At 66.9% G+C, this 55,727-nt stretch carries 52 protein-coding genes (1 of these 52 cut by a window edge); 16 read left to right on the forward strand and 36 right to left on the reverse strand.

The genetic code is table 11. From position 1 onward, the window contains the following. The 16 genes from ACFPOB_RS08400 to xdhA form a co-directional block, all read right to left on the reverse strand. On the reverse strand, positions 1-156 hold the 5' end (the start) of the coding sequence (locus tag ACFPOB_RS08400; protein WP_377797428.1) for a PilZ domain-containing protein. The gene continues 222 nt to the left of window position 1, outside the view; 156 of the gene's 378 nt are visible here — the first part of the coding sequence; it begins with the start codon at positions 154-156; its stop codon lies off the left edge, out of view. A 96-nt stretch (positions 157-252) separates the two neighbouring features. Beyond that, complete coding sequence (locus tag ACFPOB_RS08405) at positions 253-711, reverse strand: cupin domain-containing protein (protein ID WP_092160664.1); 459 nt, start codon at positions 709-711, stop codon at positions 253-255. Continuing rightward, positions 711-1,526, reverse strand: a complete 816-nt coding sequence (gene eutC / locus ACFPOB_RS08410; RefSeq protein ID WP_377797430.1) for an ethanolamine ammonia-lyase subunit EutC — start codon at positions 1,524-1,526, stop codon at positions 711-713. Before eutC ends, ACFPOB_RS08405 begins: the two co-directional genes overlap by 1 nt. A gap of 29 nt (positions 1,527-1,555) precedes the next feature. After that, positions 1,556-2,944, reverse strand: coding sequence for an ethanolamine ammonia-lyase subunit EutB (locus tag ACFPOB_RS08415; RefSeq protein WP_377797432.1), 1,389 nt, complete (start codon positions 2,942-2,944; stop codon positions 1,556-1,558). A 26-nt stretch (positions 2,945-2,970) separates the two neighbouring features. Then, positions 2,971-3,669, reverse strand: a complete 699-nt coding sequence (locus ACFPOB_RS08420; protein WP_377797434.1) for an ABC transporter ATP-binding protein — start codon at positions 3,667-3,669, stop codon at positions 2,971-2,973. Positions 3,670-3,831: 162 nt separating this feature from the next. Beyond that, positions 3,832-4,581 carry an ABC transporter ATP-binding protein gene (locus tag ACFPOB_RS08425; RefSeq protein WP_377797435.1) on the reverse strand — a complete coding sequence of 250 codons (750 nt, stop codon included), beginning with the start codon at positions 4,579-4,581 and terminating at the stop codon, positions 3,832-3,834. After that, positions 4,574-5,566, reverse strand: a complete 993-nt coding sequence (locus ACFPOB_RS08430) for a branched-chain amino acid ABC transporter permease (protein WP_377797437.1) — start codon at positions 5,564-5,566, stop codon at positions 4,574-4,576. The genes ACFPOB_RS08425 and ACFPOB_RS08430 overlap by 8 nt, the downstream gene beginning before the upstream one ends. After that, entirely contained in the window at positions 5,563-6,489 is a 927-nt protein-coding gene (locus ACFPOB_RS08435) for a branched-chain amino acid ABC transporter permease (RefSeq protein ID WP_377797439.1), read from the reverse strand. The genes ACFPOB_RS08430 and ACFPOB_RS08435 overlap by 4 nt, the downstream gene beginning before the upstream one ends. Before the next feature lie 98 nt (positions 6,490-6,587). Further along, on the reverse strand, positions 6,588-7,757 hold the full coding sequence (locus ACFPOB_RS08440; RefSeq protein WP_377797440.1) for an ABC transporter substrate-binding protein: 1,170 nt from the start codon (positions 7,755-7,757) through the stop codon (positions 6,588-6,590). A gap of 295 nt (positions 7,758-8,052) precedes the next feature. Further along, positions 8,053-9,126 (reverse strand): BMP family ABC transporter substrate-binding protein, encoded by a 1,074-nt coding sequence (locus ACFPOB_RS08445; RefSeq protein ID WP_377797442.1) that lies wholly within the window; start codon positions 9,124-9,126, stop codon positions 8,053-8,055. Between the two features lie 32 nt (positions 9,127-9,158). Further along, positions 9,159-10,082 (reverse strand): ABC transporter permease, encoded by a 924-nt coding sequence (locus ACFPOB_RS08450; RefSeq protein ID WP_377797444.1) that lies wholly within the window; start codon positions 10,080-10,082, stop codon positions 9,159-9,161. Continuing rightward, a complete protein-coding gene (locus ACFPOB_RS08455) occupies positions 10,079-11,155 on the reverse strand; it encodes an ABC transporter permease (protein ID WP_377797446.1) in 1,077 nt (358 codons plus the stop codon). Before ACFPOB_RS08455 ends, ACFPOB_RS08450 begins: the two co-directional genes overlap by 4 nt. Then, positions 11,148-12,707 carry an ABC transporter ATP-binding protein gene (locus ACFPOB_RS08460; protein ID WP_377797447.1) on the reverse strand — a complete coding sequence of 520 codons (1,560 nt, stop codon included), beginning with the start codon at positions 12,705-12,707 and terminating at the stop codon, positions 11,148-11,150. The genes ACFPOB_RS08455 and ACFPOB_RS08460 overlap by 8 nt, the downstream gene beginning before the upstream one ends. After that, positions 12,691-13,536 carry a xanthine dehydrogenase accessory protein XdhC gene (gene xdhC / locus ACFPOB_RS08465; protein WP_377797449.1) on the reverse strand — a complete coding sequence of 282 codons (846 nt, stop codon included), beginning with the start codon at positions 13,534-13,536 and terminating at the stop codon, positions 12,691-12,693. Before xdhC ends, ACFPOB_RS08460 begins: the two co-directional genes overlap by 17 nt. Continuing rightward, positions 13,533-15,851: a xanthine dehydrogenase molybdopterin binding subunit gene (gene xdhB / locus ACFPOB_RS08470; protein WP_377797938.1), complete on the reverse strand. Its 2,319-nt coding sequence runs from the start codon at positions 15,849-15,851 to the stop codon at positions 13,533-13,535. The genes xdhC and xdhB overlap by 4 nt, the downstream gene beginning before the upstream one ends. A 22-nt stretch (positions 15,852-15,873) precedes the next feature. Then, positions 15,874-17,349, reverse strand: a complete 1,476-nt coding sequence (gene xdhA, locus ACFPOB_RS08475) for a xanthine dehydrogenase small subunit (protein ID WP_377797451.1) — start codon at positions 17,347-17,349, stop codon at positions 15,874-15,876. 132 nt (positions 17,350-17,481) lie between these two features. On the opposite strand from xdhA, the gene guaD reads away from it, so the two are divergent. After that, positions 17,482-18,798 carry a guanine deaminase gene (guaD, locus tag ACFPOB_RS08480; protein ID WP_377797453.1) on the forward strand — a complete coding sequence of 439 codons (1,317 nt, stop codon included), beginning with the start codon at positions 17,482-17,484 and terminating at the stop codon, positions 18,796-18,798. 54 nt (positions 18,799-18,852) lie between these two features. Next, the gene (locus ACFPOB_RS08485) at positions 18,853-19,875 is read left to right on the forward strand and encodes a nucleotidyltransferase family protein (protein ID WP_377797455.1); all 1,023 of its coding nucleotides are present in this window, start codon (positions 18,853-18,855) and stop codon (positions 19,873-19,875) included. A 19-nt stretch (positions 19,876-19,894) separates the two neighbouring features. Here ACFPOB_RS08485 and ACFPOB_RS08490 read toward each other — a convergent pair whose 3' ends face one another. Then, a complete protein-coding gene (locus ACFPOB_RS08490; protein WP_377797456.1) occupies positions 19,895-20,752 on the reverse strand; it encodes a D-amino-acid transaminase in 858 nt (285 codons plus the stop codon). A gap of 103 nt (positions 20,753-20,855) precedes the next feature. Then, positions 20,856-21,503 carry a CGNR zinc finger domain-containing protein gene (locus ACFPOB_RS08495; RefSeq protein ID WP_377797457.1) on the reverse strand — a complete coding sequence of 216 codons (648 nt, stop codon included), beginning with the start codon at positions 21,501-21,503 and terminating at the stop codon, positions 20,856-20,858. An 81-nt stretch (positions 21,504-21,584) separates the two neighbouring features. Here ACFPOB_RS08495 and ACFPOB_RS08500 point away from each other — a divergent pair, with 81 nt between their 5' ends. Then, positions 21,585-22,700 carry a branched-chain amino acid ABC transporter substrate-binding protein gene (locus ACFPOB_RS08500; protein ID WP_377797459.1) on the forward strand — a complete coding sequence of 372 codons (1,116 nt, stop codon included), beginning with the start codon at positions 21,585-21,587 and terminating at the stop codon, positions 22,698-22,700. A gap of 143 nt (positions 22,701-22,843) precedes the next feature. On the opposite strand, the gene ACFPOB_RS08505 is transcribed toward ACFPOB_RS08500, so the two are convergent. The 5 genes from ACFPOB_RS08505 to ACFPOB_RS08525 form a co-directional block, all read right to left on the reverse strand. Continuing rightward, on the reverse strand, positions 22,844-24,436 hold the full coding sequence (locus ACFPOB_RS08505) for an ABC transporter ATP-binding protein (RefSeq protein WP_377797461.1): 1,593 nt from the start codon (positions 24,434-24,436) through the stop codon (positions 22,844-22,846). A 1-nt stretch (position 24,437) separates the two neighbouring features. Beyond that, positions 24,438-25,559, reverse strand: coding sequence for an ABC transporter permease subunit (locus ACFPOB_RS08510; RefSeq protein ID WP_377797463.1), 1,122 nt, complete (start codon positions 25,557-25,559; stop codon positions 24,438-24,440). 3 nt (positions 25,560-25,562) lie between these two features. Further along, on the reverse strand, positions 25,563-26,483 hold the full coding sequence (locus ACFPOB_RS08515) for an ABC transporter permease subunit (protein ID WP_377797465.1): 921 nt from the start codon (positions 26,481-26,483) through the stop codon (positions 25,563-25,565). A gap of 113 nt (positions 26,484-26,596) precedes the next feature. Then, positions 26,597-28,225, reverse strand: a complete 1,629-nt coding sequence (locus tag ACFPOB_RS08520; RefSeq protein ID WP_377797467.1) for a peptide ABC transporter substrate-binding protein — start codon at positions 28,223-28,225, stop codon at positions 26,597-26,599. A 173-nt stretch (positions 28,226-28,398) separates the two neighbouring features. Next, positions 28,399-30,693: an NADP-dependent malic enzyme gene (locus tag ACFPOB_RS08525; RefSeq protein WP_377797469.1), complete on the reverse strand. Its 2,295-nt coding sequence runs from the start codon at positions 30,691-30,693 to the stop codon at positions 28,399-28,401. 294 nt (positions 30,694-30,987) lie between these two features. On the opposite strand from ACFPOB_RS08525, the gene ACFPOB_RS08530 reads away from it, so the two are divergent. The 3 genes from ACFPOB_RS08530 to ACFPOB_RS08540 are packed head-to-tail and all read left to right on the forward strand — an operon-like array spanning position 30,988 to position 33,658. Further along, a complete protein-coding gene (locus ACFPOB_RS08530) occupies positions 30,988-32,019 on the forward strand; it encodes an AAA family ATPase (RefSeq protein ID WP_377797470.1) in 1,032 nt (343 codons plus the stop codon). Beyond that, entirely contained in the window at positions 32,016-33,275 is a 1,260-nt protein-coding gene (locus ACFPOB_RS08535; protein ID WP_377797471.1) for a vWA domain-containing protein, read from the forward strand. Before ACFPOB_RS08530 ends, ACFPOB_RS08535 begins: the two co-directional genes overlap by 4 nt. After that, positions 33,272-33,658: an LCCL domain-containing protein gene (locus ACFPOB_RS08540; protein ID WP_377797472.1), complete on the forward strand. Its 387-nt coding sequence runs from the start codon at positions 33,272-33,274 to the stop codon at positions 33,656-33,658. Before ACFPOB_RS08535 ends, ACFPOB_RS08540 begins: the two co-directional genes overlap by 4 nt. A 9-nt stretch (positions 33,659-33,667) precedes the next feature. Here the strand turns inward: ACFPOB_RS08540 and ACFPOB_RS08545 are convergent, their stop codons facing one another. The 5 genes from ACFPOB_RS08545 to ACFPOB_RS08565 all read right to left on the reverse strand — a co-directional run bounded on the left by ACFPOB_RS08545 (position 33,668) and on the right by ACFPOB_RS08565 (position 39,320). After that, positions 33,668-34,684 (reverse strand): ABC transporter ATP-binding protein, encoded by a 1,017-nt coding sequence (locus ACFPOB_RS08545; protein WP_377797474.1) that lies wholly within the window; start codon positions 34,682-34,684, stop codon positions 33,668-33,670. Beyond that, positions 34,681-35,664 carry an ABC transporter ATP-binding protein gene (locus ACFPOB_RS08550; RefSeq protein WP_377797475.1) on the reverse strand — a complete coding sequence of 328 codons (984 nt, stop codon included), beginning with the start codon at positions 35,662-35,664 and terminating at the stop codon, positions 34,681-34,683. The genes ACFPOB_RS08545 and ACFPOB_RS08550 overlap by 4 nt, the downstream gene beginning before the upstream one ends. 2 nt (positions 35,665-35,666) lie before the next feature. Continuing rightward, positions 35,667-36,596 (reverse strand): ABC transporter permease, encoded by a 930-nt coding sequence (locus ACFPOB_RS08555; RefSeq protein WP_377797477.1) that lies wholly within the window; start codon positions 36,594-36,596, stop codon positions 35,667-35,669. Then, positions 36,593-37,570 carry an ABC transporter permease gene (locus ACFPOB_RS08560; RefSeq protein ID WP_377797479.1) on the reverse strand — a complete coding sequence of 326 codons (978 nt, stop codon included), beginning with the start codon at positions 37,568-37,570 and terminating at the stop codon, positions 36,593-36,595. The genes ACFPOB_RS08555 and ACFPOB_RS08560 overlap by 4 nt, the downstream gene beginning before the upstream one ends. 148 nt (positions 37,571-37,718) lie before the next feature. Beyond that, a complete protein-coding gene (locus ACFPOB_RS08565; RefSeq protein ID WP_377797481.1) occupies positions 37,719-39,320 on the reverse strand; it encodes an ABC transporter substrate-binding protein in 1,602 nt (533 codons plus the stop codon). A gap of 200 nt (positions 39,321-39,520) precedes the next feature. Between ACFPOB_RS08565 and ACFPOB_RS08570 the strand changes: the two genes are divergently transcribed. Then, entirely contained in the window at positions 39,521-40,453 is a 933-nt protein-coding gene (locus tag ACFPOB_RS08570) for a LysR substrate-binding domain-containing protein (protein WP_377797483.1), read from the forward strand. Between the two features lie 3 nt (positions 40,454-40,456). Here the strand turns inward: ACFPOB_RS08570 and ACFPOB_RS08575 are convergent, their stop codons facing one another. Both ACFPOB_RS08575 and ACFPOB_RS08580 read right to left on the reverse strand, forming a co-directional pair. After that, complete coding sequence (locus tag ACFPOB_RS08575) at positions 40,457-40,693, reverse strand: Lrp/AsnC ligand binding domain-containing protein (protein ID WP_038361355.1); 237 nt, start codon at positions 40,691-40,693, stop codon at positions 40,457-40,459. A gap of 51 nt (positions 40,694-40,744) precedes the next feature. Beyond that, positions 40,745-41,572, reverse strand: a complete 828-nt coding sequence (locus ACFPOB_RS08580) for an alpha/beta hydrolase (protein WP_377797485.1) — start codon at positions 41,570-41,572, stop codon at positions 40,745-40,747. Positions 41,573-41,716: 144 nt separating this feature from the next. Between ACFPOB_RS08580 and ACFPOB_RS08585 the strand changes: the two genes are divergently transcribed. Beyond that, entirely contained in the window at positions 41,717-42,724 is a 1,008-nt protein-coding gene (locus ACFPOB_RS08585; protein WP_377797487.1) for an asparaginase, read from the forward strand. Between the two features lie 14 nt (positions 42,725-42,738). On the opposite strand, the gene ACFPOB_RS08590 is transcribed toward ACFPOB_RS08585, so the two are convergent. Both ACFPOB_RS08590 and meaB read right to left on the reverse strand, forming a co-directional pair. Continuing rightward, positions 42,739-44,115 carry a TIGR03808 family TAT-translocated repetitive protein gene (locus tag ACFPOB_RS08590; RefSeq protein WP_377797489.1) on the reverse strand — a complete coding sequence of 459 codons (1,377 nt, stop codon included), beginning with the start codon at positions 44,113-44,115 and terminating at the stop codon, positions 42,739-42,741. 62 nt (positions 44,116-44,177) lie between these two features. Next, on the reverse strand, positions 44,178-45,152 hold the full coding sequence (meaB, locus tag ACFPOB_RS08595) for a methylmalonyl Co-A mutase-associated GTPase MeaB (RefSeq protein ID WP_377797491.1): 975 nt from the start codon (positions 45,150-45,152) through the stop codon (positions 44,178-44,180). 161 nt (positions 45,153-45,313) lie between these two features. Between meaB and ACFPOB_RS08600 the strand changes: the two genes are divergently transcribed. Both ACFPOB_RS08600 and ACFPOB_RS08605 read left to right on the forward strand, forming a co-directional pair. Beyond that, entirely contained in the window at positions 45,314-46,372 is a 1,059-nt protein-coding gene (locus tag ACFPOB_RS08600) for an alpha/beta hydrolase (protein WP_377797493.1), read from the forward strand. Positions 46,373-46,453: 81 nt separating this feature from the next. Next, positions 46,454-47,455 carry an alpha/beta hydrolase gene (locus ACFPOB_RS08605; protein ID WP_377797495.1) on the forward strand — a complete coding sequence of 334 codons (1,002 nt, stop codon included), beginning with the start codon at positions 46,454-46,456 and terminating at the stop codon, positions 47,453-47,455. On the opposite strand, the gene ACFPOB_RS08610 is transcribed toward ACFPOB_RS08605, so the two are convergent. Then, the gene (locus ACFPOB_RS08610) at positions 47,456-47,914 is read right to left on the reverse strand and encodes an Lrp/AsnC family transcriptional regulator (protein WP_377797497.1); all 459 of its coding nucleotides are present in this window, start codon (positions 47,912-47,914) and stop codon (positions 47,456-47,458) included. A gap of 138 nt (positions 47,915-48,052) precedes the next feature. Between ACFPOB_RS08610 and ACFPOB_RS08615 the strand changes: the two genes are divergently transcribed. Continuing rightward, positions 48,053-49,336 (forward strand): cystathionine gamma-synthase family protein, encoded by a 1,284-nt coding sequence (locus ACFPOB_RS08615; RefSeq protein WP_377797499.1) that lies wholly within the window; start codon positions 48,053-48,055, stop codon positions 49,334-49,336. After that, positions 49,333-50,175: a lytic transglycosylase domain-containing protein gene (locus tag ACFPOB_RS08620; protein ID WP_377797501.1), complete on the forward strand. Its 843-nt coding sequence runs from the start codon at positions 49,333-49,335 to the stop codon at positions 50,173-50,175. Before ACFPOB_RS08615 ends, ACFPOB_RS08620 begins: the two co-directional genes overlap by 4 nt. 3 nt (positions 50,176-50,178) lie before the next feature. Here ACFPOB_RS08620 and ACFPOB_RS08625 read toward each other — a convergent pair whose 3' ends face one another. Beyond that, a complete protein-coding gene (locus ACFPOB_RS08625; RefSeq protein ID WP_377797503.1) occupies positions 50,179-50,916 on the reverse strand; it encodes a DUF3750 domain-containing protein in 738 nt (245 codons plus the stop codon). A gap of 153 nt (positions 50,917-51,069) precedes the next feature. Here ACFPOB_RS08625 and ACFPOB_RS08630 point away from each other — a divergent pair, with 153 nt between their 5' ends. Genes ACFPOB_RS08630 through ACFPOB_RS08645 form a run of 4 tightly spaced genes read left to right on the forward strand, consistent with a single transcriptional unit; the run spans position 51,070 to position 55,032 of the window. Further along, positions 51,070-52,164 (forward strand): polyamine ABC transporter substrate-binding protein, encoded by a 1,095-nt coding sequence (locus ACFPOB_RS08630; protein ID WP_377797505.1) that lies wholly within the window; start codon positions 51,070-51,072, stop codon positions 52,162-52,164. Continuing rightward, a complete protein-coding gene (locus ACFPOB_RS08635) occupies positions 52,161-53,336 on the forward strand; it encodes an ABC transporter ATP-binding protein (protein ID WP_377797507.1) in 1,176 nt (391 codons plus the stop codon). Before ACFPOB_RS08630 ends, ACFPOB_RS08635 begins: the two co-directional genes overlap by 4 nt. Further along, positions 53,333-54,247 carry an ABC transporter permease gene (locus tag ACFPOB_RS08640; protein WP_377797509.1) on the forward strand — a complete coding sequence of 305 codons (915 nt, stop codon included), beginning with the start codon at positions 53,333-53,335 and terminating at the stop codon, positions 54,245-54,247. The genes ACFPOB_RS08635 and ACFPOB_RS08640 overlap by 4 nt, the downstream gene beginning before the upstream one ends. Then, the gene (locus ACFPOB_RS08645; RefSeq protein ID WP_377797511.1) at positions 54,244-55,032 is read left to right on the forward strand and encodes an ABC transporter permease; all 789 of its coding nucleotides are present in this window, start codon (positions 54,244-54,246) and stop codon (positions 55,030-55,032) included. Before ACFPOB_RS08640 ends, ACFPOB_RS08645 begins: the two co-directional genes overlap by 4 nt. A 3-nt stretch (positions 55,033-55,035) precedes the next feature. Here the strand turns inward: ACFPOB_RS08645 and ACFPOB_RS08650 are convergent, their stop codons facing one another. Both ACFPOB_RS08650 and ACFPOB_RS08655 read right to left on the reverse strand, forming a co-directional pair. Next, on the reverse strand, positions 55,036-55,389 hold the full coding sequence (locus ACFPOB_RS08650) for a HepT-like ribonuclease domain-containing protein (RefSeq protein WP_377797513.1): 354 nt from the start codon (positions 55,387-55,389) through the stop codon (positions 55,036-55,038). Next, positions 55,389-55,685 carry a nucleotidyltransferase family protein gene (locus ACFPOB_RS08655; protein ID WP_377797515.1) on the reverse strand — a complete coding sequence of 99 codons (297 nt, stop codon included), beginning with the start codon at positions 55,683-55,685 and terminating at the stop codon, positions 55,389-55,391. The genes ACFPOB_RS08650 and ACFPOB_RS08655 overlap by 1 nt, the downstream gene beginning before the upstream one ends. Positions 55,686-55,727 lie beyond the last annotated feature (42 nt).

Here is a 55,727-nt window from a genome sequence, read left to right on the forward strand (position 1 = left end):
GCTGCCCGCAAAAATCAGCAGCGCGCCGTCATCCGACTGGTTCCTGACCATGCAGTCCAGCGTCGACTGGCGCTGGTTGAAGATGGCCTTGGCTCCGATGAAGGTCCGGATTCGGGTGGAGCGGCGGCGTTCGGGGGTGGTGGTCGCGGCGGGCATGGCCTGGCTCTGATTCTAGCTCAGGTTGAGACCATGCCCGCTAATGCTCATGGTTGCAGCAGCAAGCTCTCCTTAACCTTAACTGCGCCGCCGTTCTCAGGCGCCTTCGGGTGGGGGCGGCAGGAAGTCGATCTCGTAGCGCGCCGACAGGGCGACGACCTCGGCCGGATTCTGCTCCTTCATCGAATGGATCGCCCAGAACAGGTCGTAGAGCCGCCCCGTGGGCGCGACCCAGAACAGGCACTTCACCGGGGCGTCGCTCTTGTTGAACAGGCCGTGCGGGATGTTGCGCGGCAGCTTGATCAGGTCGCCGGGCAAAGCATGCGATTCCTGGCCGTCGAGCACGAGGTCGAGACGGCCTTCGAGCATGTAGATGAACTCGTCCTGCGTCGGATGGATGTGCGGCGGCACGAAGGTGCCGGGCGGGAAGGTGGCGTGCCAGGAAAAGCTGTCCTCGCTCAGCATCTTCGGCACATAGGTCTGGCCGAGGATGTTCCAGGAGATCGCGTCGATCCCTTCATTGGCCTTGGTCACGCCGGCGGTCAGAGGCTTCATCATCGGTCTCCTTCTCGAGTCATGTCAGGGGAAATGGGGGGCGGTTCTGCGCCTGGGCCTGAGTCGGCAATCGCGGATTTGCCGGCCGTGCCCGCCTCCAGGGCGAAGTCGCTCTCGTCCTTGAGGCCGACTCCGGTCAGCGAACGGCGGAAAGCCTCCGCGATCAGCCAGGACAGCTTGAAGGCTGCCTGCTCATAGGCGAGGCCTTCTGGCCGGATATTCGAGATGCAGTTGCGGTTGGCGTCGGTCAGGCCCGCTCGTGGCCCGAAGGTGAGATAGGCGCCGAGCGAATCCGGCGAGGACAGGCCGGGCCGCTCGCCGATCAGCACGGCGACCGCACGCGCGCCCAGCGCCTCGCCGATCTTGTCGCCGAGAGCGACCCGCGCTTCGCGCGCGACGACGAGCGGAGCAAGCTCCAAGCCCTGCCGTGCCAGCATTGGCAACAGTGCTGCGACGAGAGGAACGGCATTCTGGTGAACCGCGGTCGAGGAGAGCCCGTCCGCGACGATGATCGCGAGGTCGAAGTCGCCGCGCCGTGCCGTCAACGCCTCGCGGCTCCCGGGCGCGAGCGTCCGCCCGAGATCGGGCCGGCGCAGATACTCCTCACGCAAGTCCACAGCGCTGCGGACTTGGATCACCTCCAGGCCGAGCTGCGTAAGCCGGCCGGCCACACCCTCGGCATCGAAAGGCGCATGCACCGCGTCGCGGGCCTGGGCATGGGCCATGCCGAAGCGAAGCAGTTCGCGTGTCGGCAAGGAGGCGCCGGACCGGCCGAGCGCGATGCGCGCCGGCGTGAGCCGCGTCAGCTCGGCCAACGGCCGCGCTCCCGGTTTTGGCTCCTCGCTCACGCTGCCCTGCCCGGTATCGCCACCAGAAGGGCCTGTCCGCCCTGCGTCGCGCTCAGGCGCCCGGTCGCATCCGTGATGTCCATGCGCTGCAGCCAGGCCTCGAATTCCGGCGCGCGCTTCAGGCCGAGAACCTCGCGGATGTAGAGCTGGTCGTGGAAGGAGGTCGATTGGTAGTTCAGCATCACATCGTCGGCGCCGGGAACGCCCATGATGAAATTGACGCCGGCCGTGCCCAGCAGGGTCAGCAGCGTGTCCATGTCGTCTTGATCGGCCTCGGCATGATTGGTGTAGCAGATGTCGCAACCCATCGGCACGCCGAGCAGCTTGCCGCAGAAATGGTCCTCCAGCCCGGCCCGGATGATCTGCTTGCCGTCATAGAGATATTCCGGCCCGATGAAGCCGACGACGGTGTTGACCAGCAGCGGCTCGTAAGCCCGGCAGACGGCATAGGCGCGCGCTTCCAGCGTCTGCTGGTCGACACCGTGATGGGCGTTGGCCGACAGGGCGGACCCCTGGCCCGTCTCGAAATACATGACATTGTCGCCGACCGTCCCGCGCTTCTGCGAGCGGCCCGCCTCCAGGCCTTCCCGCAGGACGGAAAGGTCGACGCCGAAGGAGGTGTTGGCGGCCTGCGTTCCCGCGACGGACTGGAAGACGAGATCGACCGGCGCGCCTTGCCCGATCAGGGCGATTGCGCTGGTGACATGCGTCAGCACGCAGCCCTGCGTCGGGATGTCGAAGCGCGCGATCAACTCGTCGAGCAGGCGCAGGAGTTCGCCGATCCGGCCGAGGCTGTCCGAGGCCGGGTTGATGCCGATCACCGCATCGCCGCAGCCATAGCTCAGCCCGTCGATGGTCGAGGCGAGGATGCCGGCGGCGTCGTCGGTCGGGTGATTGGGCTGGAGGCGGACCGCGAGCCGCCCGGGCAGGCCGAGCGTATTGCGGAAACGGCTGACGACCCGGCATTTGCGCGCGACCAGGATCAGGTCCTGGTTGCGCATCAGCTTCGACACCGCCGCCGCCATCTCCGGTGTGATGCCTGGAGCGAGCTTGGCCAGCACCTCGCTCGTCGCCGCATCGGAACAGAGCCAGTCGCGGAATTCGCCGACCTTGAGCGAGGCGATCGGCGCGAAGGCGGCCGCGTCATGCGTGTCGAGGATGAGGCGCGTGACCTCGTCCTCCTCGTAGGGGATCAGCGCTTCGTGAAGGAAGGTGCGCAGCGGCAGGTCCGCCAGCGCGATCCGCGCCGCCATCATCTCCTGCATGCTGCCGGCGGCGAGCCCGGCCAGCTGGTCGCCCGAGCGCAGCGGCGTGGCCTTCGCCATCAGCTCGCGGAGATCGGCGAAGAGATGGCTCGTTCCACCGGCGGCGACGCGATAGCCCATTTACCTGTCTCCCTCTCCAGCTCGCGCTACAGATGCAGGAAGCGGTCCTTGACTGCGCTGTCGCTGCGCAGATCGTCGCTGCTGCCGCGCCAGGCGACGCGGCCCTTCTCCAGCACGATATGCCGGTCGGCGATCTTGGCGAGCGCGTCGACATTCTTGTCGATCACCAGGATCGACTCGCCCTCGGCCTTCAGCGCGGCGAGGCAGGACCAGATCTCCTGCCGGATGATCGGCGCGAGCCCCTCGGTCGCCTCGTCGAGGATGACGAGCTTGGGATTGGTCATCAGCGCCCGGCCGATCGCCAGCATCTGCTGCTCGCCGCCGGAGAGCTGGTTGCCGCGATTGGCCTTGCGCTCCCTGAGCCGCGGCATGAAGGCGTAGACGCGCTCCAGCGTCCAGCGTGCGCGCCCGAAGCGGCTGGCGGCGGTGGCGATCAGGTTCTCCTCGACCGAAAGCGTCGGGAAGACCTGCCGCCCTTCGGGGACGAGGCCGATGCCGGCTTGCGCCAGCCGGAACGGCGCGCTGCCGGTGAGGTCGACGCCGCCGAAGCTGACGCGGCCGGCGCGGGGCCGGACCAGCCCCATGATGGCGCGCACCGTCGTGGTCTTGCCCATGCCGTTGCGGCCGAGCAGGGTCACGACCTCGCCGGCTCCAACAGCAAGATCGACGCTGAACAGGATCTGCGCCTCGCCATAGCCGGCATCGAGATTTTCGACCGTCAGCATGGTGCGGGCTCGTTCTCTGTCATTCCGGGGCGCGCAGCGAACCCGGAACCCATGACCGGGCGAGCGCGATCGTTCATGGTCGTCATGGTCTCACCCGGTCGTGGGTTCCGGGTTCTTCGCTGCGCGAAGCCCCGGAATGACAAGGGGTGACGTCGTCGGTCATCAGCCCTCCTCGCCGAGATAGGCTTCACGCACGGCCGGATCGGCCCTGACGGTGACCGGATCGCCCGAGGCGATGACGCGGCCATAGACCAGGACGGTCACCGTGTCGGCGAGCGCGAACACCGCCTCCATGTCGTGCTCGACCAGCAGCATGGCGTAGCGCCCTTTCAGGCTCTTGAGCAGGGCGATCAGGCGCTCGCCTTCTTCCTTGCCGACGCCGGCGAGCGGCTCGTCGAGCAGGATCGCCGCCGGCTCGAGTGCCAGCGCCATGGCAATCTCCAGCGCCCGTTTCTCGCCATGCGACAAGCTGCCGGCCGGGACGTGAGCACGGTCCGACAGGCCGACCGCGTCGAGGGCGGCGCGGGCAGGGCGGTTCAGGCGCTCGTCGCTGGCGGCGTTGCGGAAGAAGGAAAGCGGATGGCTCGCCTTGGCCTGCACGCCGAGCGCGACATTCTCCAGCGCCGAGAGCGAGGCGATGGTCGAGGTGATCTGGAAGGTCCGCGCCAGGCCATGGCGGGCGCGTTTCTCGGCATTGAAGGCGGTGACGTCCTCGCCGCGGAAGCGGATCGTGCCGTCGTCTGGCCTGAGCATACCGGAGATCTGGTGGACCAGCGTGGTCTTGCCGGCGCCGTTCGGGCCGATCAGCGCATGCAGCTCTCCGGGCGCGACGGCGAGGCTGACGCCGTCGGTGACCTTCAGCGCGCCGAAGGATTTCCGGACACCATCGAGGACGAGGACCGGGTCAGCCATGACGGGGACCCAGCTTGCGCAGCATCCCGACGATGCCTCCGCGGGTGAACAGCACGAAGAGAATGATCATCGGCCCGAAGATGGCGCGCCAATGCTCGGTCACATGCGACAGCGCATCCTCGGCGATCAGATAGGCGATCGCGCCGATGATCGCGCCGTGCAGCGAGCCGACGCCGCCGAGCACCGCCACGAAGATCAGTTCGCCCGAACGCTGCCAGGACATGAAGGCCGGGCTGACGAACTCGGTGTGGTTGGCGAGGAAGAAGCCGGAAAGGCCCGCCAGCATGCCGCTGATCACATAGGCGACGAGGCGCACCTTGTTGACATCGAAGCCGGTGACGCTGACGCGGGTCGGGTTTTCGCGCGCCGCCCTCAGCACCCGGCCGAAGCGGGAGGCGACGAGGCCGCGCACCAGGAGATAGGCGCCGGCGAGCGCGATCAGCACGCTATAGTAAAATGAAGTCCGGTTCGCGAACGGGCTGAAGCCGAGGACGGTGCTCTTCTCGTAGAGCGTCAGCCCGTCATCGCCGCCATAGGCCGAGAGCGCCTGCGCCAGGAAATAGACCATCTGGCCGAAGGCGAGCGTGATCATGATGAAGGCGACGCCGCGCGTGCGCAGGCAGCTCGCGCCGGTGATCGCGCCGAACAGGGCACAGACGCCTAGGATCACCGGCAGGATCACGAGCGCCTCGCTGCGGCCTTCCGTGATCATGATGCCGGTGACATAGGCGCCGATGCCGAGGAAGGCGGCATGGCCGAAGGAGACGAGGCCGCCGACGCCGAGGATGAGGTCGAGCGAGAGCGCGGCGATGGCGAAGATCAGCGCCCGCGTCAGCAAGGCGAGCCAGCCGGCCGGCATGCCGAGCGAGACGGCGAGCGGCGCCAGCGCCAGCAGCAGGAACAATATGGCCGGCAGCAGCACCTTGGCGCGCTCGCGCGGCAGCGCGACGCTGGTGACCTCGGCCGTCGTCGTCGCCGAGCTCATGTCCGGCCTCGCGCCGGCAGCAGGCCTTCCGGCCGCACGAACAGCACCACCGCCATCAGGAGGTAGATCAGCATCGAGGACAGCGCGGCGCCGGTCGCCCGCGCCGACGGCGCGCTCATGAACAGCCGCAGCAGGTCGTTCATGAAGGAGCGGCCGAGCGTGTCGACCAGGCCGACGATCAGCGCCGCGACGAAGGCGCCGCGGATCGAGCCGATCCCGCCGATGACGATGACGACGAAGGCGAGGATGAGGACAGTGTCGCCCATGCCGGGCTCGACCGAGAGGATCGGCGCCGCCATCGCCCCGGCGAAGCCCGCCAGCATGGTGCCGAAGGCGAAGACGATCATGAACAGCTTGCGGATATCGACGCCGAGGGCAGAGACCATCGGGGCGTTCGAGGCGCCGGCCCGCAGCAGCATGCCGGTGCGGGTCTTCTCGACGATGAACCAGAGCAGGGCGCCGACCGCCAGGCCCGAGCCGATCAGCGCGAAGCGGTAGGTCGGGTAGAGGATGCCGTCCATCAGCGCGACATTGCCGGTGAGGAACTCAGGCAGCGGAACGGAGAGGGGAGCAGCGCCCCAGATCATCTTGACGCTCTGGTTGAGCAGCAGGATCAGCCCGAAGGTCGCCAGCACCTGGTCGAGATGGTCGCGCTCGTAGAGATGGCGGAAGACCAGGAATTCGAGCGCGAGGCCAAAGACCAGCGCCGCCGCCAATGCCAGCACGAGGCCGAGCACGAAGGAGCCGGTCAGCGCGACGAAGGTCACGGCGAGATAGGCGCCGAGCATGTACTGCACGCTATGCGCCAGGTTGATGAAGTCCATCACGCCGAAGACCAGGGTCAGCCCTGCCGCCACCAGGAACAGCAGGATGCCGAACTGCAGCCCGTTCAGGATCTGGACAATGAGGAGGCCGGTGGTCATGGCAAAGCTATCCCGTCATGCTCGGGCTTGACCCGAGCATCTCGTGGAAGGAGATCCTCGGGTCGAAGCTGTGCTTCGCCCGAGGATGACGCTTCGCGTCACTTCAGCGCGCAATCCTTCGCATGCGGGTCGGCATAGTCCTCGAACACCTTCTGGGCGATCTCGGTCTGGAACTTGCCGTCCGCCCGCTTGGCGACCTTGACCAGGTAGAAGTCCTGGATCGGATAGCCATTGGTGTTGAACTTGAACTTGCCGCGCAGCGAGGTGAAGTCGGCCTTCTTGATCGCGGCGCGCAGCTTGTCCTTGTCGGCGGTGCCGCCGGCGGCCTTGACCGCCGAGTCGATCAGTTGCGCCGCATCGAAGGCCTGCTGGGCATAGGAACCGGGCACGATCTTGTAGGCCGCTTCATAGGCCGCGACGAACTTCTTCGTCTGCGGGTTGTCCATGTTGGGCGCCCAGGTCATGCCGCCGAACATGCCGACGGCGGCGTCCTGCTGCGCCGGGAGGGTGGATTCGTCGACTGTGAAGGCGGAAAGGAACGGCACCTTGCCGGTGAGGCCGGCCTGCGACCACTGCTTGACGAAGTTGACGCCGAGGCCGCCGGGCAGGAAGGCGAAGACCACGTCGGGCTTGGCCGAGGCGATCTTGGCGAGCTCGGCCGAGAAGTCGAGCGAGGTCAACGGAACATAGATCTCGTCGAGGATCTCGCCCTTGAAGTAGCGCTTGAAGCCGGCGAGCGAGTCCTTACCCGCCTGGTAGTTCGGCGCGATGATGTAGGCCTTCTTATAGTTTTGGTCCTGCGCGTATTTGCCGAGCACCTCGTGGACCTGGTCGTTCTGGTACGAGGTCACGAAGAAGTTCTGGTGGCAGGCCTTGCCGGCCATGGTCGAGGGGCCTGCATTCGGGCTGATCAGGATCGCGCCGGAATCCAGCACCGGCTTGGCGATCGCGCCGAGAATGTTCGAGAACACCGGGCCGACGACGAAGTCGACCTTGCCGCCCTCGACGAAGCTGCGGACCTTGCCGACCGCGACGTCGGGTTTGAGCTCGTCGTCGATCACGGTGATCTGCACCGGCACGCCGCCGAGCTTGCCGCCGTTCTGGTCGACCGCGAGCTGGAAGCCGTCGCGGACCTGCTGGCCGAGCGCGGCCGCAGGGCCGGTCAGCACGCTGACCACGCCGATCTTCAAGGGCTCCTGCGCTTGGGCAGCGGAAAGCCCGAGCGCGAGCACGCCGGCGCTAAGCGACAGAGTGAATTTGAGCGTCATGTCCGATGTCCTCCCGGGACGTGGCAGATGCGACCGCCGGCGGGGTTCCCCATCCCTGTCCGGTGGTGTCGGCAGCCATATTGTTTCAAGCTTAAAATATCTGCAAGGGGGGTCCTGCGGGTAATTTTTGTTCGCGAGCCGCTTCGTCTTTCCGGGGCGCCGCGAAGCGGCGAGCCCGGAACCCACGAACACGACGTGCATCGAGAGATGCGGCGCTTTCCGACCTTTTCAGACACCGCAGTGTTCATGGGTTCCGGGTTCAGGCCTGTCGGCCTGCCCCGCAATGACGTCGTGGTTACGCCTGCACGCCGTCGACGTACCAGTCCATCTTCGAGAGGATCTCGTCGCTGGCGGTTTCGCCGGCCTTGAGGCGCAGCGTGCCCTTCTGGTCCTTGAGCTCGCCGGTGAAGGGGTGGAGCGTGCCGGCGACGATGCCCTTCTGGACCTCGTCCGCGGCGGCACGGGCGGCCGGCGTGACCGCGTCGTTATAGGGCGCGAGCTTGACCATGCCGTCCTTGATGCCGCCCCAGACGTCGCCGCTCTTCCAGGTCCCGTCCATCGCTTCCTTGACGCGCTTGACGTAATACCCCGACCAGTCGTCGACGATCGCCGAGAGATGGGCCTTGGGAGCGAAGGCCTTCATGTCCGAGGCCTGGCCGAAGGCGAAGACGCCGCGCTGCTCGGCCGCCTGCAGGGCCGCTGCCGAGTCGGTGTGCTGGGTGATCACGTCGCAGCCTTGGTCGATCAGCGCCTTGGCGGCATCGGCTTCCTTGGCCGGGTCGTACCAGGTCGAGGCCCAGATCACCTTGGTCTTGAAGTTGGGGTTCACCTTCTTGGCCGCGAGATGGAAGGCGTTGATGCCCATCACCACCTCGGGGATCGGGAAGGAGGCGATGTAGCCGGCCTGCCCGGACTTCGACATATGCCCGGCGATGGTGCCGATCACGGCGCGGCCCTCGTAGAATCGGGCATTGTAGGTCGCGACGTTCTCGGCGCGCTGATAGCCGGTGGCATGCTCGAACTTGATTTTCGGGAACTGCTTGGCGACCTGGATGGTCGGATTCATGAAACCGAAGGAGGTCGTGAAGATCAGCTGGTCGCCGGCCTGGGCGAGCTGGCGGATGGCGCGCGCCGCATCCGGGCCTTCGGCGACGTTCTCGATGAAGCTGGTCTTGACCTTGTTGCCATAGGTGGCCTCGACCGCCTTGCGGCCCTGGTCGTGGGTCCAGGTCCAGCCATGATCGCCGACCGGGCCGACATAGACGAAGCCGACGCCGAACGGCGCCTGGGCGCGTGCGCCGACCAGCGGCAGGGCCGCGCTGGCGGCGGTGCCGGCGAGAAGGGTGCGGCGGGTGATGATGGTCGACATGATGGTGCTCCCCGTTGTCGGTTGCGGCGCGATCAGGGCGCCGGGAAAGGCTTGCCGAGGCAGGCGGGCGCGTCGCGTCCGCCGGTTCTCCGTCCTAGCGACATCATGGTCAGAACCACAATCGTCGCAAGGTAGGGGGTCATCGCCAGGACCTCCGGCGCGACGAAGCTCCAGCCGGCCGCCTTGGCCTGCAATTCGAAGGTCGCGACCGCGCCGAAAAGATAGGCGCCGATCAGCAGCCGGCCCGGTTTCCAAGCGGCGAAAACGACAAGGGCGAGCGCGATCCAGCCACGGCCGGCGGTCAGCCGGTCGGCCCACATCGGTGTCAGCGCCAGCGAGAAGTAGGCGCCGCCGAGCCCGGCCAGCGCCCCGCCGAAGCCGGTCGCGGCGGTGCGGATCGCCAGCACGCGATAGCCGATGGCATGGGCGGAATCGGCATTCTCGCCGACGGCCCGCAGGATCAGCCCGGCCTTGGTCCGGCGCAGGAACAGGCTGACGGCGAGGACGAGCGCGAGCGAGAGGTAGACGATGGCGTCATGGCCGAAGGCGAGCCGCAGCCAGGGATGGGCGGCGTAGTCGGCCGGGAAGAGCGGCCCGAGCCGCGTGATCGTGCGCCCGACGAAACCGGCGCCGATCAGCGAGGATGCGCCGATGCCGAAGATCGTCAGCGCGAGGCCGGTCGCGACCTGGTTGGAGCCGAGCCCGAGGGTCAGTAGCGCGAAGATCATCGCCGCGGCGACGCCCGCCAGCGTCGCCGCCAGCAAGCCGAGCGGAACGCTGCCGGTGGAATAGGCGACCGCGAATCCCGCAACGGCGCCGCATAGCATCATGCCCTCGACGCCGAGATTGAGGACGCCGGCCTTCTCGGTGACGAGTTCGCCCAAGGCCGCGAGCAGGATCGGCGTCGCCGCAGCAGCGAGCGTCATGAAGATCGAGACGAGGATGGCGGCGGTCATGGCGCGCTCCTCGCCGGCCGCGCCTTCCAGGCGAGCCGGTAGCGCACCAGCACGTCGGTTGCGAGCAGGAAGAACAGCAGCAACGCCTGGAACATGCCGGTTGCGGCCGAGGGCAGGCGTACCGTGCTCTGGGCGATCTCGCCGCCGACATAGGTCACCGCCAGCACCAGCGCGCCGAAGACAATGCCGGGAGGCGAGAGACGGCCGAGAAAGGCGACGATGATCGCGGTGAAGCCGTAGCCGACCGGGAACTGCGGCGTGAGCTGGCCGAACGGACCGGCGGCCTCGAACAAGCCCGCCAAACCTGCGAGGCCTCCGCCAGCCAGCAGCGCCGCCCAGGTGACGCGGTCGGCATCGAAGCCGCCATGGCGGGCGGCGGCCGGCGCGCGGCCGACGACGCGCACCGCATAGCCGGCGACGGTCTTGCTCATCACGAACCAGGCGATCAGCGCGAGCAGGATCGCCAGCGGCACGCCGAAATGCACGAGCGAGCCTTCCGCGACCGCCGGCAGCGTCTGGCTGGCGCTGAACATCCTGGTCTGCGGGAAATTGAAGCCGTCCGGGTCCTTCCACGGGCCGCGCACGAGGTAATACAGGAACTGCACCGCGACATAGGTCAGCATCAGGCTGGTCAGGATTTCGCTGACCTGGAGGCGCACCTTGAGCAGGGCGGGGAGCGCCGCATAGGCCGCGCCGCCCAGGACGCCGGCGAGCGCCATCGCCGGCAGGATCCACCAGCCAGTCATGTCATGGGTCAGGAGCGCAACGCCGGTGCCGGCGATCGCACCCATGACGTACTGCCCCTCGGCGCCGATGTTCCAGACATTGGCGCGAAAGCCGATGGCGAGGCCGAGCGCGATCATGATGAGCGGCGCCGCCTTGACGCCGAGATCGGCCCAGCGCTGCGGCTCGATCAGGGGTGTGATGAAGATCGCAGTGACCGCGCGCAGGCCGTCATAGCCGATCGCGCCGAAGACCAGCATGCCGGTCAGCATGGTGAGCCCGATCGCGATCAGCGGGCTGAGATACAGCATCGCCTTGCTGGGCTCGCGCCGGCGCCGCCATTCAAGCATGCGCCGGCTCCACCTGATGGCTTTCGCCATGAACGCCGCCCATGAGCAGGCCGATCTCTTCGAGCTTCAGGCCCGCGACCGGCCGCGCCTGCGACAGTCGCCCTTCGTTGATCACACAGAGCCGGTCGGAGAGCTCGAGCAACTCGTCGAGATCCTGCGAGATCACCACGATGGCCGAGCCCTGCGCGGCGAGGTCGACCAGTGCCTGCCGGATCGCGGCGGCGGCGCCGGCATCGACGCCCCAGGTCGGCTGCGCCACCACAAGCACGTCGGGGCGCTGCCCGATCTCGCGGCCCATGATGAATTTTTGGAGATTGCCGCCGGAAAGTGAGCCGGCCAGTGCCGCTGGACCTGTGGTACGCACGTCGAAGCGGGCGATGACATCCTTCGCATAAGCCTCGACCGGCCCTTGCCGGATCACGCCCGATGGCGCGAGGGGCAACCGATGGCGCGCAGTCAGCACGACGTTCTCGGCGAGCGAGAACTCGGGCACGGCGGCGTGGCCGTTGCGCTCCTCGGGCACGCAGGCGAGGCCGGCGGCGCGGCGGGCGCCGGCATCGGCCAGGCCGATCGGCTGGCCGTCGAGCCGGATCGCCTCATTGCGGGAGGCGAGATGCTCGCCCGAAAGCGCCATCAGCAATTCGGCTTGGCCATTGCCGGCGACGCCGGCGATGCCGAGGATCTCGCCGGCCTGGGCGGAGAAGGAGATGGCCTTCAGGCTTGTGCCGAAAGGCGGCTCGCCCGGCATGTCGAGCTTCTCGACCGAAAGCCGGGCCGCGCCGGCCTTGCCGTCACCAGCCGGCCGCTCGATGCTCTTCAGCTCCGCGCCGATCATCAGCTCGGCCATGCGTCGCGTCGTTTCCACACGCGGATCGCAGGTCGCGACGACCTTGCCGCCGCGCAGGATGGTGGCGGTCTCGCACAGCGCTTTGATCTCGTGCAGCTTGTGGCTGATGTAGAGGATCGAGCAGCCTTCGCTGGCGATCTGGCGCAGCGTCTCGAACAGGCGCTCGACCTCCTGCGGCGTCAGCACCGAGGTCGGCTCGTCCATGATCAGCAGCTTCGGCTTCTGCAGCAGGCAGCGCACGATCTCGATGCGCTGGCGCTCGCCGACCGAGAGCGTATGCACCTCGCGGTCCGGGTCGAGCGGCAAAGAATAGCTGTCGAGGATCGCCTTGATCCGCGCCTTCAGCTCCTCGGCCGGGACGGTCTCGTCGAGCCCGAGTGCGATGTTCTCCAGCACGGTCATGCCATCGAACAGCGAGAAATGCTGGAAGACCATGCCGATGCCGAGCTTGCGCGCCGCCTTGGGCGAGGCGATCTCGACCGGGCGGTCGTCGAAGCTGATCTGCCCTTCGTCGGCGCGCTGCACGCCATAGATGATCTTGACGAGGGTCGATTTGCCGGCGCCGTTCTCGCCGAGCAGGGCATGGATCTCGCCGGGACGGACGCTGAGGCTGATGTCCTGATTGGCCTTCACGCCCGGAAAGCTCTTCGAGACATGGGCGAGCGCCAGGCGCGAAGGTGCCGTCTGGTCAGGCGGCTGCGTCATGGCGGTTCCGTGTCCTCGCGCGTCTCGTGGCTGTCTCGCCAAGCAAGCAACGCACCAGCTCGGCACTCGTCAAGGCGGCGATCACCTCCGGACGCTTGTCATGCACATCCGATCCGCCGATCGGGCAGGTGAGCCCGGCCAGCGCCTTGCTGCCGGGGTAGCGGCGGCGGAAGCTCGCCTCGAAGCGGGCGCGCTTCGTCGCCGATCCGATCATGCCGACGTAAAGAGCATCGCCGCGCAGCAGCGCCGCCTCGGCCAGGCGATAATCGAGCGCATGGCTATGCGTCAGGACGACGAAGGCGGAGCCCGGCCGCGCAGCGGCCAGCGCGGTCTCGGGATCGTCGAGCTGCACGTAGGCGACGGTCTCGGGCACCTCGTCGAACTGGCCGAGTCGGTCATCGATCAGGGTTGCTGCGACCGGCAGCAAGGCAAGGCTGCGCGCCAGCGCCGTGCCCGTATGGCCGGCACCGAAGATCAGCACCTGCGGTCGCTCGGCCGCGGCTTTCGCCTCGTCCTGCCTGAGCGTTTCAAGATGTGCGGCGGTGGCGGGCTCCATTGCCACCCGCACGCGCCCGCCGCAGCATTGGCCCATTTGCGGGCCGAGCGGTATGTCGATCAACTGCTGCGGGCCGCCGCTGTCGAGCATGATGCGGGCGAGGTCGATACAGTGGAATTCGAGTTGGCCGCCGCCGATGGTGCCGGCGCTGCCATGGGCGCTGACGATCATCGTCGCGCCGGCCTCGCGCGGCGTCGAGCCCTGGGCCTCCGTGATGCGGACGATGACGGCGCCTTCGGTGAGGCTAGCGGCGAGGAAGTTGGCGGGGGTCATCGTACCACCTCCGCCTGCGCCCTTACCCTGTCGACCGCGTCGAGCACGCGCTCCGGCGTCGCCGGCGCATCGAGCTGCGGACAGAAACGATGGTCGCCGACGCTGGCCACCGCGTCGGAAAGCGCGTGCAGCACGCTGATCGCCAGCATCAGCGGCGGCTCGCCCACCGCCTTGGAGCGATGGATGGTGTGCTCGCGATTGGGCGCCTTCTCCAAGAGCGCGACGTTGAAGATGCGCGGCCGGTCGGAGGCGACCGGGATCTTGTAGGTCGAAGGCGCGTGCGTCCTGAGCCGCCCCTTCTCGTCCCAGACCAGCTCCTCGGTGGTCAGCCAGCCCATGCCCTGGACGAAGCCGCCCTCGATCTGGCCCTTGTCGATCGCCGGGTTCAGCGAATTGCCGCAGTCGTGCAGGATGTCGACGCGTTGGACCTTGTACTCGCCGGTCAGCGTGTCGATCGCGACCTCGGCGGCGGCCGCGCCATAGGCGAAGTAGTAGAACGGGTGGCCGCGCCCAGCTTTGCGGTCCCAATGGATTTTTGGCGTTGCGTAGAAGCCCGTGGCCGAGAGCTGGACGCGGGCCATGTAGGCCGCCTTGACCAGCTCGACGAAAGCGATCTCGCGCGCACCGACCTGCACCCGGCCGGGCAGGAAGGCGATCGCCTCGGGCTTTTCCTGCCAGTGCTCACAGGCGAAGGCGATGAGCCGCTGCTTGATCGTCTCGCAGGCGTCGAGCGCCGCCATGCCGTTGAGATCCGAGCCTGAGGAGGCGGCCGTTGCCGAGGTGTTCGGAACCTTGCCGGTGGTCGTCGCGGTGATCTTGATCTGCGCCAGCCCGATGCCGAAGGCCTGCGCCACCACCTGCGCCACCTTCTGGTAGAGCCCCTGGCCCATCTCGGTGCCGCCATGGTTCAGCGCCACCGTGCCGTCGGTATAGACATGCACCAACGCGCCGGCCTGATTGTACCAGGTCGCGGTGAAGGAGATCCCGAACTTGACCGGGGTCAGCGCGATGCCGCGCTTGATCACCGGGCTCGTCCGGTTGAAGGCGCGGATCGCCTCCTGGCGGGCGCGGTAGTCGCAGGAATGTTCGAGGTCGTCGATCACCTCGGCGGCGATCATGTCCTCGATCTGCTGGTGATAGGGCGTGATCTCGCGGCCTTCGCCGCCATAAAGGTTGCGCTTCCTCACCTCCAGCGGATCGAGCCCGGTGGCGAAGGCGACTTCCTCGATGAAGCGCTCGGCCCCGACCATGCCCTGCGGCCCGCCGAAGCCGCGGAAGGCGGTGTTAGAGACCGTGTTCGTGCGCAGGGGCTCGGAACGGGCCCGCACCGCCGGATAGAAATAGCAGTTGTCCATGTGGAACAGCGCCCGGTCCGTCACCGGGCCGGACAGGTCGGCGTTCCAGCCGCAGCGCGCGGCATAGACCGCATCGACCGCATGGATGCGGCCGTCATCGTCGAAGCCGACCTCGTAATCGACGACGAAGTCATGGCGCTTGCCGGTGATGACCATGTCGTCGTCGCGGTCTGGCCTGAGCTTCACCGGCCGCTTCAGCTTGCGGGCGGCGAGCGCCGCGACGCAGGCGAAGAGATTGGCCTGCGTCTCCTTGCCGCCGAAGCCGCCGCCCATGCGCCGGACCTCGATGGTGACCGCGTGCGCGCCGACGCCGAGCACCTGGGCGACCATGTGCTGGACCTCGCTCGGATGCTGCGTCGAGCACAGTACCAGCATGTCCTGGTCCTCGCCGGGGATCGCGAGCGAGATCTGGCTTTCCAGGTAGAAATGGTCCTGCCCGCCGATCGCCATCGAGCCCTTCAGCCGGCGTGGGCTGGCGGCGAGGGCAGAAGCGACATCGCCGCGTTCGAGCTTGAGCGGCTCGGTGACGAGTTCGGAGCCGGCAGCACGGGCGGCGGCGACGTCGAGCAGGGGAGGCGCTTCGTCGTAAGCAGCCTTCGCCATCAGCGCGGCATGGCGGGCCTGCTCGCGCGTCTCGGCAATGACCGCAAAGAGCGGCTGGCCGTGATGCAGGATGTCGCTCGTCGCGAAGACAGGTTCGTCATGCTTGTGCGTCGAGGAGATGTCGTTCTCGCCGGGGATGTCGTTGGCGGTCAGGACCGCGAGTACGCCGGGAGCATCCTCAACGGCCGACAGGTCGAGCGTGAGCAGCTTGCCATGGGCAATGGTCGAGAGGCCGAGGCAGGCATGGGCGAGGCCGGCGGGCTCGGCGATGTCGTCTATATAGAGGGCCTCGCCGGCGACATGCTTATCGGCGGAATCATGCTTCAGCGGCGAGCCGACGATCGGCCGTGTCGCCATGGCGTCGAGCCGCTTGCGCGCGTCAGCCATGGGCAGCCTCCGCCAGCAGGCCGGCGACGCGGGTCGATGTCTCGGGCGCCGTCGTCTCGATCAGGAAGCGTCGCAGCAGGTTGCCGGCGACCTTCAGCCGGTAGGCGGCCGAGGCTCGCATGTCGGTCAGCGGCGTGAAATCCTCAGCCAGCGCGGCGATTGCAGCGGTGACTGCGGTCTCGTCCCAGGAACGGCCGAGCAGCGCGGCCTCAGCGATTTTCGCTCGCTTCGGGATGCCGGCCATGCCGCCATAGGCGAGCCGCGCCGTGCTGGTGCGGCCGGTGTCATCGAGCTCGAGATAGAAGGCGCCGCAAACGGCTGAGATATCCTCGTCGAAGCGCTTCGAGATCTTGGAGATGTGAAAAAACGCGCCCGCCGGCAATTTCGGCACCAGCACGGCCTCGACGAACTCGCCCGGCTGCCGGTCCTGCTTGCGATAGTCGAGGAAGAAGGCTTCGAGCGGGAGTTCTCGGCGCTCGCTGTCTTTGCGCAGCACCAAGGTCGCGCCGAGGGCGATCAGGGCCGGCGGCAGGTCGCCGATCGGCGAGCCGTTGGCGATGTTGCCGCCGATCGTGCCGGCATTGCGCACCTGCTCGCCACCGAAGCGGCGCAGCATCTCGTCGAGCTGCGGCGAGATAGTCGCCAGCGTCTTGCGCACCGCGATCTGGTTCGCCATCGCACCGAAGCGCAGATGGTCGCCTTCGTTGGAGATCGCGCGCAGTTCGTCGATGCGGCCGAGATAGATCACCGGATCGAGCCGGCGCATGCCCTTGGTGACCCACAGGCCGACATCGGTCGCTCCGGCGACGAGTGTCGCCTGCGGATGGGCGCTGACGAGTTCGGCGAGTGCCGCGACATTGGCGGGGGCGTAGAAATGGCGCTCACCATCGCCGATCGAGATCGTTTCGTCATCCGCGAGCGCCTTCAGCCGGGCGATGACAGCGGGCATCCCAGCGACGAAACGATCCTGCTCGCGCTCGGCACTATCCATGCGCTGCGCGGCAGCGATGATCGGCTCGTAGCCGGTGCAGCGGCAGAGGTTTCCTGCGAGCGCATCCTCGATCCGCTGCACCGACGGTGACCGCTCGTTCAGCCAGAGCGCCAGCAGCGACATCACGAAGCCCGGCGTGCAGAAGCCGCATTGCGCGCCATGGCAGTCGACCATCGCCTGCTGCACCGGGTGGAGCGCGCCGTCCGCACCTTTGAGGTGCTCGACGGTCAGGACATGGCATCCGTCAAGGGTCGGCAGGAAGCGGATGCAGGCGTTGATCGCCTCGTAGCGCAGCCGGTCGCCATCGAGCCGGCCGACGACGATGGTGCAGGCGCCGCAATCGCCCTCGGCGCAACCTTCCTTGGTGCCGGTGCGGCGGCGGTCGAGTCTCAGCCAGTCGAGCACGGTGCGGGTCGGATCGCAGGCGGCAATCTCGACCGGCTCATCGCCGAGCAGGAAGCGCACGGTCTCACGCATGGCGGTTCGGTGCATGGCGGCGCTGCCGCTCGCAAATCGGATTCATGCCCCAAGATTAGGCACGTTCGCGGCTTGGCCGGAAGCTTTGATTTGGTGCAGATATGATCGCGATTTGAGCCGGAGCGGCGAGCCTTGAGCAAAGACGGTGCGATCTCGGCCCTGCGCGGCCGGCTTCTCTGGTTCGTCGACGATCCGCACGCGATCGGCGAGGCCGCGCATCGCTATGTCGAGGACGGCCTGCTCGTCATCGAAGGCGGCCTGATCAAGGCTGCTGGCGAGGCGAGCGAGCTGCTGCCGACGCTGCCGGCTGGCGCTCCCATCACCGATCATCGCCCGCATCTGATCATGCCGGGCTTCATCGACGCCCATATCCATATGCCGCAGACTCAAGTTGTCGCCTCCTATGGCGCGCAACTCATGGAGTGGCTGAACAAATACACCTTCGTCGAGGAGCAGAAGCTGGCCCAGCAGGGCCATGCCGAGAAGCTCTCTGCCTTCCTGCTCGACGAATTGCTGGCGAGCGGCACCACCACAGCTGCGGTCTACTGCTCGGTGCACAAGCAGTCGGCCGACGCCTTCTTCGCCGAATCGCACCGGCGCAACACCCGCATGATCGCCGGCAAGGTGATGATGGACCGCAACGCGCCGCCGGCGCTGACCGACACGGCCGAGAGCGGCTATGCCGACAGCAAGGAGCTGATAGCGCGCTGGCATGGCAAGGGCCGCCAGCTCTATGCGATCACGCCGCGCTTCGTCGTGACCTCGACGCCGGAGCAGATGGCGGCGTCGCAAAGGCTGGTCGCGGAGCACCCGGACTGCTTCGTCCAGACCCATATCAACGAGAACCGGGCCGAGATCGCCTTCGCCAGGGAGCTCTATCCCGATGCCGCCGACTATGCCGGCATCTACGAGGACTACGGCCTCTTGGGGAAGAAGAGCCTGCTCGGCCACTGCATCCACATGACCAAGCGCGAATGGCGGGCTTTCGCTGAAGCTGGCGCGGTCGCGGTGTTCTGCCCGACCTCGAATCTCTTTCTCGGCTCAGGTCTGTTCGATTGGCAGAGAGCGCGGCATGAGAGCGTCAAGGTCGCGGTCGCCACCGATATCGGCGGCGGCACCTCCTATTCGATGCTTCGGACCATGGCCGAGGCCTACAAGATCCTTCAGCTGCAGGGCCAATCGCTCTCGGCCTTCGACGCGCTGCACGCCATCACGCTCGGCAATGCCGCGGCACTCGGGCTGGATCATCTGATCGGCTCGTTCGAGCCGGGTCGCGAGGCGGATGTCGTCGTGCTCGATCCCGCCGCGACGCGCGCTATGGCGCACCGACTGGAAACGGTGCGCGATCTCGCCGAGGAGCTCTTCGTGCTGGTCACGCTCGGCGACGAGCGAAATGTAGTGTCGACCTATGTCGCGGGGGAGCGGTTGTCCCATTGTTCAACGAATTGAAATTTCGTTGAACACGAGCTATTGTTCAACGAAAATCTATTTCGTTGAACACGGATGACGACCGTAGGCTATCACTCTCCGCTGGTCCATGCGGCCTATCACGATCTGCTGCGCTCGCTGCTCGACGAGGCGGTGTCGGCAATTCGTGGGACGCCGACGCGCGTGGAGCGGAACGGAAGGGTCTACTGGTACGACAGTTATCGCATCGGCTCCGAGGTGAAAAAATCCTATATTGGTGAAGACAGTGAAGGGCTTCGGCTACGCCTCGCGCAGGTCCCAGCGCTTCGCGAGCAGATTGCTGCTGCGCAGGCCAATCGGACCCGGCTGATCAGGATTCTACGCGCCGAGGGGTTTCTTGGTGTTGATGCCGGGACAGGCAGCCTGCTTGCGGCAATGGCGAAGACCGGCGTCTTCCGCCTGGGGGGCACATTGGTCGGGACGGTTGCCTTTCGGCTCTATGAAGGCGAACTCGGAGTCCGTTTCGGCCTCGAACAGGCGGCGCAGACCAATGACATCGACATTGCCAGCTTCGAGCGCCTGTCGCTGGCACTCGATGACGCGGTCGAGGAGGCGCTTCCGCGCCTGCTGGCGGGGTTTTCGTTCGCACCTGCGCCGGTGCTCGACGAGCGTCGTGCCTGGCGCTGGAGGCAGAGCCGTAGCGAAACGCTGGTCGAGTTTCTCACGCCCGCTTTCACCGAGCGCGAGGAGCCGCGGCAACTGCCGGCTCTCGGCGTCCACGCACAGTCCCTGCACTACCTCAATTATCTGATCGCCGAGCCGATCAAGGCCGCCGTCACCTATCGTGGCGGCGTTCTGGTCCAGATTCCGCGCCCCGAGCGCTTCGCCATTCACAAGCTGATCGTCTCGGATCGCCGGCAGGGCGGCCCGGACAGCCTCAAGGCGGTGAAGGATCGCCGCCAGGCCGCCATGCTGATCGACATTCTCGCCCGCGATCGGCCTGACGAGTTGCGGGAGGCTTACACCGATGCGTTGGCGCGCGGACCACGTTGGCGCGAGCGCCTCGCTTCTGCCATTGCGCGCATCGACGGTCTGGAGCAGCAACTGGCGACGTTGTGAGCGCCGCCATTACGACCTTTCAGCCCAGCACGCCGCCCTTGCGGGCGTGGTCGAGATAGATCTCGCGCAGGCGGATCGTTGCGGGCCCCGGCGCGCCGTTGTGGATGCTGTGGCCGTCGATCGTCGTCACCGGCATGACCAGGCTGGTGGCCGAGGTAATGAAGGCTTCCTCGGCATCGAGCGCTTCGTCCAGCGTGAACTCGCGCTCTTCGAAGGTGAAGCCGCTCTCCGCCAGGAAGGCGAGCACGGCCGTGCGGGTGATGCCGGGCAGCACCTTGTGCGAGAGCGGGCGCGAGATCAGCGTCTTGCCCTTGACGATCCAGGCGGTCGACGAAGCACCCTCGGTGACGACGCCGTCCTCGACCATCCAGGCCTCCTGCGCGCCGTTTTCGGCGGCGAACTGCTTGGCCAGGACCGGCGCGAGCAAATTGACGCTCTTGATGTCGCGGCGGGCCCAGCGCAGGTCCGGCGTGCTGACGACCTTGATGCCGGTCTTCGCCAGCGGCGTATTGGCGAACTGGCGCGCCTGCGTGAACAGGACCAGGGACGACTTGACGCCCTGGGGGAAGGGAAAGTCGCGATCGGCGGCGCCGCGCGAGACCTGCAGATAGATGCTGCCTTCGTCCAGGCTGTTGCGGGCGATCAGCTCCCGATGGATGGCAATGAGCTCGGCTCGCGAGCAGGGCAGCTCGAGCCCGATCTCGCCGGCAGAGCGTTCGAGCCGCGCGAGGTGCGCCTCGCAATCGACCAGCTTGCCGCCGAGCACGGCCGAGACCTCGTAGATGCCGTCGCCGAAGATGAAGCCACGGTCGAAGATCGAGATTGTCGCCTCTTCCTCGGGAAGATAGGCGCCATTGACGTAGACGGTGCGGCTCATGGGAATGGTCTCATGCGGGAAGGACGGACCTTCCTAGCCGAGCGGGGCGCGTGAGGCGAGATGGCACGCCGGCTTGCTGATCGGCGTCGGGTGCAGGGCGGCGTTAGCTGACCGTCTTCGCCTCGAAATGGCGCTGGCGGAAGGCGCGGACCTTGGCACGGTTGCCGCAGACCGACATCTCGCACCAGCGCCGCAGCCGGTTCTTGGTGGTGTCGAAGAACAGCCAGCCGCAATGGTCGCCCTCGCATTGCTTGATGCGGGCGAGGTTCTGCTGGGTCAGCACGGTCAGAGCCGACAGTGCGATCGGCCCGCGGATCGCCTCGCTCAGCGTCTGGCTCGAATCCCAGCGCCAGACAAAGCCGTCACCGAACGGCGAGAGCTTGGCGCAGGCGAGGCAATGCGCGTGGATGGCGGCGAGCTGCGTTCGGTCTTCTTCCGTTGGAGGCTGGCGGCGGCTGAGCGCGGCGCCGATCCGGTAGATCGTGTCGCGCAGATCCAGTGCCTCGGCGAGCAGGCGGGCGGCAAGAGACTCGTCCGCAGCGATCGCGGCGAGCGCGGCGTCTCGGTCGCCGTCGCTGATCACCTTGGCATGCCGCGCCCAGAGCACGACGTCGCGCCCCTCGCGCAGATGCTCTAGCTCGTTCGGCCCGCCGCGATCCGAGGTGGTGTTGGTGAAGTCGAAGGCGAGCTCGCTTGCGACGAGCGGCAAGGAGCTGGCGCGGCTGGGGCCGCCGGTGCGATCAGTCGTCATGTAACCAGCTATCTCACATTTACAGGTTAATGCAAGCGACGTAGCGTCCGGTCACGGCTCGGACCGTGGAGGAGAACGGATATGAGGATTAATCTGATCGCGATGCTCGCCGCAGGCGCATTCGCGATGTCGCATGGCGCAGCGCTGGCGCAGATCAAGCTCGGCGTCGCCGGTCCGATGACCGGCGCAAGCGCCGCCTTCGGTGCGCAATTGAAGAACGGGGCCGAGCAGGCCGTGGCCGACATCAATGCGGCCGGCGGCATCCTCGGCCAGCAGATCGTGATTTCGAGCGGGGATGACGTCGGCGATCCCAAGCAGGGCGTCTCGGTGGCCAACAAGTTCGTCGGCGACGGCGTCAAATGGGTTGTCGGCCACTTCAACTCCGGCGTGACGATGCCGGCATCCGAGGTCTATGCCGAGAACGGCATGCTGATGATCAGCCCGTCGGCTACCAACCCGAAGATCACCGAGCGCGGCCTGTGGAACGTGTTCCGCACCTGCGGCCGCGACGACCAGCAGGGCGTCGTCGCCTCCGGCCATATCGCCAAGAACTTCAAGGGCAAGGTCATCGTGGTCGTGCACGACAAAACGACCTATGGCCAGGGGCTCGCCGACGAGACCCGCAAGGGCCTGCACGCCGCCGGCATCAAGGAAGTGCTCTACGAAGGCGTCAACACCGGCGAGAAGGACTTCTCGGCGCTGGTCTCGAAGATCAAGGCCGCCAAGGCCGACCTGCTCTACTGGGGCGGCCTGCACACGGAGCTCGGCCTGATCGTGCGCCAGATGCGCGACCAGGGCCTGACGACGACGGTGATGGGCGCCGACGGCATCACCTCCGACGAATACGCCGTGATCGGCGGGCCGGGCACCGAAGGCACGCTGATGACCTTCCCGCCCGATCCGCGCAAGCGGCCCGTAGCGGCCGAGGTGGTCAAGCGCTTCGAAGCGAAGGGCATCAACCCCGAGGCCTACACACTCTACTCCTATGCCGCTGTCCAGATCATGAAGCAGGCGGCCGAGCAGGCGAAATCGCTCGATCCGAAGAAGGTCGCCGCCGCGATGCATTCGGGCATGACGTTCAAGACCGTGCTCGGCGACATGTCCTATGACAAGAAGGGCGACCGCACCAATCTCGACTACACCGTCTACACCTGGAAGAAGGGCGCGGACGGCAAGATCAGCTATGTCGAGAACTGATAGCCAGAGCATTTTCGAGCGAAGCGGGTACCGGTTCGCGTGAAGAAGATGCTGAGAACAACACTCTAGCCGGTGTCGGTGGCCTCCCCTGGCCGGACACTGATAGGGCGCCGCTTCGCTCCAGCGAGGCGGCGTTTTTCGTGTCAGTGCTTTAGCGCTGCCGCGATCAGGCGCTGGGTATAGTCCTGCTGCGGCGCTTCGAAGATCGCCTCGGTCGGCCCGCGCTCGACCACCCTGCCGTCCTTCATCACCATAATCTCGTCGGCCATGGCGCGGACCACGGCAAGATCGTGGCTGATGAAGAGATAGGAGAGGCCGTGGGCCGCCTGCAACTCCTTGAGCAGGGCGACGATGCTCTGCTGCACGGTGCGGTCGAGCGCCGATGTCGGCTCGTCCAGCACGACCAGCGCCGGATGCAGGATCATGGCGCGGGCGATGGCAATGCGCTGGCGCTGGCCACCGGAGAATTCGTGCGGATAGCGGTTGCGCAGGGCAGGGTCGAGACAGACCTCTGCGAGGGCCGCCGCGGCCCGCCGCTCGCGCTCGGCGCGCGACAGAGCGGGCTCGTGCACCAAAAGCCCCTCGGTGATGATCTCGCCGACGGTGAGGCGCGGCGAGAGCGAGCCGAACGGATCCTGGAAGACGACCTGCAGGCCGCGGCGCAGCGGCCGCATCGCGGCGCGGTCGAGCGGGGTCAACGCCCGGTCCTCGAAGCGAACGATGCCGGAGGAGGGCAGGAGCTTGAGCAGCGCACGCCCCAGCGTCGACTTGCCAGAGCCGGATTCGCCGACGATGCCGATGGTCTGGCCGCGTCGCAATGTCAGGTCGATGCCGTCGACGGCGTGCAGCGTCACTCGCTCGCGCTTGAGGAAGCCGCGCGACAGGTCGAAGGAGACGCGCAGGTCGCGGGCTTCGAGCAGGACGGGTGCACCCGGAGGCGGCGGCTCCTTGCGGCCGTGCGGTTCGGCCGCGAGCAAAGCCCTGGTATAGGGGTGCTGCGGCGCCTCGAAGATCGCTCGCGCCCGGCCGCTCTCGACGACCTCGCCGGCCTTCATCACATAGACGCGCTCGGCATATTTCCTGACGAGGCCGAGATCGTGGCTGATCAGGATCACCGCCATGCGCAGCCGCTGCCGGAGCTCGGCGATCAGCGCGAGGATCTCTGCCTCGATGGTGACGTCGAGCGCCGTCGTCGGCTCGTCGGCGATCAGGATGTCGGGATCGTTGGCGAGCGCCATCGCGATCATCACGCGCTGGCGCTGCCCGCCGGAGAGTTCGTGCGGGTAGGAATCGAGGCGGCGCTCCGGGTGCGGGATGCGCACCAGCTTCAGGAGTTCCAGAGCCCGCACCCGCGCCGCCTTGCGCGACAGTCCCTGATGCTTGCGCAAGGGGGCCGCCATCTGCGTGCCGATCCGGAAGAGCGGATCGAGTGAGGTCATCGGCTCCTGGAAGATCATCGCGAGTTTTTTGCCGCGATAGCTGTTGAGGACCGCCGGCGGCAGCGTGAGAAGGTCGACCTCGCGGTAGCGGATCGCGCCTGAAACCTCGCCGTTGCTGGCGAGGAGGCCCATCGCCGCCATCACGCTCTGGCTCTTGCCTGAGCCGGATTCGCCGACGACGGCGACGAACTCGCCGGGGCCGACATCGAGATCGATGCCGCGGACCGCCTCGCACGGGCCGTCATTGGTGCGGAAGCGGACCATGAGGTCGCGGATGGCGAGGATCGGTTCGCCCATCTCAGTGATCCCGCGGGTCGAGCGCGTCGCGCAGGCCGTCGCCGAGGAAGTTGAGCGCAAACAGCGTCGTCACCAGGAAGGCGGCAGGGAAGATCAGCATCCACGGCGTCGCCTGGATGGCGCGCGCGCCGTCCGAGATCAGCACGCCCCAGCTCGTCATCGGCTCTTGCACGCCAAGGCCGAGGAAGGAGAGGAAGCTCTCGAGCAGGATCACCTTCGGCACCAGCAGGGTGACGTAGACGACGACCGGCCCGAGCGTGTTGGGGATGACATGGCGCCTGAGGATGCCGCCGGTCGAGACGCCGAGCGCCTCGGCCGCCAGCACATAGTCCTGACGCCTGATCGAGAGCGCTTGGCCGCGGACGATGCGGGCCATGTCGAGCCATTCGATCGCGCCGACCGCGAGGAACATCAGGATGAAGTTCCGGCCGAAGAAGACGACGAGCAGGATGACGAAGAAGATGAAGGGCAGGGAATAGAGCACGTCGACGATGCGCATCATCACCATGTCGATGTGCCCGCCGAGATAGCCGGAGGTCGCGCCGTAGGCGACGCCGATCACCAGGGCGACACCGGTGGCGAGCAGGCCGATGGCGAGCGAGACCCGGCCGGCGATCAGCGTGCGGGTGAGCAGGTCGCGGCCATTGGAGTCGGTGCCGAACAGGAAGTACTGGCGTTTGATCGGGACTTCGAGCGTGAGCCGGCGGCCCTCCTGCTCATTGGCGGTGATCACCGGCGTGCCGAACTGGTCGGAACGGTCGAAATAGACCAGCAGGCGCTGGTCGATCGGCCGCTGCGCGGTCAGGACCAGCCTGACGCGAGTTGCCTCCGCCACGACGTCGCTGGGCGTGGCCCTGATGCGAGATGCGATGCGCTGCACGGCCGCCGGCAGTCCCTCAGCCTTGGGGTAGGCGGAAAGGCTTGCCGGCACGCGAACATAGTCCTGATAGACCCGGTCATAAGGATGGCCGGTCATGAGTGGACCGAGGACGCAGGCGAGCGTCATCAGCGCCAACACGATCAGGCTCGCCACCGCGGCGCGGTTGCGCAGCAGGCGGATGCGCGCGTCCTGCCAGAGCGAACGACCGATGGGCGGGGTGGGACAGGCGCTCGTGTCGCTCATCGCTCACTCCAGCCTGACGCGCGGGTCGAGCAGCGCGTAGAGCACGTCGACCACGAGGTTGAAGACCAGCACGAAGATCGCGACCACGACGACCGTGCCCATCACCAGCGTGTAGTCGCGGTTGAGCGCGCCTTCGACGAAATAGCGGCCGATCCCCGGAATGCCGAAGATCGTCTCGACCACGACCGAGCCGGTGAGCAGGCTCGCCGCCGCCGGCCCGAGATAGGAGACGACCGGCAGCGCCGCGCCGCGCGCCGCATGCAGCGCGATGGTCGTGGTCGAGAGCCCTTGGGCTCGCAGCGTGCGGATATGGTTGGCGCGCAGCGTCTCGATCATGGCCGCGCGCGTCATCCGGGCGATCACAGCGATCTGGGGGAGGGCCAGCGTCACGATCGGCAGCACGGTGTTGCGGAAGGCGCCGCCGTTCCAGCCGCCGACCGGTAGCCATGCCAGGCTCAAGCCGAAGACGATCTGCAGGATCGGCGCCACGACGAAGTTCGGGATGGTGATGCCGGCGGTGGCGAAGCCGATCACGGCATGGTCGGCCACGCCATTCTGGCGGAAGGCGGCGAGTGCGCCGAGGGGGCCGCCGATCGCGAGCGCCAGCAGCAAGGCCGAGGCACCGAGCCGCATCGAGACCGGCAGGCCTTGCGCGAAGAGTTCGGCGATCGAGAAGTCGCGGAAATAGAAGGATGGGCCGAAATCGCCGCGCAGCAGGGCGGCGAGATAGGTCAGGTATTGCTGGAACAGCGGCTGGTCGAGCTTGTAGATGCGCCGCAGGTTCTCCATCACCTTAGCTTCCAGCGGCTGTTCGAGATCGAACGGCCCGCCCGGCGCGACGCGCATCAGGAAGAACGAGATCGTCACGATCACGAACAGGGTCGGGATCGCGGCGGCAAGGCGGCGCAGGATGTAGGTGAGCACGGGGCTGGTCCCTACGTCATGCTTGGGCTTGACCCGAGCATCTCATGATCGCCGGCGGTCGCCCGCTTCGGCCTGAGATGGCCGGGTCAAACCCGGCCATGACGCGTCTGGAATCACGGCTTCAGGCTCATGAACCGCGTCGGCAGCGCGCCGCGCAGGTTTTGCTGGAAGCCCTGCACCTTCGGCGAGACCAGGTTCTTCGAGGAATAGTACAGCACCGGGATCCAGGGCACCTCGGCGGCGAGGATCGCGTCCGCTTCGCGCAGGATCGCGGCGCGCTTGGCGATGTCGATCTCCTCGGCGCCCTGCTTCATCAGCGCGTCGAATTGCGGGTTGTTGTACTTCCCGGAGTTGAAGCCGGTGTTGTCGCTCTGGAACAGGAACAGGAAGTTCTGCGGGTCCGAATAGTCGCCGATCCAGCCATAGCGGGCGATGTCGAAATCGCCGCCGTCGCGCAACAGGGCGAAATGCGTCTTGCCGTCGGTGTTGATGAAGCTGGTCTCGACGCCGATCGCCTTCCATTGCTCGGCGATGGCGATCACCGTCCGGCGGTTGTTGTCGGTCGTGTTGTAGCGCAACTGCACGCGCAGCGGCATGCCAGGGCCGAAGCCCGCCGCGGCGAGCAGCTTTTTGGCCTCGTCCTCGCGGTCGAGCGGCGAGGTTCCCTTGAAATCGGCTTCGGCCCGCTCGCCGTAATTGCCGATGTTCGGCGGGATCACGCCATAGGCCGGCAGCATGGTACCGCCCCAGATCTCCTCGGCGATGAATTCGCGGTCGATCACCAGCGATAGCGCCCGGCGCACCCGAATGTCGTCGAACGGCTTCTTGGCGGTGTTGATGATCAGGAAATAGGTACCGAGATAGGGCGAGATCCGGACCTGCTCCTTGCCGAGCTTCTCGCGCAGCTGCTGGACCTGGTCGGCCGGCATGTCCGAGGTCATCTGCAACTCGCCGGCCTGGAAGCGGCGGGCGGCGGCGGAGAAGTCTGGCGTCGGATAGTAGATGACCGTGTCGATCTTGACGTTCGCGGCGTCGTGGAAGGCCTTGTTCTTTTCCAGCCGGATATGCGAATTCGGCACGAATTCCTTCAGCGTGTAGGCGCCGTTGGACACCCAGTTCTCCGGCTTGACGAAGTCCTTGCCGAATTTCCGCACGGAGGCGGGGTGGACAGGCAGTCCGGTCTGGTGCGTCAGCAACTCCAGGAAATACGGCGTCGGTCGCTCCAGGGAGATCTCGAGCGTGCGCTCGTCGATCGCCTTGACGCCGAGATCCTCCAGCCTGGCGCCGTCACTCGCCTTGTTGATCTTCTCGGCGTTGAGGATGGGGTAGAGGATGTTGGCATATTTCGCACCGGTCTCCGGATTGACCATGCGCCGGAACGAGAAGACGAAGTCGCCAGCCGTGACCGGATCGCCATTCGACCATTTGGCATTGGCGCGCAACTTGAAGCTGTAGACCTTGCCGTCCGGCGCCATCATCCAGCTCTCGGCTACGCCGGGGACCACCTCGCCGTTGATGTGGTGGATCACCAGGCCCTCGGAGAGGTCGCGCAGCAGATGCGCCTCGCTCACCGTCGAGGTCTTGTGCGAATCGAGCGTCTCGGGATCGCCGTCATTGCCGCGGTGGAACACCACCTGCGCCATGGCGGCGCCGGCAGAGACAAGCGCAAGAAAAAGGCCGCTCGCCAGCGCGAGCGGCCGGATGGCACGCCGGATTCCGGACTGACGGTGAATCTCATGCATGAGCGCTCTCCGAGCGATTCGGACGGGCCCCTTTCCCGCTCCTGAAGCGAAGTATGAGCCTATCGCGCGCCGCCCGCCAAGAGCGAAAAGCCGGTATCAACCGTTGAGCTTAAGTCCCTGTCCCGCTTTCGAAAGCTGGCTCAGAAACGAGTTGAGCCAGCCTTCTCGCAAGGTCAGCCTGCCACCGCCCGCCCTTGCGCTTCGGCGACCGCGACCGCCGTCATGTTGACCACGCCGCGCGCCGTCACATTGCCGGTCAGGATGTGCACCGGCTTGGCGGCGCCGATCAGGATCGGCCCGACCGGGAGCGCATCGCCCAGCACCTTGGCGAACTGGTAGGCGATGTTGGCGGCGTCGAGATTGGGGAAGATCAGAACGTTGGCGACACCCTTTAGCTTCGAGGACGGCAGCACGCGATCGCGGATCGCCGCGACGAGGGCGGTGTCGGCCTCCATCTCACCGTCGCATTCCAGCTCCGGCGCGCGCTCCTGGATCAGCTTGACCGCCTTGCGCATCTTGATCGAGGACGGCGTGTCGGCCGCGCCGAAGTCGGAATGCGAGAGCAGGGCGATCTTTGGCGTGATGCCGAAGCGCTCGACATGGCCGGCGGCGAGGATCGTCATGTCGGCGATCTCTTCGGCGGTGGGATCGTACTTCACATGGGTGTCGGCCAGGAAGAAGGCGCCCTTGCTGGTGATGACCAGCGTCATCGCAGCGATGTCACAGACGCCGGGCTCGAGCCCGATGATGTCGCGGATATGGCGCAGCCGCGAGAGGAACCGGCCTTCGAGGCCGGTGATCATCGCATCCGCCTCGCCGCGCGCGACGGCCAGCGCCGCGATCACCGTGTTGTTGGTGCGCACCAGCGAGCGGGCCGCCTCCGGCGTGATGCCGCGCCGCCCGGCGATGTCGAGATAGGTCTGGACATAGTCGCGGTAGCGCGGATCGTCTTCGGGGTTGACCAGCTCGCAATCGATGCCGGGGCGGATCGTCAGGCCGAAGCGCTTGACGCGGGTCTCGATCACGCTGGGGCGGCCGATCAGGATCGGGATCGCCATGCCTTCCTCGATCGCGATCTGGGCGGCGCGCAGCACGCGTTCGTCCTCGCCCTCGGCATAGATCACGCGCTTGGGATCGGCCTTGGCCTTGGCGAAGAGCGGCTTCATCAGGAAGCCGGAGCGGAAGACGAAGCGCGACAGGTCCTCGCGATAGGCTTCCAGGTCGATCAGCGGCTTCTTGGCGACGCCGGTCGTCATCGCCGCCTCCGCCACCGCCGGCGCGATGCGCAGGATCAGGCGCGGATCGAACGGGTTGGGGATCAGCGAGTTCGCGCCGAAGGTCGAGGCCTCACCGCCATAGGCGCGTGCCGCGACGTCCGAGGTCGCCTCGCGGGCGAGCGCAGCGATGGCACGCACCGCCGCGAGCTTCATCGGCTCGTTGATCGTCGTCGCCTGCACGTCGAGCGCGCCGCGGAAGATGTAGGGGAAGCACAGGACGTTGTTAACCTGGTTCGGATAGTCCGAGCGGCCGGTGCAGATCATCGCGTCGGGACGGACGGCCAGGGCCTCCTCCGGCATGATCTCCGGATAGGGGTTGGCGAGTGCCAGGATCAGTGGCTTTTGCGCCATCTCCTTGGCCATCTCCGGCTTCAGCACGCCGGCGGCGGAGAGACCGAGGAAGATGTCGGCGCCGGGGATGACCTCTGCTAGCGTGCGAGCGTCGGTCTCCTGAGCATAGATCTCCTTCCAGCGGTCCATCAGCGTGTTGCGGCCCTTGTAGACCACGCCGTCGAGATCGGTGACCCAGATGTTCTGCGTGCGGGCGCCGAGCGAGACCAGGAGGTTGAGGCAGGCCAGCGCGGCGGCGCCCGCGCCGGAGACCACGATCTTGACCTCGCCGATCTTCTTGCCCGCGAGGTCGAGCCCGTTCAGGACGGCGGCGCTGACGATGATCGCGGTGCCATGCTGGTCGTCATGGAAGACCGGGATGTTCATCCGGGCCTTGAGCTGCTCCTCGATCTCGAAGCATTCGGGGCCCTTGATGTCCTCGAGATTGATGCCGCCGAAGGTCGGCTCAAGCGCGGCGACAACCTCGACGAATTTCTCGATGTTCTTCTGCTCAACCTCGATGTCGAAGCAGTCGATCCCGGCGAATTTCTTGAAGAGGACGGCCTTGCCCTCCATCACCGGCTTGGAGGCGAGCGGGCCGATGTCGCCGAGGCCGAGCACGGCCGTGCCGTTGGTGATGACGGCGACGAGGTTCTGGCGCGAGGTCAGCTCGGCCGCCTGACCGGGATCCTCGACGATCGCCTCGCAGGCTGCGGCGACACCGGGCGAATAGGCGAGCGCCAGGTCGCGCTGGTTGCCGAGCGGCTTGGTCGCCTGGATCTCCAGCTTACCGGGCTTGGGCAGGCGATGGTAGACCAGCGCGCCCGACCGAAGATCCGCCGACAAGGTGCTCTTAGCCATCCCCACGCTTCCTCTGCGCCGCCATTGCTTATCGACGAGGTCGCGCGGAAAGGGGGTAGGCGTCAAGCGGGGGCGGGCGGCGAAAGACTTGTGCTGCTGGGAAAACGCGGCCCCATCCTGCCGCAGGCGCCGCGGGAGAGGCCGAAATCCGGGCAAGCGAGCTCTCGTGAAACAGTCGTGAAACAAAACTAAACATTACAAAGAAATAATGATTTCAACGGCCTCGGCTGTTGCAGACTACCTCTCGCAGTCCCCGCGGATGTGATCCTCGCGGGGCGTCCCTGGGAGCGGTTGATGGAAGCGACGCGTTCCGCCTTCGAGGAAGTCGTCTCACTGCGACAGGCCAAGCAGCTGATCCAGTGCATGGCGCATGAGCAGAGCTTCCTGCTGCTCTCGCCGCCCGGACTGGGCAAGTCGGAGCTGGTCTATGAAGCCGCGCGCGAGGCGGGACTGCCCTGTCGCTCGCTGCTCGGCACCCAGATCGCGCCCGAGGACGTCAGCGGCATTCCGCGCATCGTCGGCGAGCGCTCGGTCTTCTGCCCGCCGCGCGTGCTGCTGCCCGAGAAGCCGGAGCCGTTCTGCCTGTTCCTCGACGAACTGCCGGCCTGCTCGCCCGATGTCCAGAAGGCGTTCTATTCGCTGCTGCTGGAGCGGCGGCTGGGCGAGCATGCCCTGCCGAAAGGCACATGGGTGGTCGCTGCCGGCAACCGCCTGCAGGACCGCGCTCTGGTGCGGGCGATGAGCTCGGCACTGGTCAACCGCGTCACCATCCTGCAATTGCGCGTCGATCCCGCCGATTGGCTGGCCTGGGCTCAGCGCGCCGGCGTGCGTGCCGAAATCCGCAGCTTCATCGCGACGATCCCCGACGCGCTGATGCGGCCGGTGCCGGCCGAGCCGGTGCCGTTCTCGACGCCGCGCGCCTGGACATTGCTGTCTCGGGCGCTCGACATGGCGCAGAATGCCGGCTTCCTCAGCAATGAGTTGCGGCGCGCTCTGGCCTTCGGCCGGCTCTCGCCGGAGGACGCCGTGGTGTTCTGCGCGCTCGCCGAGGATTCGATCGGGGCGGTGCGTCCGCTCGAGGATTATCTGCGCAAGCCCGAGCTGTTGCCCAAGGGCGATTCGGCCCGCTGGTTCATCCTCGACTGCATTCGCCAGTTCGTCAGGGACGGGCGCGCGGAAGGCATGAAGCCGGCGGTGATCAACCGCTTCCTGCGCAGCCTGTCGCAGGAGCATCAGCTGCTCGTGCTCAACGACATGGTCGAGGTCTGGGGCGCGCTGGGCGCGGACCGGGCGATGTACGACCTCCTGCGGAAGGTTGCGGCATGAGCACGGCGCCCGATCTTTCGGTTGCCGACCACGCCACCCATGCGCGGATCATGCGGGGCCTGCGGCTGGTGACGGTGCCGTTCCCCCATCTGGCCGGGCTTGCCGCCGCCGTGCGCGTCGAGATCGACGCGCGCGTGCCGACCATGGGCGTCTTCGCCTCCGGCCGGCTGCTGGCGAACCCGTCCTTCACCGCCAGGCTCTCCGGCGACGATCTCGTCTTCGTCCTCGCCCACGAGCTCCTGCATCTTGCATTGCGAACCCATGACCGGGCCCGCGGCAGCGCCACGCTCGAGTTCAACTACGCCCATGACTACATCATCAACGACATGCTGCGGCACGCGCTCGGCACCACCAAAATCCCGGCCGGTGGGCTCGACATGCAAGGGGCCCGCGAGCGCTCGGCCGAGGACATCGTGCTGGAGATGCGCCGTACCGGCAGCTCCATGTCCTCGCGGACTCAAGTTTGGGAAGGGCAGGTCGTCACAGTCGAGCAGGTGCTCGGCGCGGCGCGTCAGGCGCCTCCCGGGGCGATGGGAGATGCGCTCGACGCCCAGCGCGAACGCGAGCTGTTTCCGGAGGACAGCGCAGACCAGGCCGAGCGGGCGCGGGCGGTCCGCGACCTTGCTGCGCGCGGGATGGTGTTGGCGAAGGCCATGGGCGCCCTGCGCGGCAGGGGCAACAGTCCCGGCGGCCAGCAGCAAAGCGTGCGGGCGCAGCGCGGCTTCTTCCACACGCCCTGGCAAATCGCGCTCCAGGCCTGGCTCGACGGCGCCGCGGCGGGCGAGCGCACCTACACCCGTGCTTCGCGCTGCGGCCATGATCGCAGCGACGTCGTCATGCCCGGCCGCAAGCGCCATTCCTGGGTGCTGAACGTCATCCTCGATACCAGCGCCTCGATGGGCGACGACATCCCGAAGGCGCTCGGCGCCATCGCCGATTTCTGCGATGCGGCCGGCGTCGACGAGATCCGCGTCGTCCAGTGCGACAGCGTCGTCACCTGCGACGAGGTGCTCTCGCCGGCGGCGCTCGCGGACTACCGGATCAGCGGCTATGGCGGCAGCGACCTGACGCCGGCACTCGAAGCCCTATCGGACGATCCGCGCGTCAGCGCCGCGATCGTCATTACCGACGGCGACATCACCTATCCAAATGAAGCCGTGCCCTATGCCGTGCTCTGGGCGCTGCCCAAGCCTTCGACCTCGTTCCAGCCCGCCTATGGGCGGGTGATCGTGATGCAAGCGGGAGGCGCATCGTGAAAGTCGTTCAGGATCTCGTCGCCTATTTCGACAAGCGCGGGAAGCTCTCGCGCCGGCAGCTCCGGACGCTGCTCGATCAGAGTTCCATCGCGTCGGAGGCGCCGACAAACATGCACGGGCTCTGCGAGAAGGTCGGTGCCGTCTATTATTTCCGCATCACGGGCGCGCTGGAAGGCCAGCTCTGGGGCACCGATGTCTACAGCGGCGATTCGACGATCGGCGCGGCCGCCGTCCATATGGGCCTGTTGAAGCCGGGCAAGACAGGCGTCTTCAGGGTGACGGTGGTGACGCCGCCGGAGGAGTTTCCCGGCACGCAGCGCAACGGCGTCACCAGCACCCAGTATGGGCGCTATCAGTACGCCTGGCAGCTCTCACCGATCTGAGCCGAGGCGCTAGGCCGCCAGTGCGCCGACGCCGCCATCATGCAGATGGCAGGCGGCGACATGCCCCGTCGCGATCTCCTTCAGCGCCGGGCGCTCGGCCCTGCAGCGCGGCCCGGCCTGCGGGCAGCGCGGATGGAAATGGCAGCCGGAGGGCGGATGCAGCGGCGAGGGGATCTCGCCCTTCAGCGGAGCGAAGCGCTTCTTGCGGGCGCTGATCGTCGGGACGTTGGCGAGCAGCGCCTGGGCGTAGGGATGCTGCGGGCCCTTGAACAATTCGCTCGCCGGCGCCGCCTCGACGACGCGGCCGAGATACATGATTACGACGCGGTCGGAGAGGTGGCGGACCACCGAGAGGTCATGGCTAATGAAAAGATAAGTCAGGTTAAGTTCGTCGCGCAGCTTCATGAAAAGATTCAGGACCTGGGCCTGAATCGACACATCAAGTGCGGCGACGCTCTCGTCGCAGACGAGGAATTGCGGCTTGACTGCCAGCGCGCGTGCAATGCCGATGCGGGCGCGCTGGCCGCCGGAGAACTGGTGCGGATAGCGGCGGCGATAGGTCGAGTCGAGGCCGACCCGGTCGAGCATCTCGGCGACATAGGCGTCCTGCTGCGCCTTCGGCACCAGCCCGTGCACAACCGGTGCCTCGCCGACGATGTCCGTGACGCGCAGGCGCGGGTTGAGCGAGGACATCGGGTCCTGGAAGATCATCTGGATGGCGAGCGTCGCCGCCTTGCGCTCCTCCGCCGACATCTCGTCGGTATAGCGGCCGCGCCAGGAGACGCGGCCGGAGCTGGCATGATGAACGCCGGCGACGACGCGCCCGAGGGTCGACTTGCCGCAACCGGACTCGCCGACGAGCCCGACGACCTCGCCCTGGCGGATCGAGAGGTCGACGCTGTCGACGGCATGGACGGTCTGCTCGCTGTAGTTGGCGCCGAGCAGGTTGGCGAATTTCGAGGCGGCATCGAGCGGCTTGGTGAAGCGCTTCGAGACGCCTTCGAGGGTGAGGATCGGCGTGCTCATGCCGCGACTCCGGCGAGGTTCAGCGGGTGGTGGCAGCGCACGCCGCGCTCGCCCGGGAAGGGGGTGACGTCGGGGGCGATGGCGAGGCAATCGGCCTGCGCGTAATCGCAGCGCGCCGCGAAGGCACAGCCTTGCGGCAGGCGCGCCAGCGAGGGCGTCGAGCCCCTGATCTGGCGCAAGGGCGCGCCGGGCTCGCCCTCGGCCGGCAGCGAACCGAGCAAACCGTTGGTATAGGGGTGGAGGGGTGTGTCGAGCACCGGATCGACCGCGCCGGTCTCGACGATCCTGCCGGCATACATCACCGCGATCCGGTCGGCGAGGCCGGCGACGACGCCGAGATCATGGGTGATCCAGACCAGCGCCGTGCCGGTATCGGCGCAAAGCGACTGCATCTCCGCCAGGATCTGGCTCTGGATGGTGACGTCGAGCGCCGTGGTCGGCTCGTCGCAGATGATCAACGGCGGGCGATGCAGCAGGGCGATTGCGATCGCGACGCGCTGGCGCATGCCGCCGGAGAACTGATGCGGATAGGCGTTGAGTCGCTCCTCGGGCGAGGGGATGCCGACCTTGGCGAGGGCGTCGCGGGCGCGGTCTCGGGCTGCCTTGTGCGAAACCCTGTCATGGGCGGTGACGGCCTCGATCATCTGCGTGTCGACGCGAAGGACCGGGTTCAGCGTCATCATCGGGTCCTGGAAGATCATCGCGACCTCGCGGCCGCGGACCTTGCGGAAGCCCTCCTCGTCGAGGCCGACCAGCTCCTTGCCGTTGAGCTTGATCGAGCCCTCGACGATTCTACCGGGCGGATCGATCAGGCCCATCACCGAAAAGCCGGTGACCGACTTGCCGGAGCCGGACTCGCCGACGAGGCCGAGCACCTCGCCGCGATCGACATGGAAGGAGACGCCGTCGACCGACTTCACCGTGCCGGCGCGGGTGAAGAAATGGGTCTTTAGGTTGGTGACCTCGAGAACGGGCGCCATGCTCACTTCTCCAGGCGCGGGTTGAGGACGTCGCGCAGGCGGTCGCCGACCAGATTGATCGAGACGATCGTCATGAGCAGCGCAAAGCCGGGGAAGACCGAGATCCAATAGCTGCCCGAGAGCATGTACTGGAAGCCGTTGGCGATCAGCACGCCGAGCGAGGGCTCGGTCTGTGGCAGGCCGACGCCGAGGAAGGACAAAGTCGCCTCCAGCGAGATCGCATGGGCCGTCTGCACGGTGACGATGACGATGACCGGCGCCAGGCAATTCGGCAGGATGTGACGGAAGACGGTGCGGGCATGCGACAAGCCCAGCGACTGTGCCGCCTCGACATACTCCTTGCGTCGCTCGACCAGAGCCGAGCCGCGCACGGTGCGGGCGTAGTAGGCCCACTGCACCATCACCAGCGCGATGATGATCTTGTCGACGCCCTTGCCGAGGCCCGCGACCAGGATCAATGCGACCAGCACCGAGGGCAGGGAAAGCTGCAGGTCGACCAGGCGCATGATCGCGTTCTCGGTGCGCCCGCCGGCATAGGCGGCGATCAGGCCGATCGCCGCGCCGAGGCTCGCCGCCAGGATGCCCGAGAAGGCCCCGACCATCAGCGAGATGCGCAGCCCGTAGAGGATGCCGGAGAGCAGGTCGCGGCCGACGCCGTCCGAGCCGAGCCACATGGTGAAGCCTTCGCCTGAGGCCGAGCCCGGCGGCTGGCGCGAATCCATCACGTCGACGCTGGCGAGGTCGTAGGGGTTCTGCGGCGCGATCAGCGGCGCGGCGATGGCGAGCAGCACGATCAGGATGAAGAGGGCGAGGCCGAACAGCGCCAGCCGGTCCTCGACGAAGGAGCGGACGAAGCGCCGGAACGGCGTCTCCTCCTTGGCGGGGGCGGCCGGCGGCGTGGCCGCGGCGGAGGGCAGGGCGGCTTCGCTCATGATGTCGCCTCCGTCAGGCGCACGCGTGGGTCGAGGGCCGAATAGACCAGGTCGACCAGGAGGTTGATGGTGACGAACAGCACGACAACGACCATGACATAGGCGACGATCACCGGCCGATCGAGCCGCGTGATCGCCTCCAGCAGCAGGCGGCCCATGCCGGGCCAGGCGAAGATCGTCTCGGTCACCACCGAGAAGGCGACGAGCGAGCCGAACTCCAGACCGAGCACGGTGACGATCGGGATCATGATGTTCTTGAGGATGTGGACGCCGATGATCCGGCCCTGCGACAGGCCCTTGGCCCGCGCGAACTTGACGTAGTCCATCAGCGCCGCCTCGCGCGCGCCGGCTCGCGCCAGGCGAATCACCAGCGAGATCTTGAGCAGCGCCAGATTGAAGGCGGGCAGGGCGACGTGCTTCCAGCCGTCGAGCGACAGCAGCGAGGTCTCGAAGCCGAGGATCGAGACTGTCGGGCCGCGCCCGGTCGCCGGCAGCCAGCCGAGGCCGACCGCGAAGGTCAGGATCAGCATCAGGCCGACCCAGAAGGTCGGCAACGAGAAGCCGAGGATCGAGACCGCCATGATGAAGCGCGACAGCCGGCTCTCCGGCTTCAGGCCGGCATAGAGGCCGAGCGGCAGGCCGATCACGATCGCCAGCACCAGTGCGACGAAGGCGAGCTCGAGCGTCGCCGGCATGCGATGCAGGATCAGCTTGATCGCGGACTCGCCATGAACGAAGGAGCGGCCGAGATCGCCCTGGGCGGCGTTCTTCAGGAAGACCAGGAACTGTTCCCAGATCGGCCGGTCGAGCCCGAGCGCGCGCGCGGTCTCGGCGATCTGCTGCTGGTCCATCTCCGGCGAGATCAGCATGTAGATGGGATCGCCGACGACATTCACGCCGAAGAAGACGATCACGAGCATCGCCGCGATGACGAAGAGGGCTTGCGCCAGGCGGCGCAGGATGAATGCCAGCATGGTCCGGTGCCTTCCGGATCGGAGTGCGGAACATCACCCCATTCGGCGGGGCCGATGGGGTGACGTCTTCGCATTTCAACAAGAAAAGAGTGTCGCGCGGTCCGGACGGGGCTTCAAGCCGGTTCGGACCGGGATCGACAGGGCCCGGTCAGTCCTTACGGATGCCGGTGGCGAGCGTGTACTCGTCGGTGCGGGCCTGCACCTTGATGCCCTTGCGCGAGGCCCAGGTGTTCAGCTGGAAATGGGTCGGGATCAGGCCGACATCGTTCATGCTGATCTCCATCGCCTCGGCCAGGGCGGCGTCGCGCTTGGCGTCGTCGACGGTGCGCAGCGCCTCGACGAGCTTGGCGTCGAAGGCCGGGTTGGAGTAGCGGCCGCGATTGGTCGCACCCATGCCCTTGGCGGGATCGAAGGTGGCGAGCAGCGCCTTCAGCGAGTCCGAGGATTCGCCGGTGCCGGCGCCCCAGCCGACCAGGATGAAGGAGAACTCCGGCACATTGCCCTGACCGCCCTGCGAGGCGCGGGTGAAGAAGTTCGCCGACGGCAGCGTCTCGACCTCGGTCTCGATGCCGAGGCGCGAGAACATCTGCGCCACCGCCTCGATGATCTTGGTGTCGTTGAGGTAGCGGTTGGTCGGCCCGTGCAGCTTCATCTTGAAGCCGTTGGGATAGCCGGCCTCGGCGAGCAGCTTCTTGGCGCCGTTGAGGTCATAGGCGACCGGCTTCAGCTTCTTGGAGGTGCCGAAGAAGCCGTCGGGCAGGAGCTGGCCGGCGGGGATCGCCTCCTTCTCCATGATGCGGTCGACGATGCCTGGCCGGTTGATCGCCATCGACAGCGCCTGGCGGACCTTGAGGTCGCGCAGCGGGTTCTTGATCTCCGAGCCGTCCTTGCCCTTGATGAAGGGCGAGACCTCGCGGAAGTGATCCATGTGGAAGTAGATCACCCGGTTCGAGACCGTGCTGGCGACGCTGAGCTTGGCATCGCCCTTGAGGCGGGCGACGTCCGAGGTCGGCACGTTCTCGATCACGTCGAGATCGCCGGCGAGCAGTGCGGCGACGCGGGTCGGGGCCGAGGTGATCATCCGGAAGGTGACCTTCGACCACGGCTCCTTGCCACCCCAGTAATTCTCGTTCGGGGTCAGCACGACGCGGTCGCCGGCGACATATTCGGCCTGCTTGTAGGCGCCGGTGCCACCGGTGGTGCACTTGCCGAGGTTGAAGTCCTCGGTGGTTACGTCCTTGCACTTGGCCGGGATGATGCCGAAGGTCGAGAGGTCGGTCGGGACCAGCGGCGCCGGCGCTGCGGTCTTCACGCGCACGGTGAAGTCGTCGACCTTGGTGAACTCCTTGCCGCGGACATAGGCCGAGAAGCTCGACGGGCTCTTCGGCACGTTCGGGGCGCGCTGCATGGTGGCGATCACGTCGTCCGCCGTGAACGGCGTGCCGTCATGGAACTTGACGCCCTGGCGCAGCTTGAACTCCCAGGTCGTGTCGTCGATCGCCTTCCAGCTCTCGGCGAGCTGCGGCTTCAGCTTCTGCTTCTCGTCCTGGCCGACCAGCGGCTCGTAGATGTGCCGCGCCAGCATGTTGTTGGGCGAGACGTTGTGATAGTGCGGGTCCATCGCGCTGAGCTCGGCCGACAGGCCGATCTTGAGCTCCTGGGCCGATGCCAGCCCGGCGATGGTCATGACCGGAGCCGCCAGAATGGCGAGCCTGAGAGCCGTCAGTCCGTTGGTGCTGAACGTTTTCATTCCGAACCTCCCGATGGCTTCGAGGCGCCATCTTTAACAACTGAGCCGCGAGTGGCGAGTCGCCGATTGGCCGGTCTGCCCCTGATCTCGCCCGGCCGGGCTTGTAGAACGATTTCATATACCTGTAAATTATATGGAACGCGCTTTGATATAATCCAACTGCATAGCCGGATGCAGGGCGCGGATAGGGGCATGCGATCATGGCGAACACGGCGAGCGCCGAGCGGCGGCCACCTAGCCTGCGTGAGCTCGAAGTGCTGCAGGCTATGATCGCCACCCGCAAGACGGTGGCAGCAGCCCAGATGCTCGGCATCTCGCAGCCGGCGGTGTCGCGGGCGCTGGCCGCGCTGGAGGCGCATGTCGGCCGCCCGCTGTTCTCGCGCGAAGGTGGCAGGCTCGTGCCCACCGCCGACGCCTTTGCGCTGGACGCCGAGGCCCAGCCCATCTTCGCGGCGCTCGACCGGCTGAATCGTTGGCCCCGGCAGGCCGTCCAGGCGAGCGTGCTGCGCATCGCGACCCCGCCGACGCTTGCCCAGTTCGTCCTGCCGCGGGTCCTGGCCGAGTTCCGCCGGCTTGAGCCCGATGTCGTCGCCAATGTCGAGATCGACACCAGCTCGACCGTGATCACCCAGGTTGCCGACCGGGCCGCCGATCTCGGGCTGGTCGACATGTCGGCATCGCATATCGGCATCCATGGCGAGGTCCTGCGCGAGGCCGTGGCGCATGTCCTGATGCCGGAGGACCATCCGCTTGCCGGGCGCGACGTGCTCGGTCCGCAGGACCTGGCGGACGAACCCGTCATCGCCCTTGCCCGGCGCTTTCCCGAGCGCATCAAAGTCGAGCGCGCCTTCGCCGATGCCGGCGTGACGCTGCGCCTGGTTGGGGAAGGCACGGCGACGATATTCGTCGCCGAAATGGTCAGGCAGCGCGTCGGGCTTGCCCTGCTGAATCCGTTCCCGCTGACGCTCGGCGGCATGCAGGGGCTGGTGGCCCGCCGCTTCGCGCCGGCCATCGCCTACAGGACGATGCTGCTCTTCCCGTCCGCAGGCTCGGTCGCGCCGGCGGCGCGCCGCTTTGCCGACCTCTTGATCGCGATGCAGCCCGAGGACGGTCTGACGATGCCGATCAGGTAGCGCTCAGAACGCCTTGAAGGTGATGATCGTGTGGGTGTCGGCGATCTCCGGGATCGACTGCACCTTCTGGGCGACGAAATGGCCGATGTCGACATCGGCCGCGACATGGAACTTGGCGAGAATGTCGTAATTGCCGGCGGTCGAGTAGATCTCCGAGGCGATCTCGCGGTCTGCGAGTTCGCTCGCGACCTCATAGGTCTTGCCGAGCTTGCATTTGATCTCGACGAAGAAGGTCTGCATCGCTTGGCTCCGGAATCCTGTCGCCTCTGGATAGAGCCTGCTGCGGGCGGGTCAAGCGCCGGCGAGTTCGGCGATACGGCGCGTCATGGCGTCCTGCGGATCAGCAAGGCCAGCAATCACCGTGAAATGATTGGCGCTGCCGATCTCCTCGTAGCGCGTGCGCACGCCCTCGAGGCCCCAGACATCAGCGAGCCGGCGGCTCTGCTTGAGGTATTCGGCGCTCTCGGCCCCGCCAACGACGGCGTCCATGACGAGCCCGGACGGCGCCGGCCAGAACAGCGGGCTTTCACGCTCGGCGCCCTCCAGCGTCAGCCCGAGCGCCTTGTTGATGCTGGTCTCCGTCAGCGGCTTCAGATTGTAGAGGCCGGAGATCCCGTAGGCAGCCGGCACGATCTGCTCGGGAAGCATCGGATCGACGTTCTTCCAGCCCGTCGCCAGCAGGCAGGCGGAGAGCTGGCCGCCGGCCGAATGCCCCACCGCGACCACCGGCAGGTTGTAGCGCAGCCAGATCGTCGCCGCAGCCTGCTGCAGCTCCCAGACGATATGGCCGACCTCGACCTGTGGGCAAAGGTCGTAGCCAACGACCGCGACGGGAACGCCGAGCAGGTTCAATCCGCGCGCCATGTGCGAGAAGTGGCTCGGATCGAGCGCCTGCCAGTAGCCGCCATGGATGAAGAGCACGATCGCCTGGCTCTTCACGTCTTCCGGTTTGAACAGGTCGTAGGTCTGGCGCGGGCCCTCGCCATAGCGGACGCCGCGCTCGCTGACTGCGACCTCGCGATAGGCGGCGGCGTCGCGGGCCCAGCCAGCGATGATGCCGGGGTGCTCGGGAACACGGGCGCGATTGTTGTATTCGGTCTCGTAATCGACTGACATCATGTCCTGATCTTGCTGTGCCGCGGCCGGAGCTGGCGGCTCGGTTTGGAACCAGTTTGCGCCATGCGCACCCGGCCGGTCGAGGTCTTTTGACAGGGGCTGCGACAAACGCGACAAGACGCAGCCTCGATCGCGCCGGAGCCCACCATGGACAATCCCGTTCTCGCCGAAGTCACCCGTGGCAGCACGGTCGAATCGCGCCATCGCGGCGCAGCGATCGTCGTCGATGCGGACGGGGCGGTGGTGCTCTCGCTGGGGGATGTCGAGCGCCCAGTCTTTCCGCGTTCGGCGGTGAAGGCGCTGCAGGCCTTGCCGCTGCTGGAGAGCGGTGCCGCCGACCGTTACGGCCTGACCCCGGCCGAGATCGCGCTAGCCGTCGCCTCGCATTCCGGCGAGGAACTCCATGCCGAGACCTCACTCGCCATGCTGAAGAAGGCCCGTCGCGACGCCGGCTGCCTCGAATGCGGCGCGCATTGGCCGATGGGCGAGGCGGCAGCGCGCGCGCTCGCCAAGGCCGGCCGCGAGCCGAGCGCTCTCAACAACAACTGCTCCGGCAAGCATGCCGGCTTCGTCTGCCTGTCCTGCGGCCTCGACGAGGACCCGGCCGGCTATGTGAAGGCGGACCACAAGGTGCAGCAGGCGGTTCGCGCCGCGCTGGAGGAGGTGACCGGCGCCGCGCACAAGGCCGAGCTCTCCGGCACAGATGGCTGCTCGATCCCGACCTATGCGGTGCCGCTAAAGGCGCTGGCGCTCGGTTTCGCCCGCTTCGGAACCGGCAATGGCCTCGGCCCCAACCGCGCCGACGCGGCCCGGCGCATCCGTGAGGCGGTTGCCGCCAACCCGTTCATGGTTGCCGGCACCGGCCGCTTCGACACCCGCTTCATGGAGATCTTCGGCGCCAGAGCCTTCATCAAGACCGGGGCCGAGGGCGTCTATTGCGGCACGCTGCCGGAGCTCGGCTATGGCATCGCGCTGAAATGCGATGACGGCGCCGCCCGCGCCACCGAGATCGCCATGGCCGCGCTGGTCGAGCGCTTCCTGCCGCGGCAGGACGGTGACGAGGCGGCCTTCGCGCCGTTCCGCGAGACGGTGATGAAGAACTGGAACGGCATCGAGGTCGGCCGTGTCCGCGCGGCGGAGGCGCTGCGCGCCTGATAGAGCGCTGCACGTCAGCCGACGGAATTACCTTCGACCCGGATGCCGGCGGCGCGCTTGTCCTCGCCCCTGGTCAGGTCGCCGGTCACCACCTTGCCGAACGCGGTGCCGACCACGGCGCCGATCTTGACCTCGCTGATCACATTGTTGGCGATCAGCGCGTTGCGCTCCTTCGGGACCAGCGAGACCGAGATACCGATCCCGGTGCGCCTGACGACGTTACCGGTCGCGACGAGGTTGCGCATTGCCCAGGACCAGCCGAGCGTGATGCCGACATCGCTGGCGTTCTCGACGACATTGCCGGTGACCGCCGCCTCCGCCTCGACATGCAGGCCGGCGCCGCCGGCCAGGATCTTGCCCTTCGGCGCCAGCCCCTTCTGCGCGTTGCGGATGATGTTGTTGGCCAGGACCGCGAGCCGGCCACCATGATCGAGATTGGTGATGCTGACGCCCTGGGCGCAATCCTCGACCAGGTTGCCCGCGATGATCGCGCCCTCGAAGGCGAATTCGGAATAGAGCGCGGTCTCGCCGCAGCGCCGGCCCTGATTGCCGAGGATCTGCACGTTCGAGCCGGAATTGTTGCGGATGAAGGTCAGCGCGCAATCGCGCAGCGTATTGCCCTCGACCACCACGCCGCCGGCCCGGAACAGGCTGATGCCGTTGCCATACGGTCCGTCGCCGCCGGCATCGTTGCGGATGCGGTTGAGCCGGTTGCCGCGAATGAGGCTCTGGTCGTCGCCGGCCTGGCCGCGCCACAGCTGGATGCCGTTGTTGCCGCAATCCTCGACCGTGTTGCCCTCGATCGAGAGGCCGCGTGAGTCGAACGAGAACAGAGCCGAATCCCGCATCGAGCGGAAGCGGTTGCGCTCGATACGCCCCGCCGCGCGATTGAGCGTCAGCCCGACCGAGCCGGCATTGGCGAATTCGCAGTCGGAGATGGAAACGTCGAGCACATCGTCGATGTTGAGCAGGCCGATGCGCTGGTCGAGCTTGATATCGAGGCCGTCGAGCATGATCCCCGAGATCGCCGCGCGCTTGATCCGCCGCGCCAGCAGGAGCGATCCCGCCTGCGCGGCGATAAACTGCGTCGCGCCTGGCACGCCGATCAGGCGGGCGTTCTCGGGCAGAACGACATTGGCGATGCGATAGCGGCCGGGCGCGACCAGCAACGGCGCCTCGCGCTTGACGGCCTCGGCGAGGGCCGCCTGGAGCGCACGCGATTGGTCTTCGGTCGCGCCGGGCCGCAGGCCGAACTGTGCGGCCTCAAGGCCCAGCGTGCCGAGCGCGGCCGACATGCTGACCCGCGGCGACTGTGCCAAGGCGGGACCAGTTGTTGCCGCTACCGTTCCGAAAAGGGCCGTCCGCAGCCAGTCGCGGCGCGAAAACGTCATCCGAGCCTCCATTTTGGCTGAAAGGCTTCAAGAGGCGTGCCGCGGCGGGCCATGGGGTTGGATTACAGCCCGAGCGCCTTTGCGATCTCGTCGGCGGCGGCAGTCGGCGCCATCTCGCCGGCGGCGACCGCCGCTTCCAGCTTCGGCGTGCGCGCCTTCAGGGCCGGATCGTGCCGGAGCTTGGCCTGCAAGCGGTCCTGCACCATCGCCCACATCCATTTGACGTCCTGCCGCCGGCGCTTCTCGGCGATCAGGCCCTTGGCCTCGAACCGGTTGCGATGTTCCTCGATCCTGGCCCAGAGCGCGTCGAGGCCGGCGCCGGTCAGGCCGGAGATCGTCACCACCGGCGTCGACCACAGCGTCGAGGCGGGGGCGAGGATGTGCAGCGCCGCCTTGTATTGCGCGGCGGCGGCGCGTGCGGCGGTCGCGCCGTCGCCATCGGCCTTGTTGACCGCCAGCATGTCGGCGAGCTCGATGATGCCCTTCTTGATGCCTTGCAGCTCGTCGCCGGCATTGGGCAGCATCAGCACCAGGAAGAAGTCGGTGAGGTCGGCGACCGCGGTCTCCGACTGGCCGACGCCGACCGTCTCGACCAGGATGACGTCGAAGCCGGCGGCTTCGCAGAGAAGCATGGTCTCGCGCGTCTTGGCCGCGACGCCGCCCAGCGTGCCGGAAGAAGGCGAGGGGCGGATATAGGCGCTGGGATCGACGGCGAGCCGCGCCATCCGGGTCTTGTCGCCGAGGATCGAGCCGCCGCTGCGCGTCGAGGACGGGTCGACCGCGAGCACCGCGACCTTGTGACCCTGGCCCGTCAGATAGCTGCCGAGCGCGTCGATCGTCGTCGACTTGCCGACGCCGGGCACGCCGGTGATGCCGACGCGGATCGCCTTGCCGGTCTGTGGGAGGAGGCGGGACAGAAGCGTTTGCGCCTGCTCGCGGTGATCGGCGCGACGGCTTTCCGCGAGCGTGATCGCCCGCGCCAGCGCCGCACGCTCGCCCCTGAGAATCGCATCGCCGAGCGCTGTGAGGTCGACCATACCCGCTGGTAGCAAGAGAGCGTCCGCAGCGGAAGCGAGGCTTTCGGAGACCGATCCGCCGTCCACGGTCTTGCAAAGCGGACGCGACGGTGAGACGAGTCGCGTCGGTTTGGAGAGCGTGTTTCGTGCCCAGCCTGCGGTCTTTCGTTGTCGTTTCGTTGGTGTCGCTCGTGCTTGCCGCCTGCGGCGGCCCGCCGCGCGTCCTGGTCGTGTCGGGGGCAAAGTCGGAGGACACCGCCGGTACAGTCCGCATCTTCGTCGCGACCTCGCGCGCCTCGACCAAGCAGCCCGAATATTTCAGCGGCGAGCGCAGTCCCGCAGTCGCCTTTGCCCGGCTCGACATCAGCGTGCCGCGCGCTCATCAGGTGGGACAGCTCGAACTGCCGGGCAGCGTCACGAGCGCGGGTGATCCGGCCAGCCATTTCACTGTCAGCGGCGTCGAGCGGCTCACCGAGCTGGAGATATTGAAACAGGTGCGCGCCGAGATCGCGCGGCGCCCGCAGGCCGATCGCGAGGTGCTGGTCTTCGTCCACGGCTACAACACCAATTTCGCCGATGCCGCCTTCCGCTTCGCCCAGATCGTCACCGATTCCGGCTTCAAGGGCGTGCCGGTGCTGTTCACCTGGCCGTCGCGGGCGCAGCTCTTCGCTTATCCCTATGACCGCGACAGTGCTGATTTCTCGCGCGATGCGCTCGAGACGGGTCTGCGCGTCATCGCTCGCGATCTCGGCGCCAATCGCTTCGACATCCTGGCGCACTCGATGGGAACGCTGCTGACGGTCGAGACCTTGCGCCAGGCGGCGATCCGCGGCGATGGCAGCTTCGGCGGCAAGCTGCGCAACGTCATGCTGGCGGCGCCTGACATCGATCTCGACGTCTTCAAGACTCAGCTCGCCGCGATCAAGCGCCCGGTCACCGTCTTCGTCTCCTCCGATGATCGGGCGCTCGATTTCTCGCGACAGTTCGCCGGGGACAAGGCCAGGCTCGGCGCCATCTCGGAGAAGGATACCGAGATCGTCGCCGATCTCAGCCGCGCCGGCGCAAGGATCATCGACCTGTCGAAGGATCGCGGCGGCGACGACTACAACCACGGCAAGTTCGCGACGACCCCGCGCGTCGTTCAGATGATCGGAAAGCGGCTCAGCGCCGACGGGATCGATGGCGGTACGCTCGGCGCCGGCCGCACTGAGCCGCAGGACTTTGCCGCCCGCGACAAATAGCTGCCTAATTCTGGCCGCGTTGGTCTGGCCTTAAGGGTTTGCGGCCAGAACGTCCGCGCACCCCCATATCGGACTTCGCCAGTGACCTCGCCTTCGCGACATGCCGTTTCACGCCGCTCCTTCGTCGCCCTGCTCGGGGCGGGACTGGCCGGCTGCGCGCAGAGCGAAGCGTCCGTCTCCCCCTTCGTCGGGCCGGCGGACTCCTCAGCCTTCGGCAAGGAGCCGCAGCTGCTGGTTGCGACGACACGCAAGCCGATGGGCGACCGCGCACCTTATTTCGGCTCCGAGCGCGGCAGCGGCTTGACGTTTGCCGAGGTCAGGCTGTCGGCGCCAGGCCGCGGCGTCGCTGCGCAGGTGAGCTCCGTCGTCAGCGGTGACTGGGCCGTGCTCGGCGTGACGCGCCGGACCGCGAGTGATGCCGCTCGCGCCTTCTCCGAAGCGGCCACCGGCCGCGACGTGCTGCTCTATGTCCACGGCTTCAACGAAACCTTCGAATCGGCTGCGCGCAGCGCCGGCCAGCTCTCGCATGCGCTCGCCTTCGAGGGGCGCACGGCGTTGTTCACCTGGCCGTCCGGCGGCGGGCTGCTCGCCTATGCCTATGATCGCGAGAGCGCGCTCTATTCGCGCGATGGCTTCGTCCAGACCCTGAAGGCGCTGGTCGCCAACCCGACGATCGGGCGGATCAACATCGTAGCGCATTCGATGGGCAGCTTCCTGACACTGGAAGGCCTGCGCGAGTTGCGTGATTTCGACGGGCTGTCCGATCGGATCGGCGCCGTGGTGTTGGCTTCGCCCGATGTCGATATCGACGCCTTCGAGCAGACCGTGCCGAGGCTCGGCTCGATCGCCCAGCGTATGACCGTGATCATCGATCCTGGCGACAAGGCGCTCGCCGTCTCCTCGCGCATCGCCGGCGGCGTCGCCCGTGCCGGCGCCGCCGACCGCGAGCGCCTGGAGCAGCTCGGCGTGCGCGTCGCCGACACGGCCGGCCGCGGCTGGAGCCTGCTGCGCCACGACCTCTTCCTGTCGAACAGCGAAGTGACGCAGGTGGTGCGCCGCGCCATCGACCGGGCGCGAGGCTGATCAGAGCGGCGGCAGACCGACCCGCTTCTTGATCGTCGCCAGGGCAAAGTTGGACTCGACCGATTGGACGCATTTCAACCGCGTCATCTTCTGCTTCAGGAAGCGCTCATAGCCCTCGATGCCGTCGGTCAGCACGCGCAAAAGGTAGTCCTGCGATCCGGTCATCAGATAGCACTCCGCCACTTCCGGCCAATTCTCGACCGCCTTCTCGAACTCGGCGATCTGCTCGGTGTTCTGCTGGCTGAGCCGCACCGAGACGAAGACGCTGAAGGGCAGGCCATAGGCCTTGGGGTCGACGATCGCCGAATAGCCCCTGATGACGCCGGTCTCCTCGAGACGTTTCAGCCGGCGCAGGCACGGCGTCGGCGACAGGCCGATCTTCTCGGACAGGTCCTGATTGGTGATGCGGCCGTCCTCCTGCAGCAGGGTGAGCATGCGGCGGTCGATCGTATCGAGCATGATCTGCTCCTCCAGGCTGATCTGCGAGCAGGAAGCTGCAAAGTCTTGCTCTAGAGCACGGGTGATCGTTCATGCAATGGCCTTAGGATCGTCTTAGGCTCGCGTCCCGGGGCCGCGCTGGCCGGGCAGGAGGCAGTCATGGGTGACGACAACTACCACAAGGACCGGATCGCCAATCGCCGGCTCCATCCCGAGACGCTGATGATGGGCTATGGCTATTCGCCGGCCATGTCGGAAGGCGCGCTCAAGCCGCCGGTCTTCCTGACCTCGACCTTCGTTTTCGAGAACGCCCAGCAGGGCAAGGACTTCTTCGATCTGACCGCAGGCCGCCGCCAGCTCAAGCCCGGCGAGAAGTCGGGCCTGGTCTATTCCCGGTTCAACCACCCGAACATGGAGATCCTCGAGGATCGCCTGGCGATCTGGGACGAGGCCGAGGCCTGCGCCGTCTTCGCCAGCGGCATGGCCGCGATCGCGACGACCTGCTTCGCCTTCCTGCGGCCGGGCGACACGATTCTCCACAGCCGCCCGCTCTATGGCGGCACCGAGACGCTGCTGAAGAACCAGATGGGCGCCTTCGGCGTCACGCCTTTCGGCTTCACCGACGGCGTCGACGTCGCGCAGATGCGCAAGGTCGCGCAGGACGCCGCCGCCAAGGGCCGGGTCGCGATGATCCTGGTCGAGACCCCGGCCAACCCGACCAACGGGCTCGTCGACCTCTCCGCCTGCAAGGCGATCGCCGACGAGTTGGAGAAATCGCAGGGCCATCGCCCGCCGGTGGTGGTCGACAACACCATGCTCGGGCCGATCTTCCAGAAGCCGCTGAAGCACGGCGCCGACCTCACCTTGCTGTCGCTGACCAAATATGTCGGCGGCCACAGCGATCTCGTCGGCGGCTCGATCAGCGGTTCGAAGGCGCTGGTGCGGCAGGTGAAAAGCTGGCGCGGCTCGCTGGGCACGCAGCTCGATCCGAACTCGTGCTGGATGCTGATGCGCTCGCTCGAAACGCTCGACATCCGCATGCATCGCGCCAACGAGAACGGCCGCAAGGTCGCCGACTATCTGCGCAAGCATCCGAAGATCGCCAAGGTGCATTATCTCGGTGATCTCGCCGAGGGCGATCCGCGCAAGGCCGTGTTCGACCGGCAATGCGTCGAGCCCGGCTCGACCTTCGCCTTCGACGTCAAGGGCGGCGAGAAGGAGGCCTTCGCCGTGCTGGACAACCTGCAGATCATGAAGCTCGCGGTCAGCCTGGGTGGCACCGAGACGCTGGTCTCGCATCCCGCCGCGATGACCCATTCCGGCGTCGCCCGGGAGCTGCGCGAGGAGATCGGCCTCACGGACGCGTTGATTCGCATCTCGGTCGGCATCGAGAACATCGAGGACCTGATCTCGGATCTCGCCCAGGCGCTCGACGCCGCGTGAGGGCAGGGCGGCGCCACATCGTCGTCGCGGCGCTCGCCGCCACGCTGCTCGGCGGCCCGGCTCTGGCCGAGCCGCAGACCGAGAGCGTGGCGCAGACCATCTGCCGCCTGATCGAGGCCGCCGCGAAGACGCATGACCTGCCGGTCGCCTTCTTCACCCGCCTGATCTGGCGCGAGAGCAGCTTCCGGCCGAACGTCGTCAGCCCCGCCGGAGCACAGGGCATCGCCCAGTTCATGCCGGGCACGGCGAACGAGCGCGGCCTCGCCGATCCGTTCGATCCGGAGGCCGCAATTCCGGCTTCGGCCTCTTTTCTGGCGGCGCTGAAGAACCAGTTCGGCAATCTCGGCCTCGCCGCTGCGGCCTATAATGGCGGGCCGAACCGGGTCGCGCGCTGGGTCGAGCGTGGCGGCATGCTGCCTTACGAGACGCAGGCCTATGTCCGTTTCATCACCGGCCGCCCCGTCGAGGAATGGCGGCTTGGCGCAGGCGAGGCGCCGCCCCCGGCAACGCGGGAGGAAACCGACTGCCTCGCCACGGTCGCCTCGATCCGCATCACCACGCCGGCCGTACTGGTCGAGGGCGCCTATGGGCCGTTCGGCGTCCAGCTCGCAGGAAATACCTCGAAGGCGCGCGCCATCGCGTCCTATCAGCGTGTCGCCGCGCGCTTCGCTTCGCTGCTGTCAGGCAAGCCGACCATGATCCTGGGCTCGGCCGTGCCGGGGCGGGGCAGGGGGCGATTCTATCGCGTCAGGCTGCCGGCGCAGAGTCTGCGCGAGGCGACATTAGCCTGCAATCGCCTGCGGCAGGCCGGCGGTGCCTGTCTGGTGCTGCGGAATTGACCGTCAGGCCGAGAATCCCACCCGCCCCCAGCCCGGCAGCTTCAGCGCCGGCCGCTGCAGGTCGAGGCCGGCGACCAACCCGAGCAGGTTGATCTCTACCCCTTCGACCCAGCCGAAGGTGACGCCGGCGAGCCCGTAGAGCGAGGCCTGCAGTCCGGTGCGGCTTGGCGTGAGGCCGGCATAGAGGCCGCTCTCGCGCCAGTCCTTGCCGATTGCGGTCGGCGGCAGAGCGCGCCCGAGCTCCGGCACTTCGGAAAGGATGTGCTGGACGAAGCTGTTCGAGTTCGGCCCAGGCCAGGCGGCATAGGAGCCGTAGTCGCTGTAGCTATAGCTCTTCACGGCGTCGCGGATCCGCGGGATCAGCGCCTCGGCTGCCTGCCCTTTGATCTCGCCGACCAGCTCCGGGACATTGCCGTACCAGCGTCCATCGGCGACGCGAACGTTGACGCGCACCGGGTTGCCCCAGCCGACGACGTCGAAGCGGGTATAGGCAGGGGCGTTCTTCTCCTTGACCACGACCCAGGAGTGATGGGCGAAGACGCCGCGCCATCGTCCGACGCGGGCGGCGAAGACGTGGACGCTCGCTTCGGGCGCGATGGCGGGCGCCGGCAGTAGCGCGGCGCTCGACCAGTCGGCGCGCGCCCAGTCGGAGGCCAAGGGCTGCAACTGCCACCAGGCGGCATGCGTGCCCAGTGGCAGGAGGAAGACGAGTGCGAAAAACAGGAAGAAGCGCCGGATCATGCTTCTGCGGAAAATAAAGGGCGCGGCACTTGCGCCACAAGGCGCGGCGCAGCGTCGCCGATCACGAAATCGAGGTTGAGGCTTGGTCACAAGCTGCTAGCTTGCCCGCGCGAAATCTAAAGGAGGGGCAGATTGCGCACGTTGACGTCGGTTATGCATAGCTTGGCCGCTGCGGCGGCTCTCGGGCTCGCTCTTACGGCAGGCCCGGCTGGGGCGCAGGAAAACAAGGAACTGCGCATCTTCAACTGGTCGGACTACGTCAATCCGGAGGTGCTCGACGCCTTCAAGAAAGAGACCGGCATCACCGTCGTCTACGACACCTTCGACCAGATGGAGACGGTCGAGACCAAGCTTCTCGCCGGCAAGACCGGCTACGACCTCGTCGTCGTCACCGCCTCCTTCTTGCCCCGGCACATCCCGATCGGGCTCTATACGCCGATCGACACCGCCAAGGTGCAAAACCTCAAGCACGCCTGGCCCGAGATCAAGCAGCGCCTGTCGAAATACGACCCCGGCAACAAGTTCGCCGTGAACTATATGTGGGGCACCACCGGGATCGGCTATAACACCGCCAAGATCAAGGAGCGGCTCGGCAACGACGCCGTGATCGACAGCTGGAGCATCGTCTTCGATCCGGAGAAGCTGAAGAAGCTCTCCAATTGCGGCGTGCACGTGCTCGACGCGGTCGAGGAAATGTTCCCGGCGGCGCTGCGCTATCTCGGGCTCGATCCCGATTCGAAGAAGGAGGCCGATCTCGAAAAAGCCGGCGAGTTGCTGCGCAAGATCCGCCCGCATATCCAGAAATTCCATTCGTCGGAGTACATCAACGCGCTCGCCAATGGCGATATCTGCCTGGCGGTGGGCTATTCCGGCGACGTGCTGCAGGCGAAGAAGCGTGCGGTCGAGGCCAAGAACAAGGTCGAGATCAACTACGTCATCCCGAAGGAAGGCGCGCTGATGTGGTTCGATTCCTTCGTGATCCCGAAGGATGCCGGCAACCAGGATGCGGCGCTGCAGTTCATCGACTTCGTCAACCGGCCGGAGATGGCGGCGAAGAACTCGGACTTCATCCAGTACGCCAACGGCAATCTCGCGGCCAGGCCGCTGCTCTCGGCGGAGGTTCGCGACAATCCCGGCATCTATCCGACCGACGCGGTGATGAGCCGCCTCTACACGATCACGCCCTACGACCAGAAGACGCAGCGGGTGGTGAACCGGCTGTGGACCCGCGTCAAGAGCGGCAGGTGAAAAGGCCGGAGGCGGGGGGAAGGCGCGCCTCGCCGGCCAGCGTCCGGCGCGACTTTCAGCCCTGGAACGACCCGGCGGCGAAGCCGCTGGTCGAGTTCAGGAACGTCACCAAGCGCTTCGGCACGGTGACCGCGGTCGACCGGCTCTCGCTTGCGATCCATCAGCGCGAGTTCTTCGCGCTGCTGGGGCCGTCCGGCTGCGGCAAGACCACGCTCATGCGCATGCTCGCCGGCTTCGAGCAGCCCGACGAGGGCGAGATCCTGCTCGACGGTATCGACATCACCGCGGTGCCGCCGCACCAGCGGCCGGTCAACATGATGTTCCAGTCCTATGCGTTGTTCCCGCATCTCAGCGTCGGCGACAACATCGCCTACGGCCTGAAGCGAGAGGGTCTGCCCAAGGACGAGATCGCCGCGCGGGTCGAAGCCATGCTCGGGCGCGTCCGCTTGAAAGGCATGGAGAAGCGCCGGCCGGACCAGCTCTCCGGCGGCCAGCGCCAGCGCGTAGCGCTGGCGCGTGCTTTGATCAAGCAGCCCAAGCTCCTGCTGCTCGACGAGCCCCTGGGCGCGCTCGACAAGAAGCTGCGCGAGGAGACGCAATACGAGCTGATGGACCTGCAAGCCGATCTCGGCCTGACCTTCATGGTCGTGACGCACGACCAGGACGAGGCCATGACCATGGCCGACCGCATGGCGGTGATGGATCACGGCCGGTTGCTGCAGATCGCACCGCCCGACCTGATCTACGAAGCGCCGGCGAGCCGCTTCGTCGCCGAGTTCGTCGGCGACATCAACCTGATCGAGGGCAGGGTCACTGCCGTATCCGGCGATCTCGTTACGCTAGAGAGCGGGCCTGCCGGGGTGATAGAGCTCGACGAGGATGCGCCGAGCTGCCGGCCGGGCGATCCGCTCACTGTCGGCCTGCGCCCCGAGAAAATCGCGCTCAGCCACGACGAGCCCGCGCAGGGCGTCAACAAGGTCGCGGGCGAGATCTGGGATATCGGCTATCTCGGCGACATGACCATGGTCCAGGTCATGGTCGGCGGCGACGCAGGCAAGCTCTTCAAGGTCTCGCTGACGAACCGCACACGGCGGATCGAGCGGCCCTTCGCGTGGGAAGACAAGGTCTGGCTCTCCTGGGACGTCGAGGCCGGCATGGTGCTGGCGTCGTGAGCACTCCGGTTCCCCGAGCCAGCGGAACGGGGCGCGGCCTGGTGGTCGCGGCCATCCCCTATCTCTGGCTTATCGCCTTCTTCCTCGCGCCATTCGTGATCGTGCTCCGGATCGCGCTGTCGGATGCAGCGACCGACCAGCCACCCTATGCGCCGCATTTCCCCGGCTTCGGCCAGCTCGGCGAGTTCCTTGGCGCGCTCGATCTCGAGAACTTCCGCCTGCTTGGCGACGACCCGCTCTACTGGCAGAGCTATCTCTCCTCGCTGCGCATCGCGGCGCTAACGACGCTGATCGCGCTCGCGATCGGCTATCCGCTCGCCTATGCGATGGCGCTGGCGCCGAAGCGCTGGCAGGGCATCCTGCTCGTCCTCGTCATCCTGCCGTTCTGGACCTCGTTCCTTATCCGCGTCTATGCGTGGATCGGCATCCTGCGGCCGGACGGGCTGCTCGACATGGCGCTGATGGGGATCGGGCTGACCACCGAACCCCTGCGACTGCTCAACACCGATGCAGCGGTGCTGATCGGCATGGTCTATTCCTACCTGCCCTTCATGGTGCTGCCGCTGTTCTCTACCTTGCAGAAGCTCGACGGCACCTTGCTGGAAGCGGCCTCCGATCTCGGCGCGAAGCCGCTGACCACTTTCCTGACCGTGACCCTGCCGCTCTCCATCCCCGGCATCCTCGCCGGCTCGGCCCTCGTCTTCATTCCGGCGATCGGCGAGTTCGTCATCCCCGATCTGCTGGGCGGTTCCGACACGCTGATGGTCGGCAAGGTGCTCTGGAACGAGTTCTTCTCCAACCGCGACTGGCCGCTGGCCTCGGCGGTGGCGATCGTGCTGCTCGTCGTCCTCGTCCTGCCGCTGATGCTGCTGCAGCGGGCGAGGGGAGCGGCATCAGGGGATGCGCGATGAGGCGCTTCGGAGCCTTTCATCTCGCCGCGCTCGTCGCCGGCTTCGCCTTCCTCTATCTGCCGATCGTCGCGCTGATCGCTTATTCCTTCAACGCTTCGCGGCTCGTCACCGTCTGGGGTGGCTTCTCGACGCATTGGTATGGCGCGCTGCTGCGTAACGAACCCTTGCTCGACGCGGCCTGGCTGACGATCCGCGTCGCGCTGGTCTCGGCGACGCTCGCGACGGTGTTGGGGACGCTCGCTGCGCTGGCTCTGGCGCGCTATCGGATTTTCTCCGGGCGCACGCTCTTCTCCGGCATGGTGATGGCGCCGCTGGTGATGCCCGAGGTGATCACCGGTCTGTCGCTGCTGCTGCTCTTCGTCGCCGGCGATGTCGAGCGCGGCTACTGGACCGTCGTCATCGCCCACGCGACCTTCAGCCTCGGCTTCGCCTGCATCGTCGTACAGGCGCGGCTCGCCGGCTTCGACCGCTCTCTGGAAGAAGCCGCGCGTGACCTCGGCGCCACGCCGACGGAAACGTTCCGGACCGTGACGCTGCCGCTGATCTGGCCGGCAGTCGCCGCTGCCTGGATGCTGGCCTTCACGCTCTCGCTCGACGATCTCGTCATTGCGAGCTTCACCACAGGGCCGGGTGCGACGACGCTGCCGATGCGGCTCTATTCGGCGATCCGCCTCGGGGTGACGCCCGAGATCAACGCCGCCTGCACGATCATGATCGCGGCGGTGGCGGTCGCGGTGATCGGCGCCTCCCTGCTGATGAAGCGGGATGCGCTGGCGGGGCGGTGAGGCTTATTCGGTCGAATCGCGACCGCTTGCCAAAATCTGCTCAAGCGCACCTTCGAGCCGGTCAAAGTCGCCATCGGCGGCGTTGAGAAGGACGTCCACGTCTATATCGTCATAGACATGGCGCAGGAAATTTCCAATGCCAGCGATGCGTCTCCAGGGGATCTGTGTGTGAACTGCGCGCGCCTCTTCCGGAATGTGCCGGCTCCCTTCACTGATGATCTCGAAGAAGCGCTCAAGAGCCGCACGTAGGACGGGGTCGCGCTTGATCTGCTCATCGCCGTTCGTCTGGCGCATGGCACGGATGTTCGCGATGGCCTCCTTGATGTGGCTTACTCGGTCGCCGACGGTTGGCGCCATCAGAACAGCTCTATCCGCTCATCGCGCGTCGCCCTTGCCAGCCGTTCCGACACGCTCCGTCGCAATGTGATCTGGACCGGCAGACCGATATGCTCCGACAAATCCTGTTCGACACCCACGAGATCGATGATCGAGAATCTGGGATTATCGACCTCGATCATCAGATCGACATCGCTGTCGGGTCGTGCGTCACCGCGAGCCCGCGATCCGAAGAGCGCGACATGGCTCACGCCGCGCGCGCGCAACTCCGGCCGCATTGCCAGAATCCGCCGTTTGATCTCGTCCTGAGTCATCATTGCGCTGTCGTCAGTGCCGAATGCTCTCTCGCAACCAAGTTT

Origin of the sequence: Allobosea eneae (genome assembly GCF_042657265.1) — a bacterium.
GTDB classification, from domain to species: domain Bacteria; phylum Pseudomonadota; class Alphaproteobacteria; order Rhizobiales; family Beijerinckiaceae; genus Allobosea; species Allobosea eneae.

Coding starts and splice junctions, on each gene's coding strand:
- ACFPOB_RS08405 (WP_092160664.1), bottom strand. CDS start 711: ATGAAGCCTCTGACCGCCGGCGTGACCAAGGCCAATGAAGGGATCGAC.
- ACFPOB_RS08415 (WP_377797432.1), bottom strand. CDS start 2,944: ATGGGCTATCGCGTCGCCGCCGGTGGAACGAGCCATCTCTTCGCCGAT.
- ACFPOB_RS08420 (WP_377797434.1), bottom strand. CDS start 3,669: ATGCTGACGGTCGAAAATCTCGATGCCGGCTATGGCGAGGCGCAGATC.
- ACFPOB_RS08425 (WP_377797435.1), bottom strand. CDS start 4,581: ATGGCTGACCCGGTCCTCGTCCTCGATGGTGTCCGGAAATCCTTCGGC.
- ACFPOB_RS08430 (WP_377797437.1), bottom strand. CDS start 5,566: ATGAGCTCGGCGACGACGACGGCCGAGGTCACCAGCGTCGCGCTGCCG.
- ACFPOB_RS08435 (WP_377797439.1), bottom strand. CDS start 6,489: ATGACCACCGGCCTCCTCATTGTCCAGATCCTGAACGGGCTGCAGTTC.
- ACFPOB_RS08440 (WP_377797440.1), bottom strand. CDS start 7,757: ATGACGCTCAAATTCACTCTGTCGCTTAGCGCCGGCGTGCTCGCGCTC.
- ACFPOB_RS08445 (WP_377797442.1), bottom strand. CDS start 9,126: ATGTCGACCATCATCACCCGCCGCACCCTTCTCGCCGGCACCGCCGCC.
- ACFPOB_RS08450 (WP_377797444.1), bottom strand. CDS start 10,082: ATGACCGCCGCCATCCTCGTCTCGATCTTCATGACGCTCGCTGCTGCG.
- ACFPOB_RS08455 (WP_377797446.1), bottom strand. CDS start 11,155: ATGCTTGAATGGCGGCGCCGGCGCGAGCCCAGCAAGGCGATGCTGTAT.
- ACFPOB_RS08460 (WP_377797447.1), bottom strand. CDS start 12,707: ATGACGCAGCCGCCTGACCAGACGGCACCTTCGCGCCTGGCGCTCGCC.
- xdhC (WP_377797449.1), bottom strand. CDS start 13,536: ATGACCCCCGCCAACTTCCTCGCCGCTAGCCTCACCGAAGGCGCCGTC.
- xdhB (WP_377797938.1), bottom strand. CDS start 15,851: ATGGCGACACGGCCGATCGTCGGCTCGCCGCTGAAGCATGATTCCGCC.
- xdhA (WP_377797451.1), bottom strand. CDS start 17,349: ATGCGTGAGACCGTGCGCTTCCTGCTCGGCGATGAGCCGGTCGAGATT.
- ACFPOB_RS08485 (WP_377797455.1), top strand. CDS start 18,853: ATGACGACCGTAGGCTATCACTCTCCGCTGGTCCATGCGGCCTATCAC.
- ACFPOB_RS08490 (WP_377797456.1), bottom strand. CDS start 20,752: ATGAGCCGCACCGTCTACGTCAATGGCGCCTATCTTCCCGAGGAAGAG.
- ACFPOB_RS08495 (WP_377797457.1), bottom strand. CDS start 21,503: ATGACGACTGATCGCACCGGCGGCCCCAGCCGCGCCAGCTCCTTGCCG.
- ACFPOB_RS08500 (WP_377797459.1), top strand. CDS start 21,585: ATGAGGATTAATCTGATCGCGATGCTCGCCGCAGGCGCATTCGCGATG.
- ACFPOB_RS08505 (WP_377797461.1), bottom strand. CDS start 24,436: ATGGGCGAACCGATCCTCGCCATCCGCGACCTCATGGTCCGCTTCCGC.
- ACFPOB_RS08510 (WP_377797463.1), bottom strand. CDS start 25,559: ATGAGCGACACGAGCGCCTGTCCCACCCCGCCCATCGGTCGTTCGCTC.
- ACFPOB_RS08520 (WP_377797467.1), bottom strand. CDS start 28,225: ATGCATGAGATTCACCGTCAGTCCGGAATCCGGCGTGCCATCCGGCCG.
- ACFPOB_RS08525 (WP_377797469.1), bottom strand. CDS start 30,693: ATGGCTAAGAGCACCTTGTCGGCGGATCTTCGGTCGGGCGCGCTGGTC.
- ACFPOB_RS08530 (WP_377797470.1), top strand. CDS start 30,988: ATGGAAGCGACGCGTTCCGCCTTCGAGGAAGTCGTCTCACTGCGACAG.
- ACFPOB_RS08535 (WP_377797471.1), top strand. CDS start 32,016: ATGAGCACGGCGCCCGATCTTTCGGTTGCCGACCACGCCACCCATGCG.
- ACFPOB_RS08545 (WP_377797474.1), bottom strand. CDS start 34,684: ATGAGCACGCCGATCCTCACCCTCGAAGGCGTCTCGAAGCGCTTCACC.
- ACFPOB_RS08550 (WP_377797475.1), bottom strand. CDS start 35,664: ATGGCGCCCGTTCTCGAGGTCACCAACCTAAAGACCCATTTCTTCACC.
- ACFPOB_RS08555 (WP_377797477.1), bottom strand. CDS start 36,596: ATGAGCGAAGCCGCCCTGCCCTCCGCCGCGGCCACGCCGCCGGCCGCC.
- ACFPOB_RS08560 (WP_377797479.1), bottom strand. CDS start 37,570: ATGCTGGCATTCATCCTGCGCCGCCTGGCGCAAGCCCTCTTCGTCATC.
- ACFPOB_RS08565 (WP_377797481.1), bottom strand. CDS start 39,320: ATGAAAACGTTCAGCACCAACGGACTGACGGCTCTCAGGCTCGCCATT.
- ACFPOB_RS08570 (WP_377797483.1), top strand. CDS start 39,521: ATGGCGAACACGGCGAGCGCCGAGCGGCGGCCACCTAGCCTGCGTGAG.
- ACFPOB_RS08575 (WP_038361355.1), bottom strand. CDS start 40,693: ATGCAGACCTTCTTCGTCGAGATCAAATGCAAGCTCGGCAAGACCTAT.
- ACFPOB_RS08580 (WP_377797485.1), bottom strand. CDS start 41,572: ATGATGTCAGTCGATTACGAGACCGAATACAACAATCGCGCCCGTGTT.
- ACFPOB_RS08585 (WP_377797487.1), top strand. CDS start 41,717: ATGGACAATCCCGTTCTCGCCGAAGTCACCCGTGGCAGCACGGTCGAA.
- ACFPOB_RS08590 (WP_377797489.1), bottom strand. CDS start 44,115: ATGACGTTTTCGCGCCGCGACTGGCTGCGGACGGCCCTTTTCGGAACG.
- meaB (WP_377797491.1), bottom strand. CDS start 45,152: ATGGTCGACCTCACAGCGCTCGGCGATGCGATTCTCAGGGGCGAGCGT.
- ACFPOB_RS08610 (WP_377797497.1), bottom strand. CDS start 47,914: ATGCTCGATACGATCGACCGCCGCATGCTCACCCTGCTGCAGGAGGAC.
- ACFPOB_RS08615 (WP_377797499.1), top strand. CDS start 48,053: ATGGGTGACGACAACTACCACAAGGACCGGATCGCCAATCGCCGGCTC.
- ACFPOB_RS08625 (WP_377797503.1), bottom strand. CDS start 50,916: ATGATCCGGCGCTTCTTCCTGTTTTTCGCACTCGTCTTCCTCCTGCCA.
- ACFPOB_RS08630 (WP_377797505.1), top strand. CDS start 51,070: ATGCATAGCTTGGCCGCTGCGGCGGCTCTCGGGCTCGCTCTTACGGCA.
- ACFPOB_RS08645 (WP_377797511.1), top strand. CDS start 54,244: ATGAGGCGCTTCGGAGCCTTTCATCTCGCCGCGCTCGTCGCCGGCTTC.
- ACFPOB_RS08650 (WP_377797513.1), bottom strand. CDS start 55,389: ATGGCGCCAACCGTCGGCGACCGAGTAAGCCACATCAAGGAGGCCATC.
- ACFPOB_RS08655 (WP_377797515.1), bottom strand. CDS start 55,685: ATGATGACTCAGGACGAGATCAAACGGCGGATTCTGGCAATGCGGCCG.